The following is a 55,649-nucleotide window of genomic DNA, read 5'->3' on the forward strand; positions in this document are numbered from 1 at the left end:
GCGCCTACCGCGCGGCGCACCCCGATGCGCAGGTCTTCGTCGCCACCAAGATGGGCCGTCGCGCGGAGCAGATCCCCGCCAACTACGAGCTCGACAACTCCCAGGCCTGGGCCGCCGCCCGCACCGCCACCCCCGTCCGCCCCACCCGAGAGGAGGCGACCGCATGTACGAAGGCATCGTCCAGGAGCTGATCGACGAGCTCGGCCGGCTCCCCGGCATCGGCCCGAAGTCCGCCCAGCGCATCGCGTTCCACATCCTGCAGACCGAGACGTTCGACGTCACCCGGCTCGCCGAGATCCTGCTCGAGCTGCGCGGCCGTGTGCACTTCTGCGACATCTGCGGGAACGTGGCGGAGGAGGCGACCTGCGGGATCTGCCGCGATCCGCGCCGCAGCCGCGCCGTCATCTGCGTCGTGGAGGAGGCGAAGGACGTCCCGGCGATCGAGCGCACCCGCGAGTTCCGCGGGCTCTACCACGTGCTCGGCGGCGCGATCAGCCCGATCGACGGCATCGGCCCGGATCAGCTCCGCATCCGCCAGCTGCTGCAGCGGCTCGCGGACGGCGAGGTGCAGGAGGTCATCATCGCGACCGACCCGAACCTCGAGGGCGAGGCGACGGCGACCTATCTCTCGCGCATGCTCAGCACCCTCGGCATCCGCATCACCCGTCTTGCCTCCGGGCTGCCCGTCGGCGGAGACCTCGAGTACGCCGACGAGATCACCCTCGGCCGCGCCTTCGAGGGCCGCCGGCTCGTCGAGAACTGACGCGGCCGCCGGAGTCGCATGACCGCTCCGGCATGCGGTCGACCGGTAGACTCGCCCGTCGGGTCGCGACGGCGGTCCAGCCACCGACACGGGAGCAGCACGTGAGCCTGATCGTCCAGAAGTTCGGCGGGTCCTCCGTCGCCGACGCGGAGAGCATCAAGCGGGTCGCGAAGCGGATCGTCGCCACCAAGCAGGCGGGCAACGACGTGGTCGTCGCCGTCTCGGCCATGGGCGACACCACCGACGACCTGCTCGAGCTCGCCCACCAGGTCACGCCCATCCCCGCCCCCCGCGAGCTCGACATGCTGCTCTCCTCGGGCGAGCGCATCTCGATGGCGCTGCTGGCGATGGCGATCAAGAGCATGGGCTTCGAGGCCCGCTCCTTCACCGGCAGCCAGGCCGGCATGATCACGGACGCGCAGCACGGCGCCGCCCGCATCGTCGACATCACCCCGGTCCGCCTCCGCGAGGCGCTCGACGAGAACGCCGTCGTCATCGTCGCGGGCTTCCAGGGCTTCAACCGCGACACGAAGGACATCACCACCCTCGGCCGCGGCGGCTCGGACACCACCGCCGTCGCGCTCGCCGCGGGACTCGGCGCCGACACCTGCGAGATCTACACCGACGTCGACGGCGTCTTCACCGCCGACCCGCGGGTCGTCAAGAAGGCCCGCAAGCTCGACCGCATCACCAGCGAGGAGATGCTCGAGCTGGCCGCCGCGGGAGCGAAGGTGCTGCACATCCGCGCCGTCGAGTTCGCCCGCCGCCACGGAGTCACGCTCCACGTGCGCTCCTCCTTCAGCCCCAACGAGGGCACCATCGTCTACAACGCCGAGACCTCCGGCGCCGAGCAGAACGGACAAGCCGTGGAAGAGCCCATCATCGCCGGAGTCGCCGCCGACCTGAACGAGGCGAAGATCACCGTCGTCGGAGTCCCCGACATCCCGGGCAAGGCCGCGCAGATCTTCACGATCGTGGCCAAGACCGGCTCCAACATCGACATGATCGTGCAGAACGTGTCGGCTGCGGCGACCGCCCGCACGGACATCTCGTTCACCCTGCCCAAGGCCGACGGCCAGACGGTCCTCATGGCTCTCAACGCCGAGAAGGACGAGGTCGGCTTCGAGTCCCTGCAGTACGACGACCAGATCGCCAAGCTCGCGCTCGTGGGCGCCGGGATGCGCACCAACGCCGGCGTCTCCGCGAAGCTGTTCCGCTCCCTCTACGAGGCCGGGATCAACATCGAGATGATCTCCACGAGCGAGATCCGCATCTCGGTCGTCACCCGCGCCGACACCGTGAACGAGGCCCTGCGCGTCGTGCACACCGCCTTCGGGCTCGACGCCGAGGACGAGGCCATCGTCTACGCCGGCACCGGCCGCTGACGGCCGGACACCCTCGCGATCCGGCCGTTCCTCCCGAGCGGCCGGAGCGACCGGTACCCTCTCCCTCGATCCCCCCGCCACGAGCGGCCCGCGCGCCGCACGGACGAAAGAGCACAGCATGAGCAGCACCCCCCTCCACGTGGGCGTCGTCGGCGCGACCGGCCAGGTCGGGAAGGTGATGCGCCGCCTCCTCGAGGAGCGCGACTTCCCGATCGCGTCCATCCGCTTCTTCGCCACCGCCCGCTCGGCGGGCACGACGCTGCCGTTCCGCGGCGAGGACGTCGTGGTCGAGGACGTGGAGACCGCCGATCCGTCGGGGCTCGACATCGCCCTGTTCTCGGCCGGAGCCACGGGCTCGCGCGCGCAGGCGCCCCGCTTCGCCGCGGCCGGCGTCACCGTGATCGACAACTCGAGCGCCTGGCGGATGGACCCCGAGGTCCCGCTGGTCGTCAGCGAGGTGAATTCCCATGCCATCGACCAGGCGGTCAAGGGCATCATCGCCAACCCCAACTGCACCACGATGGCCGCGATGCCGATCCTCAAGGTCCTCGACCGCGAGGCGGGGCTCACGCGCCTGATCGTCAGCACCTACCAGGCCGTGTCCGGCAGCGGGCTGGCCGGAGCGAACGAGCTGGCCGGCCAGGTCCGCGCCGCCGTCGCCGACGAGCACCTGCTCGACCTGGTGCACGACGGCTCGGCGGTCGACTTCCCCGCGCCGGACAAGTACGTCGCCCCGATCGCCTTCGACGTCATCCCCTTCGCGGGGAGCCTGGTCGAGGACGGCTCGAACGAGACCGACGAGGAGAAGAAGCTCCGCAACGAGAGTCGCCGCATCCTCGAGCTCCCGGAGCTGCTGGTCTCGGGCACCTGCGTGCGCGTCCCCGTGTTCACCGGCCACTCGCTCTCCGTCAACGCCGAGTTCGCCTCCGCCCTCAGCCCCGAGCGTGCGCGCGAGCTGCTGGCCGACGCGCCCGGCGTCGTGCTGCGCGAGGTGCCGACTCCGCTGGAGGCCGCGGGCAAGGACCCGAGCTTCGTCGGCCGCATCCGCGCCGACGAGGGCGCCCCGGAGGGACGCGGCCTCGCGCTCTTCATCAGCAACGACAACCTCCGCAAGGGCGCGGCCCTGAACGCCGTGCAGATCGCCGAGCTCATCGCGGCGAAGCAGCCCGTCTCCTGACCGGCGTGGACGGGGCCGGCGCCGAGCGCTCCGGCCCCCTCCGGGTGGAAAAGCCGCGAATTTGATGGGGGAGCGGGGCCCCTCCCGGCCGCGGCGTCCGCGGGCGAGCGTAAACTCGACTCTCGTGAACTCCTCGGAACCGGTCGACGTCGCCCTCATCGGTGGGGGCATCATGAGCGCCACGCTCGGCGCACTCATCACCCAGCTGCAGCCCGACTGGACGATCGCCGCCTACGAGCGCCTCGGCGACGTGGCGCAGGAGTCGTCGAACCCGTGGAACAACGCGGGCACCGGTCACGCGGCCCTCTGCGAGCTGAACTACATGCCCGAGGCGGCCGACGGCTCCGTCGACCCGGCCAAGGCGATCCAGATCAACGAGCAGTTCCAGATCTCGCGCCAGTTCTGGTCGAGCCTGGTGGAGTCCGGCGACATCCGCGAGCCCTCCAGCTTCATCAACCCGGCGCCGCACATGACCTTCGTGCACGGCGAGGCCAACGTCGAGTACCTCCGGAAGCGCTACGAGGCGCTCAAGGACCAGCCGCTGTTCGCCGGCATCGAGTTCACCGAGAGCGTCAAGACCATCCACGAGTGGGCGCCCCTGCTGATGGAGCAGCGTCCCGCCGGCGGCGGCCCCTACGCGGCGACGCGCATGCCGGCCGGCACCGACGTCGACTTCGGCTCGCTGACCCACCAGCTGTTCGACCACGTCGTCGCCCACGGCGGCACGCTCGACACCGGCCGCGAGGTCACCGACATCACCCGGCAGAAGGACGGCACCTGGCGCCTCGACCTCAAGCAGGTCGTCGGAGGCACGCCCCAGTCGGTGACCGCCCGCTTCGTCTTCGTCGGCGCCGGCGGCGGTGCGCTGCACCTCCTGCAGAAGTCGGGCATCCCCGAGATCAAGGGCTTCGGAGGCTTCCCGATCTCGGGGCAGTTCCTCCGCACCGACAACCCCGAGCTGGTCGCCCGGCACAAGGCGAAGGTCTACGGCAAGGCCGCGGTCGGCGCGCCCCCGATGTCGGTGCCGCACCTCGATGCGCGCGTCGTCGACGGCGAGTCGTCCCTCCTCTTCGGCCCCTACGCGGGCTTCACGCCCAAGTTCCTGAAGCGGGGCTCGTGGCTCGACCTGCCCCTGTCGATCCGGCCGCACAACGTCGGCCCGATGCTCGCGGTCGCCCGCGACAACCTCGACCTGATGAAGTACCTGATCGGCGAGGTGCTCGCCGGCCGTGGCAAGAAGATGAAGGCCCTGCGCGAGTTCCTGCCCACCGCCCGCGACGAGGACTGGTACCTGATCACCGCCGGCCAGCGCGTCCAGGTGATGAAGAAGGACGAGAAGAAGGGCGGCGTGCTGCAGTTCGGCACCGAGGTCATCACCGGAGGGGACGGCACGATCGCCGGCCTGCTCGGCGCCTCGCCCGGAGCCTCGACCGCCGTGCCGATCATGCTCGACATCGTGCAGAAGTGCTTCCCCGACCGGATGAAGGCCTGGGAGCCGCGGATCCGCGCTCTGGTGCCGAGCTACGGCTCGACGCTCAACGACGCGCCCGAGAAGGCCGAGCAGACGGTCACCGCGACCGCCGAGACGCTGGAGCTGTCCGCCTCGGTCTGATCGGCTGCGACCCGCTCGAACGTATGTTCTAATGGCTCCATGAGGTGGAGCGGGCAGTCGATCGGCACGGCCGACGAGGCCGCGCTGCCCGGGCTCGTCAAGCTCACCGACCTGGTGCGGACTGTGCGCACGCCGGAGTTCGAGGGCATCACCTTCTACGAGGTGCTCGCGAAGTCGGCGCTCAACCGCGTGCACACCTCCTCGAAGATGCCGTTCGGCTGGAGCATCAACCCGATGCGCGGCTGCACCCACGCCTGCACCTACTGCTTCGCCCGGCCCACGCACGAGTACCTCGAGTTCGACGGCGGCCGCGACTTCGACTCGCAGATCGTCGTGAAGGTGAACGTCGCCGAGGTCCTCACCCGGGAGCTCGCGAAGCCGAGCTGGGAGCGGCACCCCGTGGCACTCGGCACCAACACCGATCCGTACCAGCGCGCCGAGGGCCGCTACCGGCTGATGCCGGGCATCATCGCCGCGCTCGCCGCCTCGGGCACCCCGATCTCGATCCTCACGAAGGGCTCGCTGCTGCGGCGAGACCTGCCGCTGCTCCGCGAGGCCGCCGAGCACGTCCCGGTCGACCTCGGAGTGTCGATCGCCGTCTACGACGAGGGCCTCCAGCGCTCCGTCGAGCCGGGTGCGCCGACCGCGGCGGCCAGGCTGGCGACGGTCACCGCGGCACGGGAGGCCGGCTTCGACTGCTCGGTGTTCCTGATGCCGATCCTGCCGTTCCTCACCGACACACGGGCGCACCTCGACGAGTCGCTCCGGGCCTGCCGCGAGGCGGGCGCCAGCACGATCATGTACTCGACCCTCTACCTCAAGCCCGGGGTGAAGGAGTGGTTCCTGCAGTGGCTCGGGCAGGAGCACCCCGAGCTGGTCGACAAGTACCGAGCGCTCTACCCGGGCCGCGACGCCTACGCGCCTCTCGAGTATCGGCGCTGGCTCTCCGCGCGCATCCGCCCGCTGATGCGCGCGCACGGGCTCGAGCGCGGCGAAGAGGACCCGGCCACCGGCTCCGTCAAGTCCTCCGCACTCGGTTCGCTCGGGACGCTGCGGACCCTCGGCGGCGAGCGGCGCTCCCTCCAGCACGACGGGCTGCTGGTCGGGGAGCTCGGGCCGGAGCGCGCCGCGATCCTGCCCGGCGTCGGGCAGCCGACGCTGTTCTGAGCCGGGGGCGGGCCCGGCCGCGGCTAGGATCGTCCGCATGGTCACCCGCTCCGGTGAGCCCTCGGGCTCCTCCGCCCGGAGCGCCCGCGACGCGGCACCCCGTGCGGTCCGGCTCGGCCTGCTCGACCCGCGCGAGGACCTGCTCGCGGCGACGAGCGCGTGGATCCGCACCCACGCCCCGGACTTCGAGGTCGTCGTGGCCGCCTCCACCTGGCACGACCTGGTGACGAGCGATGTCTTCCCCACCCAGGTGGTCGTGATGGACGTCGAGCTGCGTGAGCCGATCTCGATCGAGGCGCGGATCCGGACCTGCCGGGCGGCGGGAGCCGCGGTCGTGGCGCTCTCCGCGAGCGAGGACGACGAGGTCCGCGGGCGCGCCCTGAAGGCTGGAGCCGTGCGGCACCTGGCGAAGTCGCGCCCGCTCGCCGAGGTGATGGAGCAGACCCGCGCCGCTCTCGAGATGCGCTCGGCCGACGTCTCGTCCGCGCAGTGGCGGCCCCTGCCGTCCGGGGTCGCGGCGCAGCAGCGCCCACGGCTCAGCGCCGGCGAGCTGGAGGCGCTGCGCCTCTATGCGTCCGGATCGAGCACCCTCGAGGTCGCCGCCAAGATGAACGTGCAGTTCGAGACCGCGAAGACCTACCTGCAGCGAGTGCGCCGCAAGTACGTCGCCGTCGGCAGGCCCGCGAGCCGCCGGGCCGACCTGATCCGCCGCGCCGGCGAGGACGGGTTCCTCCCGTGACCGGCCCCTGCTCACCCCGGGGGCCCCGCCTCCGGACCCGCCCCGAGGAGACCTGATGGCCAAGCTGTACTTCCGCTACGGAGCGATGAACAGCGGGAAGAGCACGTCGCTCCTGCAGGCCGCGCACAACTACGAGGAGCGCGGGCACCGGGTGCTGCTGGCCAAGCCGGCCGTCGACACGAAGGGCGAGGAGCTGATCGTGTCGCGGCTCGGCGTGACCCGTCCGGTGGACATCCTGTTCGAGCCCGACGGGGACCCGGTGGCCGTCTTCACCGCCGCCCGGGCCCGCGTGCTGGCCGAGTCGAAGCGCGACGTGAGTGCTCTGCTCGTCGACGAGGCGCAGTTCCTGCCGGAGTCGCACGTCGATGATCTGCTCCGGATCGCCATCCTTGAGAACGTGCCCGTCCTGGCGTACGGCATCCGCACGGACTTCCGCACCGCCGCGTTCCCGGGCAGCAGGCGGCTCCTGGAGATCGCCCACAGCCTCGAGGAGCTGAAGACGATCTGCCGGTGCGGGCGCAAAGCGATCTTCAACGGGCGCGTCGTGGACGGCCGCTTCGTCTTCGACGGCGATCAGGTCGCGATCGACGGAACGGCGGTCACCTACGAGTCGCTGTGCGGCGCGTGCTACCTCCAGGAGAGCCGCGGTCGGCTCCGCGGCTGACCGGTCGAGCGTTCCTCACCGGTGCGACACCCCTCCGAAACGAGGAAGTGGGTAGCCTGACGACGTGACAACACCGGAAACGGAATTACGCCTTTCGAAGCAGCAGGAAAGGTCGGGGGAAACGATGACGGCGCAAGGGGCACCGCTGAGGCGTCGGCCGTCGTGGGAGCAGGACTACCGGCGACGGCTGCTCATCACGGACGTCGTCGCGATCGTCCTCTCCGTCTTCGGCACGCAGCTCTTCTGGTTCGACCTGAACCTGAACTCGGATCTGGGGTTCAAGAACCCCGCCGACATCGCGGTCAGCTACACCTGGGTGTCCGTCGCCCTGTCGGTCGGCTGGCTCCTCGCCCTCCAGGTCTTCGACACGCGCGACCGCCGGATCGTCGGCACCGGCTACGTCGAGTACCGCCGCGTCGTCGACGCCTCCATCTGGCTCTTCGGCATCGTCGCGATCATCGCCTACCTGCTCCAGATCCTGCTCGCGCGCGGCTACATCATCACGGCGTTCCCCGCCGGGATCGTGCTGATCTGCGTCGGCCGCCTGGTCTGGCGATCCTGGCTCACCCGGCAGCGCCGGGCGGGCCGCTTCTCGAGCCAGGTCGTGCTCCTCGGCTCCCGCGCGAGCGTCCTGCACACCGCGCGCGAGCTGCGTCGCGGCACCGAGGCCGGCTACAAGCTCGTCGGTGCCGTCTCGACCTCGGTCGGCGGTGCGGACGCGCTGCGGAGCGAGCAGGAGCTCTCGGGCCTCGCGGTCCACGGGTTCACCGGGATCGACGGCGTCCGCGCCGTGATGGACGCCACCGGCGCCGACACGGTGGTCGTCACGAGCTCCGACGAGCTGGCGCCGCAGCGGATCCGCGAGCTGAGCTGGACGCTCGAGCCCGGGCGCGAGCACCTCGTCGTGGCGCCGAGCCTCACCGACATCGGCGGTCCGCGCATCCACACCCGCCCCGTCGCGGGCCTTCCGCTGATCCACGTCGAGACCCCGCGCTTCGACGGCCGCCAGCGGTTCGCCAAGCGCCTCTTCGACATCCTGGCGTCGACCATGCTGATCATCCTCAGCGCGCCGGTGCTCGTCGTCGTCGCCGTGCTGGTCAAGGTCACCAGCCCCGGGCCCGTGCTCTTCCGGCAGGAGCGCATCGGCCTGAACGGCGCGACCTTCGAGATGCTGAAGTTCCGCTCGATGGTCGTCGACGCGGAGGCGCGACTGGCGGCTCTCGCGTCGCAGCAGCGTGCGGAGGGGAACTCGATCCTCTTCAAGATGGCGAAGGACCCGCGCGTCACCCGGGTGGGCGCGATCCTCCGGCGCTTCAGCCTCGACGAGCTGCCCCAGTTCCTGAACGTCTTCCGCGGCGACATGTCCCTGATCGGCCCCCGCCCGCCGCTGGCCCGCGAGGTCGAGCAGTACGAGGAGCACGTGCACCGCCGCTTCCTGATGAAGCCCGGCATCACCGGGCTCTGGCAGGTCAGCGGACGCTCGAACCTCTCGTGGGAGGACACCGTCCGCCTCGACCTGTACTACGTCGAGAACTGGTCGATGACCGGCGACATCGTGATCCTCTTCAAGACCGCGCGCGCCGTCCTCGCCCGGGACGGGGCGTACTGATCGCCGAAGGAAGGGGCGCCGAGCCCCGCACCCTGTCCGTCTCGGTTCTCGAGACCCCGTTCCGCGTGGTCTTCGGACGCGGCGTCGGCGACGAGGACGCGGCGCGGATCGCCGACAGCTGGGCGGCCTGCGCGTCCGAGCCCGACGCGGGAGCACGCGACGTCCTCGCCGAGGTGGGGCACGATCCCTCCGTCCCGGTCGACGGCTCGCCCCGGGTCTCGAGCGCCACGCTGGCGCAGCTCGAGGAGTCCCTGACCTCGACCCTGACCCTCGAGGCGATCGGCGCCAGGCGCGCCGACCTGCTGATGCTCCACGCCTGCGGGATCTCCGACGAGTCCGGCCGCGTGCTGGCCTTCGTCGCCGCCTCCGGGACCGGCAAGACCACCATCGCCCGGACGCTCGGGTCCCGCTTCGGCTACGTCACCGACGAGACGGTCGGCGTGACCCCGGAGGGGCGCGTCCTGCCCTATCCCAAGCCGCTGTCGGTGAAGCCGCTGACCGGATCGGCGCCGAAGGCGCAGCTGGCCCCCGGGTCGCTCGCCCTCCGACCGGTCCCGGAGGCGCCCCTGCGGCTGGCGGGCGTCCTCCTGCTCGAGCGCCGCGACGGCGTCGGGACGCCCTTCCTCGAGCACGTCGACCCGGTCGACGCGATCGAGGACCTGGTGCCGCAGACCTCCTACCTCTCGGCCCGCCCGCGGCCGATCGCCGATCTCGTCCGCACCCTCTCGGCGCTGGGCGGCGTCCGGCGACTGGTCTACTCCGAGGCCGCGAGCGTGGTGCACCTGGTCGAGGAGGTCTTCGCGTCCCTCGGCGCCGAGGCCCCGTCCGCCTGGTCCGAGGTGGTCTCCGTGCAGCTCGACGCTGTGGGCGAGGCCCTGCCCGGCACCGTCCTGCGCACCCCTGCGGACGACGCGGTGGAGCTCGCCGACGGCCAGCTGCTCGTGTTCTGCGGCGGCACCCTCGTGCGCCTGTCCGGCATCGGCCCGACGATCTGGCGCCACGCCGGCCGGGGCTCCGATCTGCCCGGTCTCGTCGCCGCGGTGCTCGAGGAGGCGGGCCCGCCGCCCGCCGGCGTCGATGCGGAGGCGGTCGTCGAGTCGGCGGTCGTCGAGCTCGAGGGCCTCGGAGTGATCACGAGAGGGACTCCGCCGGAGCCCACCCCCGACGGGTGGCACGGTTGACGCGCCTGGCGCCGAGGGCGCGGAAGCGCTGTGTCAGAATTCGGAAGAACCCGTCTCCGGCGCCCGCCGCGTGATCCGTACCAGCGAAGGAAATCTGACTCTGTGGAACTTCGAGACGTCCTCCGGCTCCTGCGCGACCACTGGATCCCGATCGTCGCGGCGATCCTCCTCGGCACTCTCGTCGCCTTCGGCTGGTCGCTGACGCAGAAGCCGCGGTACGTCGCCGACTCGCAGGGCCTCGTCTCCGTCGCCACCACCGGTGCCGACGACAGCCAGGCGATCTACACGCAGCAGATCGCGCAGTCCGTCGCCAAGTCGAGCCTCGCCACCTACGTCCCGATCGCCACCTCGCGCGACGTGGCGCAGATCGCGATCGACAGCCTCGGCCTCGATGTCTCGCCCGCCACGCTGATCTCGGCGATCGCGGTGCAGGCCGACACGGTCGCCCCGGTGATGAAGGTCAGCGCCACCGCCTCCACCCCCGAGGGCGCGCAGAAGCTCGCCGACGCCTGGGTCGCGGCCATCGCCGCCAAGGTGCAGCAGGTCAACCAGGAGACGGGCGTCGGCGACACGGTCTCCCTCACCGTCCTGCAGACCGCGGCGCTCCCGTCCTCGCCGGCGTTCCCGAACCTGCGCCTCGTCCTCGCGGTCGGCGCGCTCGCGGGCCTCGTCCTCGGCCTCGTCTACGCGTTCGTCCGCAACACGCTGGACCGGCGCATCCGCACCGCCGAGATGGTCGAGCGCCTGTTCGACCTCCCCGTGGTCGGCACCCTCCCCGTCGACAAGCGCCTCAGCGAGACCAACCGCATCGTCCCCGAGGCCGACACGACCGACTACATCAAGGCCGACGGCAAGCACGCACTCGCCGAGGCGCTGCGCGAGCTCCGCACGAACCTGCAGTTCATGAACATCGACAGCCCGCCGCGCATCATCGTCGTGACGAGCCCGCTGCCCTCGGACGGCAAGTCGACGGTGACCGCGAACCTCGCGGTGACGCTCGCCGCCTCCGGCCAGCGGACCGTCGTCGTCGATGGCGACCTCCGCAAGCCCACCGTTGCCAAGTCGTTCGGCCTCGTTCCCGGCGTCGGCCTGACCGACCTGCTGATCGGCAAGGCGGAGCTGCAGGACGTCCTGCAGCCGTGGGGCCCGTCCGGCAACCTCTGGGTGCTCGGAGCCGGGTCGATCCCGCCGAACCCGTCCGAGCTGCTCGGCTCCAACGGCATGGACATCCTCCTGCACGAGATCGCTCGCGAGGCCATCGTGATCGTCGATGCGCCGCCGCTCCTGCCCGTCACGGACGGCGCCATCCTCACCGCCCGCACCGACGGCGCGCTCGTGGTCATCTCCGCGGGCAGGACGACGACCGACGAGCTGGGCAAGGCGATCCAGAACCTCGAGCGGGTCAGCGGCCACACCCTCGGCGTGATCCTCAACCGCGTGCCCGCGCGCGGCCAGGTCGGCCGGGGCTACGGCTACTACTACACGAGCTACTACGGCTCCGAGCGATCGGGTGCCCGCCCGGACACGGCCGTCGAGCCCGAGCCCGCGTCGACCTCGGCCTGAGCGCCCCGCGATGATCTTCCCGGGAGACGACTCCGCCCGCCCCGCCCGCCGGAGCTGGCGACCGGACGAACCGGTCGCCGCCTCCGCCGCGCCCGTCTTCACCGTGCTCTCGGTCTGCACCGGCAACATCTGCCGGTCGCCGATGGCGGAGCAGCTGCTGCGCGCCGCACTCGCCGACGCGACCTCACCCGCGGGAGGTCCGCTCTTCGCGTTCACGAGCGCCGGAGTGAGGACGCGCGACGGACTGCCGATGGACCCGGTCTCGGCCCGCTTCTCGGCTCAGCACGGGGGAGACCCGGCCGCGCACACGAGCGCGGTGCTCGGCGACGCGATCGTCGGCGACGCCGACCTCCTGCTCACGATGACGCGCGACCACCTGGTCGACGCCTCCCGGCGCTTCCCGTCGCTCCTCCTCCGCGGCTTCACGCTGCTCGAGTTCGCCCGCGTGCTGCCGTTCGTGCTGCGGGAGGTGCCGCTGCCGACGGTCGAGGACCCCGCCGCGCGGCTCCGCGCCGTCGTGCGGCTCGCCGCCGCCCACCGCGGGCGCGCCCCGCGGGGCGAGGGCGGCGACGACATCGAGGACCCGATCGGCCGCAGCGAGGCCGTGCACGAGCGCGTGGCGGCGCAGATCGCGGCGGCTGTCGCCGACCTCTCCCGTGATCTGAGAGCATTGGCGCGGCGGTAGTCGCGCGTCTGCGGGCGCGCTGACGCCTCGCCGCATCGCATCGCTCCTCCTCACCGTCGCGACCGCGACACGAACCCGCCACGATTCGGAGAACCCCTGTGAAGCTTTCTGTCATCGGCTGCGGCTACCTCGGTGCCGTCCACGCTGCCGCCATGGCCGAGCTCGGCCACGACGTCATCGGCATCGACGTCGACCAGAAGAAGATCGACGCCCTGGCGGCCGGCACCGCGCCGTTCTTCGAGCCCGGCCTCCCGGAGCTGCTGTCCTCCGGCGTCGCCTCCGGGCGTCTGCGCTTCTCGACCGACATGGCCGACGCCGCCGGTGCGGCCGTGCACTTCGTCGCCGTCGGCACCCCGCAGAAGCCGGGCGAGAACGCCGCGGACATGACCTACGTCGACTCGGCGATCGACGGTCTCCTGCCCTACCTCGAGGCGGACTCCCTCGTCGTCGGCAAGTCGACCGTCCCCGTCGGCACCGCCGCCCGCCTGGCCGACCGCATCGCCTCCTCCGGTGCGACCCTCGCCTGGAACCCCGAGTTCCTCCGCGAGGGCTTCGCCGTGAAGGACACGATCAGCCCCGACCGCCTCGTCTACGGCGTGCCCGCAGGCGAGGCTGGAGCAGCGGCGAAGGCGACCCTCGACGAGGTCTACGCGACGGCGCTCGCGGCCGAGACCCCGCTCGTGGTCACCGACTACGCCACCGCCGAGCTGGTGAAGGTCTCGGCCAACGCCTTCCTCGCGACCAAGATCTCGTTCATCAACGCGATCGCCGAGATCGCGGAGGTCACCGGCGCGGACGTCACGCAGCTCGCCGACGCGATCGGCTACGACGTGCGGATCGGCCGCCGCTTCCTGAACGCGGGCATCGGCTTCGGAGGCGGCTGCCTCCCGAAGGACATCCGCGCCTTCTCGGCCCGCGCCGACGAGCTCGGCGTCGGCGAGTCCGTCGCCTTCCTCAAAGAGGTCGACGCGATCAACCTGCGTCGCCGTCAGCGCGTCGTCGACCTCGTCACCGAGGGCCTGGGCGGCTCCGTCGAGGGCCGCCGCATCGCGGTGCTCGGTCTGGCGTTCAAGCCGGAGTCGGACGACATCCGCGACTCGCCGTCGCTCGACGTCGCCGCTCGCCTGCACGACCTCGGTGCGACCGTGGTCGCGACCGACCCCGAGGCGATCGAGAACTCGCGCCGCCGCTACCCCGAGATCACCTACACGACCGACGTCGACGAGGCGCTGGCCGGTGCCGACGCCGTGGTCGTCGTGACGGAGTGGAAGCAGTTCCGCGCCCTCGACCCCGCGGCCACGGCGGCGAAGGTGGCCAACACCTTCCTCGTCGACGGTCGCAACTGCCTCGACCCCGCCGCCTGGCGTGCGGCCGGCTGGGAGTACCGCGGCCTCGGCCGCTGACGCGGCAGAGCCGTCGTCTCAGCGGACGCGGCTCGGCTGGTCCGCCACGACGCCGGAGGTGCCGCGGAGGGGGATGTGCGCGAAGGCGTCGTCCCACTCCGCCGCCCTCCGGCGTCGTCGTGCGCGGACGACCATCCGGAGCAGGACGCCGGCGACCGCGCCGAGGAGGGCGCCGGAGGTGTTCATCACGACGTCCTCGACGGTCGCGAAGCGCGCCGAGAGGAAGAGCAGCTGGCCCGCCTCGATGAGCGAGCTCACGACGGCGCCGACGGCCACAGCGACCCACGCCCTCCGGAGCCGCAGGTTGAGGGCCAGGAGCAGCCCCAGGGGCACGAACAGGGCGATGTTGGCGGTCGACTCGATGAACGCGTAGTCGACCATCGGGAGGCCGTGCCGGGCGAACCAGGAGGTCACCCGGCCGAGATCCCCCCGCACTCCCGCATCGACGGGCGTCGGCCAGAAGGCGATCGCTGCGAGCGCGACCACGTAGGGCACGCCGATGGCGAGGGTGAGGCGGGTGAGCGACCGGGTCACGGTGCTCCTCTCGTCGGTCGTCGGGCGGAGGCGGCGACGACGGCGGAAGAACAGTCTCGCTCCCGGCTGCTGGGATCGGGCCGGGAGGCGCGGGGGAGTGGGCTGGAGGCACGGCCGTGCGCAGGACGCTCGGGACGCCGACAGGGGTGCTCGAGCCGGAGAGCGCAGGGCGGTGATCGGGCCGGCTCCGTCGACGACCCGGCTCCGATCCGGGCGAGCATCCGCCCGCGGGCGAGCCCCGCCACAGCAGAATTCCGAGAACGCCCCGGGAACGACGAAGCCCGGCCGGATCATCGATCCTGGCCGGGCTTCTCACCGGTCGGGGTAGCGGGATTCGAACCCACGACCTCCTCGTCCCGAACGAGGCGCGCTACCAAGCTGCGCCACACCCCGGTGTGCTCATCACGGAGAACCGCTCACGAGCCTCGACAATAGTAGCCGATTTCCGGACCGCCGTCGGACACCCCTCGTCAGGCCGCCGGAGTGAGCGTGACGAGGGTCACCTCGGGCCGGCAGGCGAAGCGCACCGGTGCGTAGATCGAGGTGCCGACTCCGGCGGACACGTTGAGGTACGAGCTGCGCAGTCCGTTGTCCCACGTCGTCGAGCCGGCGACCTTGTCGCGCGGGATGTCGCAGTTGGTGACGAGGGCGCCGAAGCCCGGGACGCAGACCTGCCCGCCGTGCGTGTGCCCGGCGAGGATCACCTCGGCGCCGCGGGCGACGAAGTCGTCGAGGATGCGCTGGTAGGGCGCGTGCGCCACGCCGATGCTGACCCCGGCCGGTCCGTCCTCCGCGCCGCGCAGCTCGTCCACGGCTCCGGCGACGAGGTCGATGCGGTCGAGGCCGATGTGCGGGTCGTCGACGCCGAAGAACTCGATGCGCGTCCCCTTCACCGTGATGCTCTCGGCACGGTTGTTGAGGTCCACCCAGGCGAGCCCGTCCGAGAAGAAGCCGGTCAGCCCGTCGGTGTCGAGATCGGCCTCGTGCTGCTTGGGGTTCTTGGAGGGGCCGACGAAGTAGCGGAGCGGGTTCTTGATCCGAGGGCCGAAGTAGTCGTTGGACCCGTTGACGAAGGCGCCGGGGATCCCGGCGAAGGGCTCCAGAGCCCGGCGGATGCCGAGCACGCCGTCGCGGTGGCCGAGGTTGTCGCCGGTGTCGACCACGACGTCGGGCGCCAGGGCGAGGAGCGAGCGGATCCACTCCTGCTTCTTCGTCTGCCACGGGGCCATGTGCAGGTCAGACACGTGCAGGACGCGGATCGGCTCGGAACCCGCGGGCAGCACCGGGAACGACGTGCGCCGGACGGTGAACAACGTCCGCTCGACGCCGATGCCCCAGGCCGCGGCGACGGCTCCGGCCGCGGCGACGGTCGCAAGGGCGGTGGTGAGGGGGCGACGGGTGCGTCCGGTCATGGGTCCTTCTCTCGCACGTCGGCCGCGAGCGCGGCCGCGTTCATTCTGCCGGACGCTCCCTCGGGAGCAGCCGGGGGTGCAGGGGCTCAGCCCGCGCGGGGCGGGGCGCCCGGTCCGGCGCTGATCTGCAGGGTGATCTCCGCGCCCCGGGAGACGCGCGACCCGGCGGGAGGGTTCGTCTGCGCGACCGTCCCTGCCGGGCGGTCGGAGGGGACCGGAGAAGTGTCGACGCGGACCGTGAAGCCGACGGAGCGCAGTCGTGCGGCCGCCGCAGAGGGGCTCTGGCCGGTGACCTGGGGCACGGCCTCCTGCGGAGCGTCGACGAGCGAGCGGACGGGAGCCGGGAACGCCGTCCCGCCGTACTTCGCGTCGGCGACGCGCATGATGCGCGGCCAGATCTGGTGGCGCACCTGCCCGGCGTTCACCCGGTTGAGACTGAATCCGCGCATGGAGGTGAAGCCGGTCACGTTGCCGACCCAGGTGGCGGTGGCGACCTCGGTGCTCGCGCCGACCATCCACGTGTGCAGCGCGTCGTCCGTGGTGCCGGTCTTACCGATGTGCGGCACCCCGGTGCGGGGGTTGGAGGGGGCGCCGGTGCCGCCCGTCACCACCTGCTGCAGGGCGTAGCCGGCGGTCGCGGCCACCTCCTCGGACATCCCCTGGCTGCACTCGGAGGCGGGCGGCGCGACGTCCGCGCCCGTGCGGTCGACGATCCGGTCGATCGCGATGGGCGTGCAGACGGTGCCCTTGTTCGCGAAGCCGGCGAAGGCCGTGGCCATCGTGAGCGGAGCGATCTCGTTGGTGCCGAGGATGGTCGGCGCGAGCTTCTGCAGCTCGGTCCCGTCGGCACGGTGCACGCCCATCGCCAGCGCCGTGTTGCGGATGCCGCAGAGGTCCAGCTGCTGGGCCATGGCGGCGAACGAGGTGTTGATCGAGCCGGTCGTCGCCTGCAGGGCCGTGGTCACTCCTCCGTTGCCGCCCTCGTCGTTCCCGGGGTTCCAGGACTCGCCGTAGTAGACGCCGTCGGGCTCGCAGCTGTCACGGAAGGTCGTGTAGGCGCGGCGGGTGCCGTCGACGCTCTCGCCGAGCGAGTGCCCCTCCTGCAGCCACTCCGCGAGGGTGAACACCTTGTAGGTCGAGCCGACCTGGAATCCCGAGGAGCCGCCGTACCCGAAGTCGGTGTTGTAGTTGACGCTCGTGTAGTTGGGGCCCGTCAGGTCCGGATCGTTGGAGTAGTCCTTGTTCTGGGTCATCGCGAGGATCCGGCCGGTGCCGACCTCGACCGAGACGCTCGCGCTGCCGATGTTCACGTTCGCCATCGACTTGGGCACCCAGTCGTCGGTGGCCGAGACGGCGGCCTGCTGCAGGTCGGAATCGAGTGTCGTGTAGATCCGGTAGCCGCCGCGCTTGAAGGTGGCGTCGCGCTCGTCCTGGCTCGCACCGAACGCGTCGTCGTTCTTGATGACCCAGGTGACGTAGTCGCAGAAGAAGGCCGCGACTCCGGCCGTCTGGCAGCCGGTGCTCGGCTCGGTGATGTCTGGCGTCACGGGCTCGGCGACGGCCGCCTGCGCCTGCTCGGACGTCACCTTCGACTCGAGGTCCATGCGGGTGACGATGTAGTCGCGCCGGTCCCGGGTCTGCGGGTAGCCCTCCGCGGCGGGGTTCGCCGGGTCGCCGGGCCGGTCGAAGCGGAACTTCTCGGGGTTGTTCACGATCGCGACGAGTGCGGCGGACTGCGCGAGCGAGAGGTCCTTCGCGCTCACTCCGAAGTAGTAGCGGGCGGCCGCCTCGACGCCGTAGACGGTGCCGCCGAACAGGGCGATGTTGAGGTAGCCCAGCAGGATGTCGTTCTTCGGATACTCCTTCTCGAGCCCGATGGCGAGCCGCATCTCGGCGACCTTGCGCTCCGGAGTGGTCTCCGTGGCCTCGCGGTAGGCCGCGTCGCGCTCGATCGGATCGCTGAGCGCCTCCGCCTTCTGCACGAGCACGTTCTTGACGTACTGCTGCGTGATGGAGGAGCCGCCCTGGACGTCCCCGCCCATGGCCGTCGTCGCAGCCGCGCGGACGGTGCCGAGCAGATCGATGCCGCCGTGCTCGTAGAAGCGGGGGTCCTCGGAGGCGACCACGGCGTCCTTCACGAACGGCGAGATCTCGTCCCAGCCCACCTCGACGCGGTTCTGGGCGTAGAAGGAGGCGAGCAGCACGTCGCCGCCGGAGGAGTCCTTCGCGTACACGTCGCTCTTCTCGGCGAGCGTGCCGATCTCGAGGTACTCGGGGAGGTTGTCGAACATCTCCACCGTGTTGCCGGCGGCCATCCCGCTCAGCGCGATCGCCGGCGTCACCGAGGCGGCCACCAGGACTCCCGCGACGACGCTCATGGCGACGATGCCGATCAGACCGCCGACGGCGCCCCCGATGGTCTTCACGACTCTGGTCCCGCCCTGCCCCGACATAGAATCAGCGTAGTCGCCGCGCTCGGACGAGCCGCGGCGCTCATCCCGCCGACGCGCGGCGCTCAGCAGTCGTCCCGCACCGGCCGCACCCGAGGAGAGCCATGTCCGTCCCGCGCTGGGAGTACATCACCACCCCGCTGATGATCCACAACACCACGGCGATCCTGAACACCTGGGGATCCGAGGGCTGGGAGCTGGTCCAGATCGTGACCGGTCCCGAGGGCGGCCTCGTCGCGTACCTCAAGCGCCCCGTCGCCGAGGCCGGCGCGTGATCGCCGAGCGTCTCGCGGAGCTCGGCGTCGAGCTGCCCGCCGTGGCGGTCCCCGCCGGCGCCTACGTCCCCGCCGTCGTGCACGGCGGCCTCGTCTACACGGCCGGGCAGATCCCCTTCGTCGACGGCGCTCTGCCGCTGGTCGGCAAGGTCGGCGCCGAGGTGTCGCCCGAGCAGGCGAAGGAGCTGGCCCGCACCTGCGCCCTCAACGCGCTCGCGGCCGTCGCCGACGCGATCGGATCGCTCGACCGGGTGACGCGGATCGTGAAGCTCACCGGCTTCGTCGCGTCCGCCTCCGGCTTCACCGGGCAGCCCGGCGTGATCAACGGCGCCTCGGAGCTGCTCGGCGACGTGTTCGGCGAGCCCGGCCGTCACGCGCGCTCGGCCGTCGGGGTGGCGGAGCTGCCCCTCGGCGCTCCCGTCGAGGTCGAGCTGATCGTCGCCTTCGACTGACGCACCGCCCCCTCCGGCCCACGCGGCGGGAGGGGGCGGCGCCCGGTCAGTCCGCGGCGATCGCGGAGGAGATCACCGCCATCACCTGCGTGTCCGCGAGCGTCGTCGTGTCGCCCACGGCACGTCCCTCCGCCACGTCGCGCAGCAGCCGGCGCATGATCTTCCCCGAGCGGGTCTTGGGCAGCTCCTGCACCACGAAGATCCGCTTCGGGCGGGCGATTGCGCCGATGTGCTCGGCGACGTGCGCCTTCAGGGTGGCCTCGAGCTCGTCGTGTCCGTGGGCCAGCGCCTCGGCCTGGCTCGCCTTCGCGATCACGAATGCGACCACGGCCTGGCCGGTGGTCTCGTCCGCGGCTCCCACGACGGCCGCCTCGGCGACGACCGGGTGCGAGACGAGGGCCGACTCGATCTCGGCCGTCGAGAGGCGGTGGCCGGAGACGTTCATCACGTCGTCCACGCGCCCCAGGAGCCAGAGGTCGCCGTCCTGGTCGCGACGCGCTCCGTCGCCCGCGAAGTAGCGGTCGCCGAACTTCGACCAGTAGGTATCGACGTAGCGCTCCGGGTCGCCCCAGATGCCGCGCAGCATCGCCGGCCAGGGCTCGGTGATCACGAGCAGTCCGCCCTCGTCGGCGCCGACCGGCGTCCCGGCGTCGTCGACCACGTCGATCGAGATCCCCGGCAGAGCGACCTGCGCGGACCCGGGCTTGAGAGTCGTCACCCCGGGCAGGGGGGACACCATCATCGCGCCGGTCTCGGTCTGCCACCAGGTGTCGACGATGGGGGTGCGGCCGCCGCCGATGACGTCGCGGTACCAGACCCACGCCTCCGGGTTGATCGGCTCGCCGACCGATCCGAGCAGGCGCAGGCTCGAGAGGTCGAAGCGCTGCGGGATCTGCCGGCCGAGCTTCATGAAGGAGCGGATCGCCGTGGGCGCCGCGTAGAGGATCGTCACGCCGTGCTTCTCGACGATCTCCCACCAGCGGCCGGGATGCGGGCTGTCGGGAGTGCCCTCGTACATCACCTGGGTGGCGCCGTTGGCGAGCGGGCCGTAGACGACGTAGCTGTGTCCGGTGATCCAGCCCACGTCCGCGGTCGACCAGTAGACGTCCGACTCGGGGTGCAGGTCGAAGACCGCGCGGTGCGTGAAGGCGACCTGGGTGAGGTACCCGCCGCTGGTGTGCAGGATGCCCTTGGGCTTCCCGGTCGTGCCGCTCGTGTAGAGGATGAAGAGGGGCTGCTCGGCGGGGAACGGCTTGGCGACGTGGTCGGCGTCGACCGCCACGATCTCCTCGTGCCACCAGAGGTCGCGCCCCTCGTGCCAGGCGACCTCGTTGCCTCCGCGGCGCACGACCAGGACGTGCTGGACGCTGGACTCGCCGCCGAGGGCGAGCGCGGCGTCGACCGCCGGCTTCAGGGGCGAGACGGCGCCCTTGCGCCAGCCGCCGTCGGCGGTGATGACGAGTGTCGCCTCCGCGTCGTCGATCCGCGCGCGGAGGCTCTCGGCGCTGAAGCCGCCGAAGACGACGGAGTGGACCGCCCCCAGCCGGGCGACGGCCAGCATCGCGATGACCGCCTCCGGGATCATGGGCAGGTAGATCGCGATGCGGTCGCCGGCGCGGACGCCGAGGCTCGTGAGCAGGTTCGCGGCGCGCTTCACCTCGGCGGTGAGCTCGGCGTAGGTGATCGAGCGGGAGTCGCCGGGCTCGCCCTCCCAGTGCAGGGCGACACGGTCGCCGTGGCCGGCCAGGACGTGGCGGTCGAGGCAGTTGTAGGCCACGTTCAGCTCGCCGTCGTCGAACCACTTCGCGAACGGGGGCTCGCTCCAGTCGAGCGTGCGCGTGAACGGCCGGTGCCAGTGCAGGAGCTCGCGGCTCCGGTCGGCCCAGAAGGCGAGGCGGTCGGCCGCGGCCTCGTCGTAGAGCGCGGCGGTCGCGACCGCTCCGGCGGCGAGATCGGCCGGCGGCGGGAACCGGCGGGTCTCGTGGAGGAGGTTGTCGATGGCGTTCCGGTCGGCGGCCGGGGCGTCGGGGGGAGTGGACATCTGCGATTCGCTCCTTCGCGAGTGAGACGTTCGCCGGCCCGCGCGGTCGGCGTCGCACCACCGTAGCGCCCGCCTCCAGCGCGGATCACCGAGCGCCGCAAGCTGGGTGCGGGGCGGGTGTCGGATAAGAGTCCGCAGAGAACAGGATCCGGGCTTGGCGAATCGCGATCCGTCCCCTACAGTTGCATACGGCCGAATGAACTTCGGCCCAGCGGCGCAAGTGATTCCCCCCAATCCAGCGCCGCCGAGGCGGCACCTGTTCCCCCCAATGGGTGCCGCCCCCTTCTTCCCGCCGGATCCGGCGGAGGGACGCCCCCGCTCGAGCTCTGCTCGCGGGGGCGTTTCCGCGTTGCCGGGACGTCTCCTCGTCGACTGGGCTTCTCTGCGCCGTGGGGCCCCTCCTCGGAGCGGCTCCCTGCCGAGAGCCCCGGGCCGCCCCTGCGCGCGCGTCCGGCCCGGGTCGTTCCTCCACAGGCGCCGACGCGGGCGTCTCTCCTCCGATCGGGCAGGGAGCGCCCCGGCGCGCGGAACGGGCTCCTAGCGTGCCGGGATGACCCGCGACTTCGTCCCCCTCGTCCCCGCCGAGCACCGCCGCGACCCGCTGCCGGTGCGGCCCGCCGCCGCCGGTCTCGGGCTGCTCGCGCCGCACGCCGCGGACCCCGCGGTGACCGACCTCTTCGTGAACGGCGGCGCGGGCCTCTGGATAGACCGGGGCGGTGGTGCGGAGCGGGTGCCGGAGTGGACGCTCGACGCCGCCGGAGCACGGCGGCTGGCCGTCGCGCTGGTCGCGGCCGGTGGACGGCACGTCGACGAGGCGACCCCGTGCGTGGACGTCAGGCTCCGTCACGGGGTCCGCGTGCACGTCGTGCTGCCGCCGGTGGCGACCGGGGGAGCGCTCGTGTCGGTGCGGGTGCCGCGGTCGGACTCCTGGACGCTCGGGGAGCTGCAGGCGGCGGGGATGCTGGACGACGACGGGGTGCGGCTTCTGCGCCGGGCGGTCCGCGAGCGGTGGAACCTGCTGATCACGGGAGCCGGTGGATCAGGCAAGACCACCCTGCTCGGCGCCCTGCTCGGGTGCGCGGCGCCGACCGAGCGGATCGTCGCCATCGAGGACGTCGGCGAGCTCCGGCCTGCGCATCCGCACGTCGTCTCGCTCGAGGCGCGGCAGCCCAACCTCGAGGGCGCCGGTGCCGTGGGGCTGGACCGGCTCGTGCGGGAGGCGCTGCGGATGCGTCCGGACCGCCTGGTCCTCGGCGAGTGCCGCGGCGTCGAGCTGCGCGAGCTGCTGTCCGCGCTGAACACCGGGCACGACGGCGGTGCGGGGACCCTCCACGCGAACTCCCTCGAGGACGTGCCCGCGCGTCTCGAGGCGCTCGGGGTCCTCGCGGGACTCGGGCCCGAGGCGATCGCCCGCCAGACGGTCAGCGCGATCGACCTGGTGCTCCACCTCGAGCGCCGCGACGGGCGGCGGCGGCTGGCGGCATTCGGGACGTTCGCGCTCGACGCGGCCGGCCGCCTGAGGGTCGAGGACGGGTCGCTCCCGAGCGCCTCGAGGTCGAGCGCGTGACGGGCCGGGACGGGCTGGACGAGGTCGCGGCCGTCGTGCACCGACTGGCCGTCCTCCTCGCGGCGGGAGTGGCTCCCGCGTCGGCCCTCGGGCATCTCGCGGGGGCGGAGGGGGCGGACAGCGGGGACGCGCGGCGGCGGCGACTGCTCCGGGCGGTGTCGGAGGAGGCCGGCCGAGGGGGCGACGTGACGGAGGCGCTGCTGCGCGGGACGCCGGCTTCGCGGCGGAGCGGCTCGGAGCGGAAGCGGCCGCGACGGCGAGCGCCGGACACCGGTGAGGCGACCGCGTGGGCGGCGCTGGCCGCCGCGTGGCGGGTGGCCGCCGACTCCGGCGCGCCGGTCGCCGCCGCTCTCGGCGAGCTGGCGGAGTCCCTGCGCGAGCTGGCGCGCGCCCGCCGGGACATCGAGGTGGCTCTGGCCGGTCCCTCCGCCACCGGGAGGGTCGTGAGCGCGCTGCCGCTGGCGGCGCTGGGTCTGGGGGCGCTGCTGGGCTTCGACGTGGTCGGCGTGCTCCTCGGGACGGTGCCCGGTGCGGTCTGCCTGGTCGGGGGAGCCGGGTTGATGGCGGCCGCGCACGCGTGGACGCGGCGCCTCGTCCGAAGCGCGGCCCCGGCCGATCCGGCGCCCGGGCTCGCGCTCGACCTCCTCTCGGTGGCGCTGGCCGGTGGCGGCTCGATCGAGTCGTCGCGCGCCCGGGTCGTGGCGGCGCTCGCCGAGTGCGGGCTCGACTCGGGCGAGCGCGTGCTCTCCGACGCGGACCCGGTGCTCGCCCTCTCCGCGGCGGCTGGTGTGCCGGCCGGACGCCTGCTCCGGAGCGAGGCGGCTCTGGTCCGGGCGCGGGCGTCCTCCGGGGCGCGGGAGCGAGCCGCTCGGCTCGGCGTGACCCTGATGCTGCCGCTCGGAGTCTGCGTGCTGCCGGCGTTCCTGCTGCTCGGAGTGGCCCCGATGGTCGTCTCGGTCCTGCTCTCGACGTTCTCGGTGACGGCGTGATTCGGTCGACCGCTCCTCCACAGGGGCGGGATCGGGAGGCGTGTCCACGGATCGGCCGGAGGGCCGATCGGCGGGATCGGGAGTCCGCGATCCTCGGAGGAGGGGCACGGAGCGGGGCGGAACGGAGCAGGACACATGAGCAGTGACACGGCGATCAGCGGCGGGGAAGTCTCCCGGAGTCGAGGATTCGGTAGGAGGAGGGATGCGGGAAGTGGTGTGGCCGGAACGAGCCGGGGCTCGAGGAGCGGCGGAGATGCGGTGTCCGGCGGAGGAACGGGCATCGACGTCTCCGCGGGGCGCGTCGAGTGGTGCCGACCCGGGTGGGGAGGTCTCGGCGCTCTGGGCGACGAGGAGGGGTCGGCGACGGCGGAGTACGCGATCGCGACGATGGCCGCGGTCGGCTTCGCCGGGCTGCTCGTGGTCATCCTCAAGGGCGACGAGGTGCGGAGCATCCTGACCGACCTGGTGACCCGCGCGCTCACCGCGGCGGGATGAGAGGCCTTCCGCTGCTGCGCGGGCGGCTCGTCCAGGAGGAGGGCTCGGCCACTGCCGAGCTCGCGCTCGTGCTCCCGGCGGTGGTCGCGGTGCTGGCGCTGTGCCTGGGATCGGTGGCGGCCTCGGCGCAGTACGTCCGGCTCGTGGACGCGGCGGCCGACGCGGCCCGGTCCGCGGCCCGGGGCGACGACCCCCACGCGCCGCTCGCCCGGGTAGCGGGGGCGTCGCTCACGGCGGGGGAGCAGGACGGACTGGTCTGCGTCGACGTCGCGGCTCGGCTGCATCCGCTCCCGGCGGTGTCGCTCCCGGTCTCGGTCCGGTCCTGCGCGCTGGGCGGAGGCGGATGATCCGCCGGCTCCCCGGGGCTGTCCGCGACCAGGAGGAGGGATCGGCCGCGGTCGTGGCGATCGGAGTCGTCGCGGGCACGATCCTGGTGACGGCCGCCGTGCTCGCCGGCTGCGCAGGAGTCGTCGGGCACCAGCGAGCCGTCGCCGCCGCGGACGCCTCGTCCCTGGCAGCGGCCGACGTCGCCTCCGGCCTGCTGGCCGGGGATCCGTGCGGACGTGCCGCCGCCGTGGCCCGCGCGAACGGCGCCGAGCTCGTCCTCTGCGACGTCGACGGCGGCGTCGCGAGAACGGAGGCGGCCGTCGCCGCGGGTCCGCTCTCCCTCACGGCGCGGTCGAGGGCCGGACCGCCGCCCTGAGGGCGGAGGCAGCAGCGGGCGTCGTCCGGACCGAGGTTCGGACGACGCCGCGGGAGCGCGTCAGTCGGAGGAGAGTCGCTGGTACCGGTACGCGGCGGCGGTCGGCAGGGCGCCCGCGCCCTCGTCGTGCTCGAGGCCCCCGGCGAGGAGGTAGATGTAGCGGGAGCCCGCCCTCGCCCCGGGGATCTCGAGGCGTGCGGCGGGGGCCTGATCGTCGCCGTATCCCCGGCGGAGGGTCTTGCCCTCCAGCGGTCCGTCGAGGAGCTTGGCCGTGTAGGCGGAAGTCGTGGTGGTGTGCGTCGTTGCCATGCCTCATCATGCGCCGATCGGCGCCGCGCGTCACCCCCGCCGACGGCAGGCCGGGCAGGCGGCTCCGAGGCCGTGTCCAGCGTCCTCCCGAGGTCCCCGTGTCCTCGGGAGGGGGCAGGACGTCCGGGGTCAGTGTGTATGGTGTGCCTGTCGGGCGCCCCCGCCGATGGGGACGCGTCGCCGTTCCCCGCACCACGTCGCCGCGCACCGTCTCCCCGCAGCAGGGGACGTCGGACCACTGGTCGTCCGACCCGACAGCACCAATCGAGGAGAACTGTGTCCGGCACGAAGAAGCTGGTGATCGTCGAGTCGCCGGCGAAAGCCAAGACCATCGCCCAGTACCTGGGCGACGGCTACGAGGTGCTCGCCTCCGTCGGGCACATCCGCGACCTCATCGAGCCGAAGAACCTCCCCCCGGAGCTGAAGAAGGGCCCGCTGGGCAAGTTCTCCGTCGACGTCGACAACGGCTTCGAGCCCTACTACGTCGTGTCCGACCAGAAGAAGAAGACGGTCGCCGACCTCAAGCGCGCGCTGAAGAACGCCGACGAGCTCTACCTCGCCACTGATGAAGACCGCGAGGGCGAGGCCATCGCGTGGCACCTCCTCGAGGAGCTCAAGCCCAAGGTCCCCGTGCACCGCATGGTCTTCCACGAGATCACGAAGGACGCGATCCAGAAGGCGCGCGACAACACCCGGGACATCGACACCTCCCTGGTCGACGCCCAGGAGACCCGCCGCATCCTCGACCGCCTCTACGGCTACGAGATCTCGCCCGTGCTGTGGCGCAAGGTCGGCCCCGGGCTCTCGGCCGGTCGGGTGCAGTCGGCCGCGACCCGCCTGGTGGTCGACCGCGAGCGGGAGCGCCTGGCGTTCGTGTCGGCGAGCTACTGGGACCTCGCCACCGTGCTCGCACCCGAGTCGGACGCCGCGGCGGGCTTCGACGCCCGCCTGGCGCGGCTCGACGGCAAGCGGATCGGAAGCGGCCGCGACTTCGACGACCGCGGTCAGCTGAAGGGCGACGTCACCGTCCTCGACGAGTCCACCGCCGGTGCCCTCGCCGAGGCGCTGCGCGACCCCGCCACCACGGTCCGGGTCTCGAACCTCGAGTCCAAGCCGTACTCGCGCCGCCCCGCCGCCCCGTTCACCACGTCCACGCTCCAGCAGGAGGCGGCGCGCAAGCTCCGCTTCTCGGCGCGCCAGACGATGAGCGTCGCGCAGTCGCTCTACGAGAACGGCTTCATCACCTACATGAGGACCGATTCACCCGGGCTCTCGCAGCAGGCGCTGAACGCCGCACGCACTCAGGCCGCGTCCCTCTACGGAGCCGAGACCGTCCCGGACAAGCCCCGCCTGTACTCCGGCAAGAACAAGAACGCGCAGGAGGCGCACGAGGCCATCCGGCCCGCGGGCGAGACCTTCCGCACCCCGGACCAGCTCTCGGGCACCCTCCGCGGCAACGACCTCCGCCTCTACGAGCTCATCTGGAAGCGCACCGTCGCCTCGCAGATGGCCGACGCCAAGGGCTCGACCGCCACCGTGACGCTGCTCGCCGAGCCGGCCGGCGACGTCGCGAAGACCGCCGAGTTCACCGCCTCCGGAACCGTCATCACCTTCCGCGGATTCCTGCTCGCCTACGAGGAGGGGCGCGACGAGGAGCGTCACGGCGCCCGCGACGAGAAGGACGCCAAGCTGCCGGTGCTCGAGGTCGGCCAGAGCCTGGTCGTCGCCGAGGTCGAGGCCAAGGGCCACGAGACCTCGCCGCCCCCGCGCTACACGGAGGCGAGCCTGGTCAAGGCGCTCGAGGAGCTCGGCATCGGCCGGCCCTCGACCTACGCGTCGATCATCTCCACCATCGTCGACCGCGGCTACGTCACTCCGCGCGGCACCGCCCTCGTGCCCAACTGGATCGCCTTCTCGGTGGTCCGGCTGCTCGAGGACTTCTTCTCCGACCTGGTGGAGTACGACTTCACCGCCGAGATGGAGGGCGACCTCGACCGCATCGCCGGCGGCGAGGAGGACCGCGTCGCCTGGCTCAACCGCTTCTACTTCGGCGGAGGCACGCACCCCGGGCTCCGACACGTCGTGGACAACCTCGGCGAGATCGATGCGAAGAGCATCAACTCCGTCCGGATCACCGACGACATCACCCTGCGCATCGGCAAGTACGGCCCCTACCTCGAGGTGGCCCAGGAGGAGGGGCAGGAGACGCCGCGTCGCGTCAACCTGCCGCTCGAGCTGGCTCCCGACGAGCTCACGCCCGCCAAGGCGCAGGAGCTCGTCGACGCCCCGGTGCAGACCGACCGCGTGCTGGGAAGCAACCCCGACTCGGGCAAGACCGTCGTCGTCAAGGACGGGCGCTTCGGCCCCTACGTGACCGAGGTCGATCCGGAGCCGGAGACCGCGGCGGATCCCGCCACCGGGGAAGTCGTCGAGCGCGCGCCCGCGAAGCGCGGCGCGAAGAAGCCCGCTGTCGTGAAGCCGCGCACCTCCTCCCTCTTCAAGTCGATGGACGTCGCGTCGATCGACCTGGCGACGGCGCTGCGCCTGCTCGACCTGCCGCGCACGGTCGGCGACGACCCCGAGAGCGGCGAGCCGATCACGGCTCAGAACGGCCGGTACGGCCCGTACATCAAGAAGGGCACCGACAGCCGGTCGCTCACCAGCGAGGACCAGATCTTCGAGGTCGACCTGCCGACGGCGCTCGAGATCTTCGCCCAGCCGAAGTACGGGGCGCGACGCGCGTCGAGCGCGCTGAAGGAGTTCGAGGCGGACCCCGTCAGCGGCAAGCCGATCCGGATCCGCGACGGACGCTTCGGCGCCTACGTGACCGACGGCGAGACCAACGTCACGATCTCCAAGGGCCTCACGATCGAGGAGATCGACTTCGAGCAGGCGGTCCAGATGCTCGCCGACAAGCGCGCGAAGGGCCCGGCCAAGAAGGCTCCGGCCAAGCGCGCGCCGGCCAAGAAGCCCGCGGCGAAGACCACGGCGGCCAAGACGACGGCGGCCAAGACGACAGCGGCTAAGACGACGGCGGCTAAGACGACGGCGGCTAAGACGGCCGCGGCCGCCAAGAAGACGACCGCAGCGAAGAAGCCCGCCGCGCCCCGCGCCACCGCCGCGAGCCGCGCGGCCGCGGCGGCCGCCGCCGAGACGTCGGACGCGACCGAGTCGTGACCGGGCTGTTCGTCACCCTCGAGGGCGGGGACGGCGCGGGCAAGACCACGCAGGCCCGGCTGCTCGAGGAGTGGCTGGGCACGCGGGGCGAGACCGTCGTCCGCACCCGCGAGCCCGGAGGCACCGAGGTGGGCCTGCAGATCCGCGAGATCGTTCTGCACCACCGCGGCGAGATCGACCCGCGGGCCGAGGCCCTGCTCTACGCGGCGGACCGCGCCCAGCACATCGGGACGCTCGTGCGACCGGCGCTCGAGCGCGGCGAGGTCGTCGTGCAGGACCGCTACATCGACTCCTCCGTCGCCTACCAGGGAGCCGGACGGGTCCTCGACGCCGTCGAGGTCCGGCGGCTCTCGGAATGGGCCACCCGCGACCTGAGGCCCGACCTCACCGTCCTGCTCGACCTCGACCCCGCCGTCGCGCGGGGCCGGCTCGACGCGGCCCGCACCCGCTTCGACCGGCTGGAGGCCGAGAAGGCGGAGTTCCACGGGCGCGTGCGCGAGGCGTTCCTGGCGATCGCCGAGACGGACGCCGAGCGCTTCCTCGTCCTGGACGCCGCTCTCCCCGTCGAGGAGATCGCGGCCGCGGTGCGGGAACGGGTCGCCGTCCTCCTCGACGGCGCGTCGGCTGTCGGTGCTCGCGGTTAGCCTGGTGGCATGACCGTCTGGAGCCAGCTCGTCGGGCAGGAGCACGCCATCGGCGCCCTGCAGGACGCCTCGACGCCCCGGGACGACCGTGGCCGGGAGTCGTCGTCGATGACGCACTCCTGGCTCATCACCGGCCCTCCCGGGTCCGGCCGCTCGAACCTCGCCTACGCGTTCGCCTCCGCACTGCTCTGCCGCCGCGGCGGCTGCGGGGAGTGCCCCGACTGCCGCCAGGTCGCCGCCCGCTCCCATCCCGACCTCGCCGTGCTGACGACCGAGCGCGTGATCATCTCGATCGACGAGGTGCGGCGGCTGGTCAGCAGCTCGCAGTACTCGCCCTCGGTGTCGCGCTACCGCGTCATGGTCATCGAGGACGCCGACCGGATGAGCGAGCGCACGTCCAACGTGCTGCTGAAGGCGCTCGAAGAGCCGCCGGAGCGCACGGTCTGGATCCTGTGCGCCCCGAGCGAGGCCGATCTGCTCCCCACCATCCGCTCCCGCGTCCGCTCCGTGCGGCTCCGCGTGCCGAGCGTCGAGGACGTCGCCGGTCTCCTCGAGCGCCGCGACGGGGTCGACCCCGAGACCGCCGAGCGCGCCGCCCGCCAGGCTCAGAGCCACATCGGGATGGCGCACCGCCTGGCGACCGACGCGAACGCGCGCGAGCGGCGCGAGGAGACGCTCCGCATCGCCCTGCGCCTCCGCGGCGTCTCGGACGCGGTGCTCGGCGCTGCGCGGATGATCGAGGTCGCGACCGAGGACGCCAAGGCGATCACCCTCGAGCGCGACGAGGCCGAGCGGCAGCAGGCGCTGCGCTCGCTCGGCGTCGAGCCCGGGGGCACCGTGCCCGCGCAGCTCCGCTCGCAGCTGCGGGCGCTCGAGGAGGACCAGAAGCGACGCGCGACGCGGAGCCTCCGCGACGGCCTCGACCGGATCCTCGTCGACCTGCTCTCCCTCTACCGCGACGTGGTGCGCCTCCAGCTCGGGGCGCCCGGCGGCGTCATCAACGAGGAGGTCCGGACCGAGATGACCGCGCTCGCCGAAGCGACTCCGCCCGACCGCACGCTCGCGGTCCTCGACGCGATCGCGACCGCCCGGCAGCGGATCGACGCGAACGTCTCCCCGGTCCTCGCTCTCGAGGCGCTGCTCGTCGTCGCGGCGCGCCGCCCGGTGGCCGCGTGAGGCGGGGGCGCCGGTCGGCCGTCGTCGTCGCGCTCGCCGCGGCCGCGTCCCTCCTGACCGGCTGCTTCGCGCCCGGCCCGAGCGTCGACCGGACCTCCACCCCCTATCCGCAGACCGTCGACGACTCCCTGGAGCGCTACTACTCGCAGGTGCTGGTCTGGGACGACTGCGGCGACGGCGCTCTCTGCACCGACGCGACCGTCCCGCTCGACTGGGACGACCCCTCGGGGGAGACCGCGTCGATCGCTCTGGTGCGCCGACCCGCGACGAAGGGACCGGCGATCGGCTCCCTGCTCGTGAACCCGGGCGGACCGGGAGCGTCGGGCGTCGACTTCATCCGCGACAGCGCCGACTACGCGGTCGACTCCGCGCTCGCCGCCCGGTACGACGTCGTCGGCTTCGATCCGCGCGGAGTGGGCGCCTCCACCGCGGTCTCCTGCCTCGACGCCGCGGGCCTCGACTCCTACCTCTACGACATCACGCCCGGGGAGCGGGGCAGCGACGAGTGGATCCAGGCGCAGCGCACGTCCGCCGCTGCGTTCGCCGCCGCCTGCCAGGAGCGCAGCGGGCCGCTGCTGCCCGAGGTCGGCACCCCGAGCGCCGCCCGTGATCTCGACGTGCTGCGCGCGGCGCTCGGCGACGAGACGCTGCACTACCTCGGCTACTCCTACGGCACGTTCCTCGGAGCGACCTACGCCGGGCTGTTCCCGGACCGGGTCGGCCGCCTCGTCCTCGACGGCGCGATCGATCCGGCGGCCACCTCGTTCGACGTGGTGCGCGAGCAGGCGAAGGGGTTCGAGAGCGCACTGCGCGCCTACCTCGCCGACTGCCTCCGCTCGGACGACTGCCCGTTCACCGGCACCGTCGACGCGGGGATGGCCCAGCTGAAGCGCATGCTCGATGACGTGGACGCCTCGCCGATCCGGGCCGCCGACGGCCGTGAGCTCGGCGCGAGCACGCTGTTCACCGCGATCGTCTACCCGCTCTACGACGCCACGGCGTGGGGAGCGCTGAGCGAGATGCTGGCCGACGTCCGCCGGGGCGACCCCGCGGTCGCGTTCCAGTACGCGGACGCCTACAACGGGCGCGACGCGGACGGCCGGTACGCGGACAACACCACCGAGGCGTTCCTCGCGATCAACTGCGTCGACTACTCCTACGACGCCGACACCGCCTCGATGCGCGCCGACGAGGCCGCTCTCGAGCAGGCCGCGCCGACGATCGGCCGCTACATGGCCTACGGCGACATCCTCTGCAGCGAGTGGCCGGCGGCCTTTGAGGGCTCCCGCGAGCCGATCACCGCGGAGGGCTCGGCGCCCATCCTGGTCGTGGGCACCACGAACGATCCCGCGACGCCCTACGTGTGGGCGCAGGCGCTCGCGGGCGAGCTCTCCGCCGGTCACCTGGTCACCTACGACGGCGAGGGCCACACGGCCTACAACAAGTCGACGTCCTGCGTGAACGACGCGGTCGACGCGTACCTGCTCGAGGGGACCGTCCCGGAGGTGGATCCGCAGTGCTGAGCGAGCAGGAGCGGCCCCGCGAGCAGCAGCCCGGGCTCCGCGAGCGCAAGCGCCTGGCCACGCGGCGGGCGATCGAGATCGCCGTCCTCCGCCTGGCGAGCGAGCGCGGGCCGGAGCGGGTGACCATCGAGGACGTCTCGCGCGCCGCCGACGTCTCCACGCGCACCTTCTTCAACTACTTCGCCTCGAAGGAGGACGCGCTGGTCGGCGGGCTCCCGGTCATCGCCGACGAGACGGCGGCGGCGTTCGTCACGGGCCGGGGCGCCGTGCTCGAGGACCTGCAGCGGGTCTTCGTCGCCGCGATGGAGGAGCCGCTCGAGGAGGACCGGGAGCTGCACGTCCTCCGCCGCGCGCTCTTCCGCGAGCACCCGCATCTGGTCGGTCTGAAGATCGCGGGCATGCGCGAGTTCGAGCTCGCGGTCGAGGGGCTCGTCGCCGAGCGTCTCGGCCAGGAGGACGACGACGCGGAGCGGGTGCGCAGCCGGGCGCGGATGCTGACGCTCCTCGGGCTCGCCGCCGTCCGCCACGCCTGGGCGGCCTGGGTCGATCACGACGGCCGGGAGGCCCTGCCCGGACGCATCGCCCGCTCCTTCGAGGAGCTCCGCGGCGCGCTCGCCTGAGCCGAGCGCAGCGGTAGCCGCCGCCGTCGCGGGGCCTCTGCTCGACCGCGCCGTCCTGATTCACGCCCGGGGGCGCGAGCAGGCTATGCTGTGTAATCGTGTCCGGGGCTCAGGCCCCGCGTGCACGCCGCCTTAGCTCAGTCGGCAGAGCGTCTCACTCGTAATGAGAAGGTCGTGGGTTCGATTCCCACAGGCGGCTCCCTCTCCCGTCATCCTCGACGTCCGAGCCGGATCCGTGAGTTCCCGGCCGGATCCGCGGCGTCCAGGTCGCGTCGAACTCGCGTCGCTACCCTGTTGCGGATGACCGACACGCCTCCTCCCCGCCGTCGCCGCACTCTCGTGGTCGCCGCGGTGCTCGTGGCCGCCGTGCTCGGTGGCGGCGCCTTCGGCGTGGGGACGGCTCTCGGCAGCGCCGCGGAGCCAGGGGCGCTGCCCGTCGCCTCGACCCCGACCGCCACCGCGACTCCCACACCGACGCCGACGGCCACGGCGCGGCCCACCGCCGAAGCGGCGGCCGAAGCGCTCCGCACCTGCTCGGTGGCGGGGCTCGCCGCCGACCCGCGCCTGGGCTCGATGCAGGCGCGCGTGGTCGACGCCGCGACGGGCGAGGTCCTGTTCGACCGCGGGGGCGGGACCGCGTCCCGCACCGCCTCCGCCCTCAAGATCCTCACGGCCGCGTCGGCGCTCGCGGTCCTCGGCCCGGACACACGCATCGCCACCACCGTTGTCCGCGGGAGCGAGCCCGGAAGTGTCGTCCTCGTCGGCGGGGGAGACCTCACCCTGACCGGGCTCCCGACCGGCCGGGAGTCGACCTACGCCGGAGCGGCCCACCTCGACGACCTCGCGGCGCAGGTCGAGAGCGCCTGGGAGGCGGACCCCTCCACCGCCGGGACGCCGATCACGTCGCTGGTGCTCGACTCCTCCCTCTACTCGGGCGAGACCTGGCAGCCGAGCTGGAACCGCAAGGAGCAGGTCGACGGCTACATGCCCGAGATCACGGCGCTCCAGGTGGACGGCGATCGCGAGGACCCCACGGCCTCGACCTCCGAGCGCGGCACGGATCCGGTCGGCCGGGCCGGAGGGGCGTTCGCCGATGAGCTGGACGGCTCGCCCGTGGTCTCCACCGGGACGGCTCCCGCGGGCGCGGCGGTTCTCGGCACGGTGGAGTCGGCCCCGGTCGGCACGCTCGTGCAGCAGATGCTGCTCGTCTCCGACAATGCGATCGCCGAGATGCTCGCGCGACTCGTCGCGATCCGCACCGGCGCGGGCAGCGACTTCGCTGCCGAGCAGGCCGGTGTGCTGCAGGGGCTCGCCGGTTACGGCGTCGACACGTCCGGGATCGCGATCGTCGACGGCTCCGGTCTGAGCGACGACAACGCGGTCGCGCCGGCGTACTTCACCGAGCTGCTCCGGAAGGTGCAGGCCCGCGAGGGGCAGCTGGGGATCCTCCTGGACGGCCTGCCGGTGTCGGGCCGGACGGGCTCGCTCTCCTACTCCGACCGCTTCGCCGGCGACAACGCCGCGGCCGACGGCGCGGTGCGAGCGAAGACGGGCTGGATCGACACCGGCTACACCCTGGCCGGCGTGGTCACCGCGGCGGACGGCACCGAGCTGACCTTCGCGGTCTACGCTCTCGGCGACGTCTCCGACTCGGCGAAGACCGCGATCGACACCCTCGTGACGGGCGTCTACCGCTGCGGATCCTCGCTCTCCGACTCCTGACCCGGACGGGTCGGCCGCCCGCTCCTCCTCTCCACCTCCTCCCGGAAGGCCCACGATGACCACCGCACTCCTGATCGTCGACGTGCAGAACGACTTCACCGAGGGCGGCGCGCTCGCCGTCACAGGCGGCGCGGCCGTCGCCCAGGGCATCACCGCGCATCTGGCGGCGCACGCCGGCCGGTACTCCGCGGTGCTGGCCTCCCGCGACTGGCACGAGGGCGACTCCGACAACGGCGGCCATTTCGCGGTGGAGCCGGACTTCGTCGACAGCTGGCCCGTCCACTGCGTCGCCGGCACGGACGGCGCGCGGTTCCACCCGGCCCTGGACACCGCTCTGATCGACGTGCAGATCCTCAAGGGGCAGGGCCGCCCCTCCTACTCGGCCTTCGAGGGCACGACGGAGGCGGGCGAGGAGCTCGGCGCCGTGCTCGCGGAGCAGGGCGTCACTGCGCTCGACGTCGTGGGACTCGCGACCGACCACTGCGTGCGCGCCTCGGCGCTCGACGCGCGACGGGCGGGGCTCGAGGTCCGCGTGCTCCAGGACCTGGTCGCAGGCGTCTCCGAGGAGGCGAGTGCCGCGGCGCTGCGCGAGCTGACGGAGGCGGGAGTCCGCGTCGAGCGGTCCGTCTGAGCGCTCGTCCCTCCACAGGGCTCAGGGAGGCGCAGGTCCTCGCGGCTCCCGGCGACCACGCCCCCGGAGCGATCGCCCGTCCTACACTGGGAGGACGAGAAGCTCCTCCCGGCGCGGTCTGCGCGCTCCGATCCGAAGAAGTGGTTCCCTCCTGTGACTGATTCCGTCGCGTCCCGCGCCGCCGAGACCGCTCTGCTCGCCCGCATCCCCACGCAGCTGCTGATCGGCGGTGAGTGGGTGGACGCCTCCGGCGGCGGCTCGATCGACGTCGAGGACCCGGCCACCGGAGCGGTCCTGGTCTCGATCGCCGACGCGACTCCGGAGGACGGGGTCCGGGCGCTCGACGCCGCCGTCGCCGCCGGTCCGTCGTGGGCCGCGACGGCGCCGCGGAAGCGGGGCGAGATCCTCCGGCGGGCGTTCGACCTCCTGCAGGAGCGCACCGAGGAGTTCGCGCTCCTGATGGCGCTCGAGATGGGCAAGCCGGTCGCGGAGGCGAGGGGCGAGGTCGTGTACGGCGGCGAGTTCCTCCGCTGGTTCAGCGAGGAGGCGGTGCGCATCAGCGGACGCTACGGCGTCTCGCCCGAGGGCAGTGGCCGGATGATCGTCTCGCAGCACCCGGTGGGCCCCTGCTACCTGATCACCCCCTGGAACTTCCCGCTCGCGATGGCGACGCGGAAGATCGCTCCGGCGCTGGCGGCGGGCTGCACCGTCGTCGTGAAGCCGGCCGAGCTCACTCCGCTCACCACGCTCGCCTTCGCGGCGCTGCTCGCCGAGGCGGGGCTCCCCGACGGCGTGCTCAACGTGGTCACCACGTCCTCGGCGGGAGCCGTGTCGGCTCCGATCCTGTCGGATCCCCGCCTGCGGAAGGTGTCCTTCACCGGCTCCACTCCCGTCGGGCGCACGCTGCTGCAGCAGGCCTCCGAGAACGTGCTGCGGACCTCGATGGAGCTGGGCGGCAACGCGCCCTTCGTCGTGTTCGAGGACGCCGACCTCGACCGGGCGGTCGAGGGCGCGATGCTCGCGAAGTTCCGCAACATCGGCCAGGCCTGCACGGCCGCCAACCGCTGCTTCGTGCACGAGTCGATCGCCGAGGAGTTCGCCGCGCGGATCGTGGAGCGCGTGCGCGCTCTGCGCGTCGGCCGCGGCACCGAGGACGGAGTGACCATCGGCCCGCTGATCGACGAGCGCGCGGTCGAGAAGGCGTCCGCGCTGGTGGAGGACGCAACCTCCCGCGGCGCGCGCCTGCTCACCGGCGGCGATCGGATCGAGGGGGCCGGCCACTTCTACCGGCCGACCGTGCTCGCGGGGGTCGACCGGGAGAGCGAGATCCTGCGCACCGAGATCTTCGGCCCGGTCCTCGCGATCGTGCCGTTCACCGACGAGGACGACGCCGTCGCGCTCGCCAACGACACCGAGTACGGACTGGTGTCCTACGTCTTCACGCGCGATCTCGCCCGCGGTCAGCGGATGATCGAGCGGCTCGCCACCGGGATGATGGGCCTCAACGTCGGCGTGGTGTCGAACGCGGCGGCGCCCTTCGGCGGGGTGAAGCAGTCGGGCCTCGGCCGCGAGGGCGGACTCGAGGGGATCCACGAGTACCTCAGCACCAAGTACACGCTCACCCCCGACCCCTTCGCCTGATCCGGTGGAGCGGATCGAGGTCACCGCGCTCGACGACCCGCGGCTGCGCGACTACGCGCACGCGACCGATGTCGCGCTGAAGAACGCCCGCGGCCCGCACGGCCTGTACATCGCGGAGTCGGCGCTCGTGCTCGAGCGCGCGATCGCCGCCGGGCACCGGCCGCGCTCGGTGCTCGCCCTCGGCGGTTCGGCCGGCGAGGCCGAGCGCCTGGTCGGCCGCTTCGACGTGCCCGTCTTCACGGGCCCGGGTGAGCTCCTGGCCGAGCTCACCGGGTACACCCTGCACCGCGGCCTGATCGCGGCGATGGACCGGCCCGTGCTGCCCGACCCGGCCGGCCTGCTCGCGGGAGCGCGCCGCGTCGTCGTGCTCGAGGACGTGGTCGACCCGACGAACGTCGGCGCGATCTTCCGCTCCGTCGGGGCCATCGGAGCCGATGCCGTGCTGGTGACGCCGCGCTGCTCCGATCCGTACTACCGCCGCGCCATCCGCGTGAGCATGGGAACGGTCCTCCAGGTGCCCTGGACGCGCGTCGGCGACTGGCCGTCGACGCAGCGGCTCCTGCACGGAGCGGGCTTCACGATCGCGGCGATGGCTCTGACCCCGGAGGCGGTGCCCCTGCGGGACTTCGCCGCCCGCGCTCCGGAGCGCGTCGCCCTCGTGCTCGGCACCGAGGGGCAGGGTCTCACCGCCGAAGCGCTCGCCGCCGCCGATGTCGCCGTCCAGATCCCGATGCGGCACGGGATCGACTCGCTCAACGTCGCTGCGGCGTCGGCGGTCGCGATGTGGGCGCTCGCCGAGCCCTCCTGAGAGGCGCGTCTGTGCCCCGTTGGGGGTGCCACTGAGACGTGAGAGCGCGCCCAGCGCTCGCCGGAAGCACCGACTGCGCTACCGTGGCCGCACTCCTGCCCGCAGCCAGCCGTCACGAACGAGGTCGTCCATGCTCCTGCGCACGACGCTCCGCCCGCCCGTCGCGCTGCTCGTCGGAGTCGCGCTCGCACTGAGCCTCACCGCCTGCTCCGGTCCCGCCGCGGAGGTGCCGGACGGGTCCGTGCGCGACTCGGGCTCCGTCGCGACCGCCGCCCCGGCGCCCACCGGCACAGCCGATCCCGAGAGCGGCGCGCGCATGACCCGCCTGATCAGCGACTGCCTCGCCCGCTACGGCCTGAGCGACCGGCCGCCGCTCGCGAGCCCGCTCGCGGAGGAGGAGGTCCGCCTGGCGGCGCAGCGCGCCCGGGACGCCTACGACGCCACCCTGACCGACTGCTCGGCGCAGGCGCTCGCGTCCGGGGAGCCGAGCAGCGATCCGAAGGGAGAGCCCGGCGGCGAGCCGACCGACGAGCCCGACGCCGACTCGACCCCCGCTCCGGCGGGCTGACCGTGCGACTCGAGGGGACGTCCGCGCTGATCGCGGGGGGAGCGTCCGGACTGGGAGCCGCGACGGCGACGGCGCTCGACGCCGCAGGAGCGCGCGTGGTCGTGCTCGATCTGCCGAACGCGGTGGAGGCCGCGCGTCTGCCCGCCTCCGTGCAGCTGATCGCCGGGGACGTCCTCGATCCGGACGCCGTCTCGAGCGCCGTGGAGGCGGCGGGGGAGCTGCGCGTCGCCGTGAGCTGTGCGGGCGTGGCCACACCCGGGCGGCTGCTCGGACGCGACGGGCCGCTGCCGCTCGAGCAGTTCGAGCGGGTGCTGCGGATCAACACGACCGGGACGCTCAACGTGCTGCGCCTCGCCGCGGCGTCGATCGCCGAGCGGGAGCCGATCGATGGGGAGCGGGGAGTCCTGGTCACGACCGCCTCCGTCGCCGCCTTCGAGGGGCAGATCGGACAGGCGGCCTACGCCGCGTCGAAGGGAGCCGTGGCGGCGATGACCCTGCCGCTCGCGCGCGAGCTCGCGGCCCGGCTCGTGCGCGTGGTGTCGATCGCACCGGGCACGTTCGACACGCCCCTGCTCGCCGGGCTGCCGGACAGGGCCCGCGAGGCGCTCGGCTCGGCGACGCCGCATCCTGCCCGCCTCGGACGCCCCGAGGAGTTCGCGGCCCTGGTGCGGCACATCGTCGAGAACCCCATGATCAACGGCGAGACCATCCGGCTCGACGGGGCTCTGCGGCTGCCGCCGCGCTGAGGGACGAGCGGGCGCAGGCTGCCGGTCGAGACGTGCGGGCGTCTCGACACGCCGCTGCGCGGCTGGTCGACCGGCATGAGGCAGCGGCGGTCGCGAGACGCCGCTGCGGCGTCCGTCAGACGAGCAGCTGGTGCTTGGCGAGGTCCCGGTAGAGCGGCGTCGACTCGACGAGCTCGGAGTGGGTGCCGACTCCCACGACCTCGCCCTTCTGCAGCACGACGATGCGGTCGGAGTCGACCACGGTCGACAGGCGGTGCGCGATCACCAGCAGGGTCCGGTTCTCGGCGACCGCGTCGATCGCCAGGCGCAAGCGCTGCTCGTTGAGTCCGTCGAGGCTCGACGTGGACTCGTCCAGCAGCAGGATCGGCGGGGCCGCCAGGAGCGCGCGGCCGATCGCGAGGCGCTGACGCTCACCGCCCGAGAGCATCACTCCGCTCTCGCCCACCGGCGCGTGCAGGCCGAGCGGGTTGCGCTCGAGCACGTCGGTCAGGTTCACCGCCTCGAGCACCCGGAGGCAGTCGGCGTCGTCGGCGTCGGGGCGGCCGAGGACGAGGTTCTCGCGGATGGTGCCGGCCAGGACCGGGGCGTCCTGCTCGACGTAGCCGATCTGCGCGCGGAGCGCGTCGCGGTCGATGGCCGTGATGTCGACACCGCCGAGTCGGACGACGCCGGCCTCCGGGTCGTAGAACCGCTCGATGAGGGCGAGGATCGTGCTCTTGCCCGCTCCCGACGGCCCGACCAGGGCGGTGCGCTTGCCGCGCGGCACGGTGAAGGAGACGCCGCGCAGGACAGTGCGGTCGCGCTCGTCCGCCACGGCCGCCGCGTCGGGCACGGCGCCCTCCTCGTAGGAGAACACCACGTCCTCGAAGGAGATGGCCTCCTCCGCCACGCCGGCGCCGAGGCCGCCCGCGGAGGCGTCGCCGTCGCCCTCGATCGGCAGGTCGATGATCTCCTGGATGCGGCCGAGGGCGCCCAGCGCCGAGTTCACCGAGGTGATGGCGCCGATGAAGTTGCCGAGCGGCATCACCATCATGAAGAGGAAGAGGATGAACGAGACCAGCTGGGCGATGTCGATCGCGCCGGACGCGACGCGGTAGCCGCCGACGCCGAGGACGGCGAGGAAGGCGACCTGCATGGCGATCCCCGCCACCGGCACCACGAGGGCCGAGACGTGCGCGACGCGGATCCCGAGGCGGTACGCCTCCGTCGCGTGCTGGTCGACGACCGCGATCTCGCGATCGGTGGCTCCGGCGGCACGGATCGTCCGGACGGCGCTGATGGCGCGCTCGACGGCCGCGGCCAGATCGCCGACCTTCTCCTGGGCCTTGCGGCTGGCGGTGCGGATGCCGCGGCCGAGGGTCAGCGCGAGCCCGAGGGCCACCGCCACCACCGCCACGATGATCAGCAGCAGCACCCAGTCGATGACGGCCATCGCGATGATCGCGCCGACGAAGACGAGGGAGCCCGCGATCGAGTCGACGAGCCCCTGGGTCAGCACCGCGCGCAGGAGCGTGGAGTCGGAGCCGACGCGCGAGACGAGGTCGCCGGTGCGGCGCGCGTCGAACTCCCGGATGGGGAGGCGCAGCAGCCGTGCGACGAGGCGGCGGCGGCTCGAGAGCACGATCCCCTCGCCGGTGCGCTGGAGCAGGTAGTGCGCGAAGCCCGAGATGAGCCCGGAGGCCACGACCAGGCCGACGAGGGCCCACACGAGCGGGCCGAGATCGAGACCGGACTGGACCCGGGTGATGACCTGGCCGACGAGCAGGGGCTGGCCGAGGCTCGCCGCCGCTCCGAACAGACTGAGGACCACGACGACCGAGAGGATGCCGCGGTGCTCGAGCAGGTAGGGCACGAGCTGCGAGAAGGAGGCGCGGGGTCCGTCGTCGCGGGAGGGTCGTCGTCCGCCGCGCCGGGAGGTGGTGGTGCTCATCGCCGTCCATTCTGCCCCGTCGTCGCTGCGAGCAGGCCGCCAGAGGGCGGGCCCGGTGCTCAGGGAGGGAGCGGAGACGCGGACGGCCCGCCGGGGGATCCCGTCGGGCCGTCCTCTGCAGGGAGTCCTACGAGACGTTGTCGTGGTACGACGCGTTCTTCGTCTCCTTGGAGAGCAGGAGCGCGATCAGCGTCAGCACGGCCGCGGCGCTGAGGTAGAGGCCGACCAGCACGGTGCTGCCGCCCGCCGCCCTCCAGAGCGCGACCGCGATGATCGGCGCGAGGGCCGCTCCGAGGATCGATGCGAGGTTGTACGCCATCGCCGAGCCGGTGTAGCGGACGTTGGTCGGGAACAGCTCGGGGAGGACGGCGCCCATCGGGCCGAAGGTCAGGCCCATCAGCGTGAAGCCGAGGATCAGGACGGCCATGACGCCCGCGAAGCCGGCGCTGAACAGGGGCACGAAGAGCAGGCCGAACACGAGGATCGCCGCGGTCACCACGAGCAGCGTCCGCCGGCGGCCGAAGCGCTCCGCGAGCGGGCCGGAGACGAGCGTGAAGATCCCGAAGAACACCACGCCGACGATCAGCATGACGAGGAAGTCGTTGCGCGTGTAGCCGAGGCCCGGAACCGCGCCGTCGACGGGCGAGGTGCCGTAGGTCAGCGTGAACGTGGTCATGAGGTAGAAGAGCACGTAGGTCGCCAGCATGATGAAGGTGCCCAGGATGAGCGGGCGCCAGCTGGTGACGAAGACGCGGGCGAGGGGCAGCTTGGCGACCTCGCCCTTCTCGACGACCTTCTGGAACGCGGGCGTCTCGACGAGCTTGAACCGCACGTAGAGCCCGATGATCACGAGCACGGCGCTCGCCAGGAACGGCACGCGCCAGCCCCAGGCCGCGAACGTCTCGTCGCTCATCGTGCTCGCGAGCACCAGGAACAGGACGTTGGCGACGATGAAGCCGATCGGTGCGCCCAGCTGCGGGAAGGTGCCGTAGATGGCGCGCTTGCCGGCCGGTGCGTTCTCGGTCGCGAGCAGCGCGGCTCCGGACCACTCGCCGCCGAGGCCGAGGCCCTGGCAGAAGCGCATCACCACGAGCAGGAACGGAGCGAGGAACTCCCAGCCGGGCGTGAGCGCGGTGGGCAGGCAGCCGATCAGGAAGGTCGCGACGCCCATGGTGAGCAGTGAGGCGACGAGGGTGCCCTTGCGGCCGACGCGGTCGCCGAAGTGGCCGAAGATGATCGACCCGATCGGGCGCGCGATGAACGCGACGCCGAAGACGGCGAAGGAGGCGAGGAGGGCCGTGGCCGGGTCCTCGTTGACGAAGAAGAGCGACGGGAAGACCAGGACGGCGGCGGTCGCGTAGGCGTAGAAGTCGTAGAACTCGATCGAGGTGCCGATGAGGCTGGCGAGGATGACGCGGCCGCGGGAGTTCTGCGGGGCGGCTGCTGGCGCGTCGGAGACGGCGGGAGAAGACATGAGGGAGGGGCTCCGTGTGGACGGCGACTCCCCCTGAGCCGGCGGGGCGGGGCGTCGATCAGGCGTCGCGGACCGCTGGGGCGAGGGGGAGGAGAGAGGGGTCGCTCGTGACGACCCGACCACTTTACTCCGTGTTCTCCCAGGTTCGTGTGCAGGCGGCCCCAGGACGGGGGCCGCCCGCAGTGGTTCAGCTGCGCAGCGAGCGGAGGAGCAGAGCGGTCGAGACCGCCGCCTCGGCCGCCTCGCGCCCCTTGTCCTCCTTCGAGCCGGGAAGGCCCGCGCGATCGATGCCCTGCTGCTCGGTGTCGAGGGTGAGCACGCCGAAGCCGACCGGCTTGCCCGTCAGGATCGAGACGGTGGTGAGCCCGGAGGTGGCGGCGTCCGAGACGTACTCGAAGTGCGGGGTGCCGCCGCGGATGATCACGCCGAGGGCGACGACCGCGTCGGCCCCCGCCTCCAGGGCCGCCTTCGAGGCGACGGGCAGCTCGAACGAGCCGGGCACGCGCACGAGCGACCAGGACGCTCCGGCCTCGTCGAGGGCTCGGCCCGCTCCGGCGATCAGACCGTCGCTGATCTGCTCGTGCCAGGTCCCCGCGATGACGACGACGCGCAGTCCCGCGCCGTCGAGAGGGGAGGTGGTGGGGGCGCCGCTACCGGCCATTGCTACTCCTTCGTGGTGGCGCCGGCGATCCCGGCGTCGAGGGCGAGGCCGGAGATCCCGGCGTCGAGGGGGTCGTGGTCGAGGACGCTGTCGAGGGTGTGGCCCATGCGGTCGCGCTTGGTCTCGAGGTAGCCCTCGTTGAAGGCGCCGACCCCGACGACGAGCGGCACGCGCTCGGCGACGACGATGCCGCGGTCGGTGAGCTGGCGGACCTTCTCGGGGTTGTTGGTGAGCAGGCGCACCTCGGTGAGGCCGAGGTCCTCGAGGATCCCGACCGCCGCTCCGTAGTCCCGCGCGTCGGCGGGGAGCCCGAGGGCGAGGTTCGCGTCGAGGGTGTCGAGTCCGTCCTCCTGCAGGCGGTAAGCGCGCAGCTTGTTGATCAGGCCGATGCCCCGGCCCTCGTGCCCGCGGAGGTAGACGACGACGCCGCCGTCCCGCTGGATCGTGTCGAGGGCGGCGTCGAGCTGGGGTCCGCACTCGCACTTCAGCGAGCCGAACGCCTCGCCGGTCAGGCACTCGGAGTGCACGCGCACCAGTGCGGGCCGCCCCGCGGCGACCTCTCCCGCGAGGATCGCGACGTGATCCGCTCCGGTCTGCCGGTCGCGGTAGGCGCGGATGCGGAACGGGCCGTGGGTGGTCGGCACCGTGGTCTCGACCTCGAAGCTCACCCGCGCGCTCTCCGGGACCGCGACCGTGACGGGCACCTCCGCGTCGCAGTGGAACTCCTGCAGGTACGCGATGAGGGCCGCGACCGTGGTCACCGGCACGCCCTCGCGCTCGCCGAGAGCGATCAGCCCGGGCAGCCGCATCATCTCGCCGTCCTCGGCGACGATCTCGGAGATCGCGCCCACGGGGTACAGGCCGGCGAGCTTCATCAGGTCGACCGCCGCCTCCGTGTGCCCGTCGCGCTCGCGCACGCCGCCGTCGACGGCGCGCAGCGGCAGGATGTGGCCGGGGCGGTTCAGGCGGGACGGGGTCGCCTCGGGGTCGGCCAGCACGCGGAGGGTGTGCGCGCGGTCGGAGGCGCTGATGCCGGTGGAGAGCCGGTCGGCCGCGTCGACGGACAGCGTGTAGGCGGTGCCGCGCGGGTCCTCGTTCTCGACCACCATCAGCGGCAGGGCGAGGCGGTCGGCGATCTCGTTGGTCATCGGCGCGCAGATGAACCCGGAGGAGTGGCGGACCATCCAGGCGATCGTCTCCTGGCTGGCGAGCTGGGCCGAGACGATGACGTCGCCCTCGTTCTCGCGGCCCTCGTCGTCCGCGACGATGATCGGGCGCCCGGCGCGCAGCGCCTCGACGGCCTCGGGGATGGTGGCGAGGCTCATGAGCGGGCCTCCGCGATCGAGCGCAGCGCGAGCATCCGCTCGACGTGGCGGGCCAGGACGTCGGTCTCGATGTTGACCTGATCGCCGATCGCGCGCGCGCCCAGCGTGGTGACGGCGAGCGTCTCGGGGATCAGCGAGACCTCGAACCACTGCTCCGGCTCGGCGGCGGGGCTGATCGCCGAGACGGTCAGCGAGACGCCGTCCACCGCGATCGAGCCCTTGTCGACGACGAGCGGAGCGATGCCGGTCGGCAGCGAGAACCGCAGCACCCGCCACGCCTCGCCCGGTGCGATGGCGAGCAGCGTCGCCGTGCCGTCGATGTGGCCCTGGACGATGTGGCCGCCGAGCCGGTCGCCGACCAGCGCGGCGCGCTCGAGGTTCACGGGGTCGCCGACGCCCACGGTGTCGAGGGTCGACATCCGCAGGGTCTGCGCCATGACGTCGGCGGTGAAGCCCTGGTCGGTGTGCTCGACCACGGTGAGGCAGACGCCCGAGACCGCGATCGAGTCGCCGTGCCGCACGCCGTCGACGGCGAGGGGCCCGCGGATGCTGAGGCGGATCGCGTCGGCGCCCGCCTCGACGGCGGTCACGACGCCCTTCTCCTCGATGATTCCGGTGAACATCAGTGGGTCTCCATCTGCAGGGCGTGGGGGAGGCGGGCCGGGGTGCCGGCACCGCCCGCGGGGAGGACGTCGGGGCGCGCGGTCACGAGGAGGTCGTCGCCGAGGATCTCGACCGAGCGGAGGGAGAGGCGCCGGGCCCCGCCGATGCTCTCCACGCCGAGGTCGCCGAGCGCGAGGCGGGGGCCGCCGAGGAGCGCGGGCGCGAGGAACACGAGGTACTCGTCGACCAGTCCGGCGGCGACGAGCGCGGAGGCGAGGGTCGGTCCGGCCTCGACGTAGACGCTGCGGATCTCGGCGGAGTAGAGGTGCGCGAGGACCGCGGCGAGGTCGCGGGTGCGCTCGACCACGACGGCGCGGGGGTGCTCGTGCAGGCGGGCGCCCGGCGGCACGGGGCGCGTGCCGACGACGACGGGCACCGGCTGGTGGGCGAGGAGCTCGCCTCCGTCGCCGCGGGCGGTGAGCGCGGGATCGTCGGCGAGGACGGTCCCGGTGCCGACGAGGATCGCGTCGTGCGCGGCACGCTGCTCGTGCACGCGCTGCCGGGCCGCCGCTCCGGTGATCCAGCGGCTGCTGCCGTCCGCCGCCGCGGTGCGGCCGTCGAGGGTCGAGGCCCACTTGAGCGTGACGAAGGGGCGGTGCAGGCGGGTCGCGGTGAGCCACGGGTGGAGGAACTGCTCTCCCCCCTCGGCGAGCACGCCCTCGATCACCTCGACGCCGGCCTCGCGGAGGGTGCGACCGCCGCCGGCCGAGCGCTCGCCCGGGTCCGGCACGGCGTAGACGACGCGGGAGACGCCCGCCTCGATCAGGGCGCGGCTGCAGGGACCCGTGCGCCCGGTGTGGTCGCACGGCTCGAGCGAGACGACGGCCGTCGCGCCCTCGGCGGCGCCCGCCGCGACGTGCGACAGGGCGTCGACCTCGGCGTGCGCGGTGCCGGCTCCGTGGTGCCAGCCCTCGCCGAGGACGGTGCCGTCGGGCGCGAGGATCACGCAGCCTACGCGCGGGTTGGGTCCGCGGGCGGGCCCGCGCTCGGCGAGCGCCAGCGCCCGGCGCATCGCGTGCTCGTAGTCGATCGTCATTCCCGGTTCTTCCGTTCGTCGCCGAACTCCGGGGTCTCGATCGACGGTGCGCGGGCACCGTCGCTCAGCATCGCGCGGTGATGCGCGACGCTCGTGCTGCCTCTCCTCCGGACTTTCACCGTCGGTCCTGGAGTTCCACCAGGTCAACCGCCGCCCCTCTCGAGGGGCTGCGGCTCGCGGACTGTGACCGCCGGTTCGGAATTCCCACCGACCCCGGAGCACGTGCTGTCCGGTCAGCCTACCCACCCGCCGCCCGGAGGGAGCCTCCGCGCGTCACACTCCCGGCGCACGGTCGGCTCCGTGCGTCCCGGAGCCCGTCGGCGCTGCGGTCGCCCGTCGTCTCCGCACGGTGGACGGCCGCGCTGCGTCCCCTCCGTCGATCACTCTTCGTTTGCCGTAGATGTCGGTTGCATCCCAAATTGGATAGTCCGATCGTTCGACTCCGGTTGGCGTATACCGGCCGGGCTGGTCAGACACGCAATGTCCTCCACCGGCGACGGAGATTTTTGCCGCTCAATGGCGCGACGAGAATCTCCGTCGATCGAGGCTCCGAGGTCAGCTCTCCCGCTCCTCCGCGCGCATGCGCCTCCTAGCGCGTCGAGCTACCTCCACGGTAAAAGCAGTGAGGACCAGTCCCGTTCCAGGCCCGACGAAGGGCGTGAGAACGGCGCGTGCATCGGTGAACCAGAACAGAAGCAATAGAACCGCTGTGCCGCCGAACAGCAGAAGCGCCAATCCTCCAAGGATGGGATTGCGCAATTCTCGGCGCATCGCCCGACTGAGATCGTGATCAGAGGCCATTGAATCTCCTTCGCTGTTCTTCGCGCGCTCTAACAGCGCTGGATGACCGGGTGCAGAGAGCCACCTATAGTGAGGTAGCGTGCGCCGAGGCACTGGCCAGAGTTGTTCGCTTGAACTGCGGCGACGTGGAATACGGCGCCGTAAGCGCCGCACACCGCTCCGATGGGGGCGAATGCGGCCGTCATTGATCCGCACAGTAATCCTGCCGCTGCTGCGGTAGATTGCGACGCGGTTTTCGTCTCGGTTCTGTTGAGCATGATTGTACAGAATGCGATGTCACAGGCGAGGCTGGGGTCGGCGACCACGGGATAGGATGCGCCCGTGTGATGCACTCTCTGCACCAGCGTGCCGCCGTCGATCGAGAAACTGGTCCTGACAGGAGCGCCGGTGGAATCTGAGGCCCAGGCCGGATTTATGAAGTTGACGGTCCGTCCGTGTGAATCCTTCACCGCAACCGAGTGATCGATGAACTCAAGGATGGCGGGTTCTCCATCCACGGTCACGTCGAATCTGTAATCAGATGGGGCTGCCTGGTCCTTGATGAGAGCAAAGCCCGCATTGAGAACATGGCCTGCCCCTGTGAACGCGTAATCGTAGGAGTCGCTCATGTTGTAGACGAGCGCGCCTGAAGGCCCGACGCTCGCCGATCGGACAGCGGTTCCTGGAGTGATGCCGACGCTGTGGTTCCTGTATTCGACCGCGAGGCCGGACTTCGTCGAGAGGGAGCCGCTCGGCTCCAGGTGCTCTGATTCGGAGCTTAGTCGAGCGGCGCCTTCACTGGAGGCGGCGATAGGCGTGAGCAAGCCGAAAGATTGCATTGTCGATTCTGCTGTTCGGGTCGCTGTGACGACTCCCGGATCGGCCGTCGCAGGTGTCGCGACCAATGAAGTGAAAGCAAGTACGGTGCCCATGAGCAGCGCTCGAACCGATCTTCTGGTGCCTGGCAAGAACATCTCCTTCTCTCAACGTCATCTTTGACACCAGTCACAATTGCAGGGTTATCGGAGGTCATCAATGATCGGGCGGGTTCCAGAAGTCCGATGGCGCGTTCGGAGGACCATTCGCCGAATGGTGTCCTTGGCGGGTCGCGCACGTCGAGTCCCGCGCGGCGGAGGACGCCCGGCTCAGTGCCGGTGGTCGTCCACCCAGCGCGGGAAGGGGTCCGCGTACTCCGCCCAGGCGGCGGGGCCGGCCAGCAGCTCCTCGGGGGTGAGCAGGCAGCTCTGCAGGACGGCGGTCAGCCTCCCGGTGTCCAGGCCCGTCCCGAAGAAGGCGAGCTCCTGGCCGAGAGGCGCGTCCTCGTCCCAGCTGAGCAGGCTGGTCGGGTCCAGCGTCAGCACGTCGCCGGCGACCGACCACGAGCCGACCCGGTCGGCGCGCGTCGCCAGGCGCACCAGGCCGCGGGAGCGGAGGATGCGGCCCACCTTCTCCGCCACCAGCTCCCCGTGGACCGCCGTGCTCAGGCGGCCGGGGTGGAAGGGCAGCGGATCGCGGAACACGAACTCCTCGACGGTCGTGCCCGAGGCGCGGCGCCGCGAGGTCCCGTTGAGGGCGCACTGCCAGCCCATCGAGGAGGCGATCGCGTGCGCGCGCCGGGGGTGGAGCCTCCGTGGCGCCGCCGGGAGCTCACCGGCGGGGAGGAGATCGGCGGTGGGGGCGAGTGCTCGCAGGAGGTCGCGGACGAGTGCGGTCCGCTCGGGGTCGCTCTCGGAGAGGGGCTCGGCGAGGGCGATGAGGCTCGAGAACTCCAGGCGGGCGGCGAGGCGCTCCGCCGAGTCGAAGGAGGGGCCCGCGCCGCCGCAGAGCACGCGCAGGATCTCCTCCGTCGACGTCACGGCGACCACGTCGAGGATCGCGATGCGGGTGTCGGCGGGATGCCGCTGCGCGCAGAGGTGCTCGAGCACGAGTCCGATCTCGAGCGGGTCGGCCTGGCCATCGAGGGCGACGACCGTGTGACCGCGGTGGCCGTCGTCGGCGTCGGCCGCGAGGCGCCGGTGGAGCTCCTCGGCGAGAGCGGGACCGTCGGCGCTGGGCGGATCGACCTCGAAGGCGATCCGGGACTCGGGCCTGCCGGCGAGGAGCGCGGCGGTCCGCCCGGCGTCCCGGGGGTCGGTCGCGCTGACGAGGGTGACGGCGAGGACGGGGGGTGCGGGGTGGTGGGGCTCCATGGACCGCTACTCTATCGATAACAGTTCTCATTAACGACAGGAGCATCCGTGAAGGTCCGCAACTCCCTCAGGTCGATGAAGGCGCAGCCCGGCTCGCAGGTGGTCCGCCGCCGGGGCCGCGTCTTCGTGATCAACAAGCTGAACCCGCGCTTCAAGGCCCGTCAGGGCTGAGCGCCGACGGGAGGGTGCGAGCCCTCCCGTCGCGCACGGCCTCAGTGCTCGTCGTAGTGGCCGGCGTGAGCGGCGTGCTTGTGGCCGTCGTGGACGAAGTCCACGTGGTCGTCGTGCTGCACGGTCTCGTGGCCGCAGGCGTCGCCGTGCTCGTGGTCGGCGGTCGAGTGCTCGGCCTCCGACTCGTGCTCGTCGTAGTGGTCGCCGTGCAGGGCGTGGTGGTGCGTGCCGTGGACGTAGTCGACGTGGTCCTCGTGCTGCACGGCCGGGTGGCCGCAGCCCTCGCCGTGCTCGTGCTCGGTGACGGGGTGCTCGGCGTGGAGATCGGTGGTGCTCATGGTGCTGCCTTTCCGGATGCGGGGGCCGCGGACGCGACGGGCTCCAGTCGACCAGATCCATAAACGCATTGCAATGGATGCGCCTAATCGAGAGCGATCATCGTTCCCGACAGGGACGGAGGTCACCCCTCCAGGGCGTGCCGGACAGCGTCGTCGACGATGTGCGTGACGTGGGTGTCGGCGACGGAGTAGTGCGCCTCACGGCCCACGCGCTCGACCGCGACCAGCCCGGCGGTGCGGAGCATCCGCAGGTGCTGCGAGACCAGCGGCTGCGAGAGCCCGGTCACCTCGGCCAGCCGCCCGACCGTCGACGTCTCCTCGGCGAGGGCCCGGAGCAGGCGCAGCCGGGAGGAGGAGGACAGCACCTTGAAGAGCTCGGCGGCGGGTTCGAGGTCCTCGGTCATCTGCTCATGTAAGCAGAGGTGCATGCGCCGTGTCCGCGCGGCGCCCCGCGCGCCTCCGGCTACCCTCGGTGCGATGGACGAGGACAGGTACGGGCAGGACGTGCTCGCCGGCGACTGGCGCGCCCGCGGCAGGGTCGAGGTGGCGGTGGTCGAGGCCGAGCGCGATCTGGTGGTCGAGGAGGTCGCCTCCGGCTTCGTGGGCGCCGTGCTCGGCGTGGAGCTGCGGATGGTGCGGCTGGAGGACCGGTTCGGCAAGGTCCGCGTGTTCCCGCTGGGGCCCGGGTTCCTCCTCGAGGGGAAGCCCGTGTCGCTCAAGGCGCCCGGGCTGAAGCGCGACGCCGGCCTCGGTCGCGCGCGCTCCGCCTCCGGCTCCTTCCACGTCGCCGACGCGAAGGCGCGGGTCGCCCTGCCCAGCCGCATCTACGTCGAGGGCCGGCACGACGCCGAGCTGGTCGAGAAGGTCTGGGGCCACGACCTGCGGGTCGAGGGCGTCGTCGTCGAGTACATCGAGGGCGTCGACAACCTCGACGAGCTGGTGCGCGAGTTCCGGCCCGGTCCGGGGCGCCGCATCGGCGTGCTCGTCGACCACCTGGTGCGCGGCTCGAAGGAGTCGCGGATCGCCGGCCAGGTCGCCGCCGGTCCGCACGGCGCCCACGTCCTCGTCGTCGGCCACCCCTACATCGACGTCTGGCAGGCCGTGAAGCCCGGCCGGATCGGCCTGGAGCGCTGGCCCGAGATCCCGCGCGGCACCGAGTGGAAGCACGGGATCTGCGAGGCGCTCGGCTGGCCGCACGAGGAGCAGGCCGACATCGCGCGCGCCTGGCAGCGCATCCTCGGCCGGGTGCGCACCTTCCAGGACCTGGAGCCGGCGCTGCTGGGCCGGGTCGAGCAGCTCATCGACTTCGTGACGGAGCCCGCATGACCCGGCACGCGGGCCTCGGCCTCGCCCTCGACGCCGTGCTCGTCCTGGTCTTCGTGCTGATCGGCCGCGGGAGCCACGACGAGGGGTCGGCGCTGATCGGCCTGCTCACCACGCTCTGGCCGTTCCTGGCGGCGCTCCTGCTCGGCTGGGTCGTCACGCGCTCGTGGCGCTCCCCGGACCGGATCGTGCCCGCCGGGCTCGTCGTCTGGGCGGTGACCGTCGCGGGCGGGATGCTCCTGCGGATCGCCTCCGGGCAGGGCGTGCAGTGGAGCTTCGTGATCGTGACGGCCGTCGTGCTGGCCGTATTCCTCCTCGGCCGCCGCGCTCTGACGCGGCTGATCGCCCGCCGGCGCTAGGCGGACCGCCGGCTCAGCCCACCCGCACCCCGAAGTGCTCCGCGAACAGCGGCAGCAGCAGGCTGAGCTGCAGCTCGGAGAGGGTGGCGCCGCGGAGGCCGTCCAGCCCGGTGAGCACGTGCAGCTCGGCGCCGCGCAGATCGAGGTGCTCGATCCGGGCCCGGGAGAGATCGAGGGAGCGGACGTCGCAGTCGACCAGGCTCAGCCGCGTGCCGGTCGCACCCGCCAGGTCGAGCTCGTCGATCGTGCAGCGCTCGAGCAGCACGTCGCGCACCGCGGCGCCGCGGAGGTTCAGGTAGCCGAGCTTGCAGTCGGCCACGCGCACCTGCTCCCAGGTGCTCTCGTAGAGCTCGGCCGAGCCCAGCCGCGAGGCGAGCAGCTCGACGGATCGGAGCCGGCTCCGCGGCGCCGAGAGCCCGGGGACGTCCAGCCGCTCGAGCCGCGACTCCGCGATCGACGCGGCCCGCAGCTGGGCACCGTCCAGGACCACTCCCTCCAGCGCGCACTCGCTGAAGGAGGCCGCGGTGAGATCGGCGCCGGTGAGGTCGGTGCCGGCGAAGCGCAGCCCTTCGGCGTGCTCCCGGGCGCCCGTGTCCCCGGCGTACCCCTCGGCGAGGCCGTCGAGGAGGAGGGGGTCGAGCCGGGGAGGAGCGGTCGCGTCGCGCACGCGGCGAGCCTAGTGCTGGCACCATGGCGGCATGCCCCGCCTGCTCGCCGTGTGCCGCGTCGCCCGCCTCCTGCCCGACTCCGGCACGGTCGGCGTGACCGCGATCGACAAGCGGCCGGTCGAGGGTCCCGTCGGAGTGCGCGACCTGGGCCTCTACGGCGACGTGCAGGCCGATCGCGCGCACCACGGCGGCCTCGACAAGGCGCTCTACGCCTACTCCGACGAGGACGCGGTCTGGTGGGCGGAGCGCCTGGGGCGGCCGGTGGCCGCGGGGATGTTCGGCGAGAACCTGCGGATCGCGGGCCTCGACGTGAGCGGAGCCGTGATCGGCGAGCGCTGGCGGATCGGCGAGGCGGTCGAGGTCGAGGTGACGATGCCGCGGACGCCGTGCGCGACGTTCCAGCGGGCCCTCGGAGAGCCGCAGTGGGTGAAGCGCTTCGCCGACGAGGGGCGCACCGGCGCGTACCTGCGGGTGCTGCACCGCGGATCGGTGGAGGCGGGCGACGCCGTCGAGGTGCTGAGCCGGCCCGGGCACGGCGTCCCGGTCGACCGCTGGTACCGCGAGCACAGCCCGGCGGACGCGCAGGCGCTCCTCGAGGCGGAGGAGGCGGGTGCGCTCCGGCCGGCTCCGGCGCTGCGGGCGTCGATCGAGCGGGCGCTCGCCTGACCCGGTCTACTCCCCGCGCGCCTCGCGCTTGAGGCGGCGCTTGACCGCTCGCTCCGTGAGCACCGTCAGGTAGTCCTGCACGGGCCGGTCCTGCAGGTCCGCGAGCTCCTCGCGCACGAGCGGCGCGACCTGCTCCTCGGAGTGGTCGGGGAACTTCTTGCGCACGTTCGCGGTCACGTCGCGCACCACCTGGTCGAGATCGAAGTCGGTCGTCATGCGGAGATCCTGGCCCCTCCAGGTGAACAGGAGGGGCACGGAGCCCACGGCCCCGCGCCCCTCCTCCGTGCCGATGGTCAGCTCGCGGCGACGGCGATCTCGTTCGGTGTGACGTCGAGCTCGCCCGTGGCGACGACCTCTCCCGTGGTGAGGTCGACGGCGTGGATGCTGTCGGCGGCAGGGTCGGTCACGTAGGCGATGTCCCCGGCGACCGTGATAGCGGGGTGCGGGTCCTGCCACTCGACCGGGCTCTCCCAGGCGTCGACGACGGGGTAGGAGGCGGTCAGCTCGCCGGTCTCGGGGTCGAGCACGTGGATAGCGCCGTCCGAGGCGATCATGTACGCCAGGTCGTCGGGGCCGCGGGCGACGCCGCGGAAGGTGTACTCGACGCCCTCGGGCAGGTCGACGACGTCGAGGGTCTTCGCCTCGGTGTCGATCAGCGCCACGCGGTGCAGGAGGTAGCCCTCGGCGTCGCGGTCGTCCTTGTAGTCGCCGACGATGATCGGGCTGGTCTCGCTGACCCAGGCGTTGCCCATGCGGCCGTACGGCTGGTCCGGCGCCTCGAGCTTCGTGATCTCGCCGCCGTCGTAGACCAGGGCGCCGTTCTCGCAGCCGAAGACGACGACCTCGTTCTCGGCCGTGCCCTCTCCGTGGACACCGGGGCACTGGTCGTTCGTGGCCGTCACGGCGCCGGAGGCGTCGCGCACCTCGATGCCGGTGCGCCCGTCGGCGTCACCGACCGTGGTGAGGAAGGTGCCGTCCTCGAGGACGATCGAGACGCCGTGGTGCGCCTCGACTCCCGGGATGGTCTCGGTCTCGGGCATCCCGTCCGAGGACGCCAGGTCGGCGGTCTCGAGGACGGTCGTGTCGCTCGTGCCGTCGGCGTAGAGGACGGTCTTCCCGGCGTGCCGGACGACGTGGCCCGGAGTGTCCGCGGGGAAGACGATGTCCGTCAGCTCCGGCTCGCCGCCGGTGCCGGCGGCGGTGTCGAGGAGCTGGAACCCCTCGCTCATGGTGACCAGGACGTGGCGGTCGTCGCCGGCGGGGTTGAGGCGGGTGAACTCTTCGGAGTCCAGGTCCGCGACGGTCTCGAGGGTCTCGCCGTCGAGGACGAGGATGCCGCCCTCGTAGGCGACGGCGACGCGGGCGCCGGCGGCCGCCGCGGCCTCGGTGGCCGGCGCGGTGGACGCGGAGGACTCGGCGGCCGGGGTCGAGCTCGACGAGCAGGCCGCGAGGACCGTGATCGAGCAGGCGGCGATCAGGCCGAGGCCCGCCCGCCGGACGTGGGGATTCTGCATGGGTGCTTCTTCTTCCTGGTGGTGGATCGGAGGGCTCACGGGGAGAGCCCGGTGGCGATGCGCTGCGTGTTGACGCGCATCATGGCGAGGTAGTCGGGAGCGCCGCCCTCGGGCCCCGTCAGGGACTCCGTGAACAGCTCGACCACCTCCACGCGGATGTCGGCCTCGCTCGCCAGCGCCTGGACCAGGCGGTCGGGAGACGAGGACTCCGCGAAGATCGTGGGGACGCCGGTCTGCTCGACCGCGTCGACGAGGTCGGCGAGGTCGGAGGCGGACGGCGCCGCGAGGGTCGTGCCTCCCGGGATGACGGCGCCGACGACGTCGAAGTCGAAGCGGTCGGCGAGGTACCCGAAGACGTGATGGTTGGTGACGAGGGCGCGGCGCTCGGCCGGGATCGCGGCGAACGCCGCGGCCATCTCGGAGTCGAGCCGCTCGAGCTCGGCGCGGTAGCCGTCCGTCCGGTCCCGGACCGCGGTCGGATCGACGCCGTCGAGCGCGGCGAGCGCGGGCCCGAGGGAGTCGACGACGTCGATCATCCGGCCGGGGTCCGTCCAGAAGTGCGAGTCCGGGCTCCCCTCCGCGTCGCCCTCGCTGTAGTCGAGGACGTCGACGGCGTCGCCGGCGACGAACGCGGGGACGTCCTCAGCGGAGGCCTCGTCGAGGTGCTGCTGCAGGCCCTCCTCGAGTCCGAGCCCGTTCGAGACGACGAGGTCGGCGGAGCGCAGGCGCGCCGCCTCCTGTGCCGAGATCTCGAAGGAGTGCGGGTCGGCGTCGGGCTTCATCAGCGTGACGACCTGCGCCTCGTCGCCGACGAGCTCGCCCACGACGTCGCCGAGGATGTTGGTGGAGACGATGACGAGGGGCCTCTCGTCCTCCTCCGCCAACGTGCAGCCCGACAGGAGCAGGACCGCCGCGGCGGACGCGAGGGCCCAGCGGCGCCTCATCGGCCCGTCTCCGCCGTGAAGGCCGGCTCGGTGGCGGTCTCGAAGGTGCGGGCGAGGCGCGCGCCGTCCGCGTAGTCGATCTCGTGCAGCTTCCGCTCGGCGGGCGCGCTGAGGTAGGCCCGCTGCTGGTCGGCGATCAGGACGGGCCGCGAGCCGTCCGCGGTCGTGTCCGCGACGAGGGGCGCGGTCTCGGCGAGGACCGCACCGTCGGAGCCGTCGAGCACCAGCACGCGGCCGTCGGCGGCGAGGGCGAGGACGGTCTCGTCCGCGTCGTCCACCGCGGTGACCTGCGCCAGCGGGGCGGGAGAGGGGAGGAGGCTCCAGGAGCGCTCCCGGGTGTCGAGGAGCCAGATGCCCGCTTCCCCGGCGAGGCCGGCGACCGTGGGGCGGCCCTCGCGGTTGTCGAAGGAGGCGGCGGGTGGCGCGGTGGTGCCGGCGGGGTAGGGGATCCGCTCGACGATGAGCTCCTCGTCCTCGATCGACGCCAGGAGTGCGCCGTCGGAGCAGCCGATGACGGCGCCGACGCGGGTGGTGATCGTCCCGGCGGGGTCGGGGCAGGCCTCGCGGAGGCCCGTCGGCTCGCCGTCCGAGTCGTAGCCGGCGACGGCCGCTCCGGATCCGGACCCCTCGGTCACCAGTGCGGACGAGCCGACGGGCACGACCATCCCGGGTCCGGGCTCGACGTCCTTCCGGAACCGCTCGACGATCGCCCCCTTCGACAGCGCCTCGGTGTCGAGGAGGACCGCCTCGCCGGAGTCGGGGAAGAAGAGTCCGGTTCCGCCGGTGGTCGAGAGGTTCGTCGTGGCGACGACGGCCGTCCCGGAGCCCTCGACCGTGCCGATCAGGCGGGGGTCCGCGCGGTAGTAGTGGAAGTGGTCCACGTGGTCCCAGGTCCACACGCCGCTGTCGACGATCTCGACGCCCGCATCGGTCTGGGCGAAGAGGTAGCGGCCGTCGGTCGTCATCGCGCTCGGTGCGCCGATGGTGCCGAGGCCGGTGACCGTCTCGTCGAGGAGGTCGAGGTGCGACACGGCGCCCGACGGGTCGATCGACGTCAGCCCCAGGCGCGGCTCGGCGAGCTCGGCGGCGTTCGCGACGGCGCCGTGGCCGGAGCCCGTGTCGTCCGCGGCCGGCGCGGAGGCATCGGTCGAGCAGGCGGCCAGGCCCAGCGCGAGAG

Annotated in this window: 55 protein-coding genes, 2 tRNA genes, 1 pseudogene and 1 riboswitch (1 of these 59 running past the window's edge); of the genes and pseudogenes, 36 read left to right on the forward strand and 22 right to left on the reverse strand. The window is 72.5% G+C overall.

Translation table 11 applies throughout. The annotated features are described in order from the left end of the window. The 13 genes and pseudogenes from C5B92_RS17525 to C5B92_RS07205 all read left to right on the forward strand — a co-directional run. Positions 1-191, forward strand: a pseudogene (locus C5B92_RS17525) (hypothetical protein); the annotation flags it as partial. Further along, positions 164-763, forward strand: coding sequence for a recombination mediator RecR (recR, locus tag C5B92_RS07150; protein ID WP_104222157.1), 600 nt, complete (start codon positions 164-166; stop codon positions 761-763). The pseudogene C5B92_RS17525 and the gene recR, both read left to right, overlap by 28 nt. 101 nt (positions 764-864) lie before the next feature. Further along, complete coding sequence (locus C5B92_RS07155) at positions 865-2,148, forward strand: aspartate kinase (RefSeq protein ID WP_104256502.1); 1,284 nt, start codon at positions 865-867, stop codon at positions 2,146-2,148. A gap of 118 nt (positions 2,149-2,266) precedes the next feature. Next, a complete protein-coding gene (locus C5B92_RS07160; protein ID WP_104350236.1) occupies positions 2,267-3,325 on the forward strand; it encodes an aspartate-semialdehyde dehydrogenase in 1,059 nt (352 codons plus the stop codon). A gap of 64 nt (positions 3,326-3,389) precedes the next feature. Then, positions 3,390-4,937: a malate:quinone oxidoreductase gene (locus C5B92_RS07165; protein ID WP_104350237.1), complete on the forward strand. Its 1,548-nt coding sequence runs from the start codon at positions 3,390-3,392 to the stop codon at positions 4,935-4,937. A 39-nt stretch (positions 4,938-4,976) separates the two neighbouring features. Continuing rightward, a complete protein-coding gene (locus C5B92_RS07170) occupies positions 4,977-6,104 on the forward strand; it encodes an Rv2578c family radical SAM protein (RefSeq protein ID WP_104233745.1) in 1,128 nt (375 codons plus the stop codon). A gap of 37 nt (positions 6,105-6,141) precedes the next feature. After that, positions 6,142-6,843, forward strand: a complete 702-nt coding sequence (locus C5B92_RS07175; RefSeq protein ID WP_104350238.1) for a response regulator transcription factor — start codon at positions 6,142-6,144, stop codon at positions 6,841-6,843. Positions 6,844-6,898: 55 nt separating this feature from the next. Beyond that, a complete protein-coding gene (locus C5B92_RS07180; RefSeq protein WP_104227256.1) occupies positions 6,899-7,507 on the forward strand; it encodes a thymidine kinase in 609 nt (202 codons plus the stop codon). Between the two features lie 124 nt (positions 7,508-7,631). Beyond that, complete coding sequence (locus C5B92_RS07185; RefSeq protein WP_104222171.1) at positions 7,632-9,116, forward strand: sugar transferase; 1,485 nt, start codon at positions 7,632-7,634, stop codon at positions 9,114-9,116. Positions 9,117-9,181: 65 nt separating this feature from the next. Then, on the forward strand, positions 9,182-10,297 hold the full coding sequence (locus C5B92_RS07190) for a hypothetical protein (protein WP_104350239.1): 1,116 nt from the start codon (positions 9,182-9,184) through the stop codon (positions 10,295-10,297). A gap of 102 nt (positions 10,298-10,399) precedes the next feature. After that, entirely contained in the window at positions 10,400-11,860 is a 1,461-nt protein-coding gene (locus tag C5B92_RS07195; RefSeq protein WP_181028765.1) for a polysaccharide biosynthesis tyrosine autokinase, read from the forward strand. Between the two features lie 10 nt (positions 11,861-11,870). Continuing rightward, complete coding sequence (locus tag C5B92_RS07200; RefSeq protein WP_104256506.1) at positions 11,871-12,545, forward strand: low molecular weight phosphatase family protein; 675 nt, start codon at positions 11,871-11,873, stop codon at positions 12,543-12,545. 98 nt (positions 12,546-12,643) lie between these two features. Next, on the forward strand, positions 12,644-13,948 hold the full coding sequence (locus tag C5B92_RS07205) for a UDP-glucose/GDP-mannose dehydrogenase family protein (protein WP_104222179.1): 1,305 nt from the start codon (positions 12,644-12,646) through the stop codon (positions 13,946-13,948). 18 nt (positions 13,949-13,966) lie between these two features. Here the strand turns inward: C5B92_RS07205 and C5B92_RS17645 are convergent, their stop codons facing one another. From C5B92_RS17645 to C5B92_RS07225, 4 genes are all read right to left on the reverse strand, one after another. Continuing rightward, entirely contained in the window at positions 13,967-14,482 is a 516-nt protein-coding gene (locus C5B92_RS17645; RefSeq protein ID WP_258061301.1) for a VanZ family protein, read from the reverse strand. Between the two features lie 319 nt (positions 14,483-14,801). Continuing rightward, positions 14,802-14,875: transfer RNA gene (locus tag C5B92_RS07215), tRNA-Pro, on the reverse strand. A gap of 77 nt (positions 14,876-14,952) precedes the next feature. Beyond that, positions 14,953-15,894, reverse strand: a complete 942-nt coding sequence (locus C5B92_RS07220; RefSeq protein ID WP_104256508.1) for a metallophosphoesterase — start codon at positions 15,892-15,894, stop codon at positions 14,953-14,955. A gap of 86 nt (positions 15,895-15,980) precedes the next feature. Next, positions 15,981-18,347 carry a transglycosylase domain-containing protein gene (locus C5B92_RS07225; RefSeq protein ID WP_104256509.1) on the reverse strand — a complete coding sequence of 789 codons (2,367 nt, stop codon included), beginning with the start codon at positions 18,345-18,347 and terminating at the stop codon, positions 15,981-15,983. A gap of 101 nt (positions 18,348-18,448) precedes the next feature. Here C5B92_RS07225 and C5B92_RS17265 point away from each other — a divergent pair, with 101 nt between their 5' ends. Together C5B92_RS17265 and C5B92_RS07230 are read left to right on the forward strand one after the other, a co-directional pair. Then, positions 18,449-18,619, forward strand: coding sequence for a hypothetical protein (locus C5B92_RS17265; protein ID WP_164861113.1), 171 nt, complete (start codon positions 18,449-18,451; stop codon positions 18,617-18,619). Then, complete coding sequence (locus C5B92_RS07230; RefSeq protein ID WP_208543361.1) at positions 18,616-19,071, forward strand: RidA family protein; 456 nt, start codon at positions 18,616-18,618, stop codon at positions 19,069-19,071. Before C5B92_RS17265 ends, C5B92_RS07230 begins: the two co-directional genes overlap by 4 nt. 46 nt (positions 19,072-19,117) lie before the next feature. On the opposite strand, the gene acs is transcribed toward C5B92_RS07230, so the two are convergent. After that, positions 19,118-21,112, reverse strand: a complete 1,995-nt coding sequence (gene acs, locus C5B92_RS07235) for an acetate--CoA ligase (RefSeq protein WP_104256510.1) — start codon at positions 21,110-21,112, stop codon at positions 19,118-19,120. 550 nt (positions 21,113-21,662) lie between these two features. Here acs and C5B92_RS07240 point away from each other — a divergent pair. From C5B92_RS07240 to C5B92_RS07260, 5 genes are all read left to right on the forward strand, one after another. Continuing rightward, positions 21,663-22,679 carry a TadA family conjugal transfer-associated ATPase gene (locus C5B92_RS07240; protein ID WP_104326890.1) on the forward strand — a complete coding sequence of 339 codons (1,017 nt, stop codon included), beginning with the start codon at positions 21,663-21,665 and terminating at the stop codon, positions 22,677-22,679. Then, positions 22,676-23,668 carry a type II secretion system F family protein gene (locus tag C5B92_RS07245; RefSeq protein ID WP_104255843.1) on the forward strand — a complete coding sequence of 331 codons (993 nt, stop codon included), beginning with the start codon at positions 22,676-22,678 and terminating at the stop codon, positions 23,666-23,668. The genes C5B92_RS07240 and C5B92_RS07245 overlap by 4 nt, the downstream gene beginning before the upstream one ends. A gap of 258 nt (positions 23,669-23,926) precedes the next feature. After that, positions 23,927-24,163, forward strand: a complete 237-nt coding sequence (locus C5B92_RS07250) for a DUF4244 domain-containing protein (RefSeq protein ID WP_258059887.1) — start codon at positions 23,927-23,929, stop codon at positions 24,161-24,163. After that, the gene (locus tag C5B92_RS07255) at positions 24,160-24,510 is read left to right on the forward strand and encodes a TadE family type IV pilus minor pilin (protein WP_104255841.1); all 351 of its coding nucleotides are present in this window, start codon (positions 24,160-24,162) and stop codon (positions 24,508-24,510) included. The genes C5B92_RS07250 and C5B92_RS07255 overlap by 4 nt, the downstream gene beginning before the upstream one ends. Then, positions 24,507-24,866 carry an Rv3654c family TadE-like protein gene (locus tag C5B92_RS07260; RefSeq protein WP_104255840.1) on the forward strand — a complete coding sequence of 120 codons (360 nt, stop codon included), beginning with the start codon at positions 24,507-24,509 and terminating at the stop codon, positions 24,864-24,866. Before C5B92_RS07255 ends, C5B92_RS07260 begins: the two co-directional genes overlap by 4 nt. Positions 24,867-24,926: 60 nt before the next feature. Here the strand turns inward: C5B92_RS07260 and C5B92_RS07265 are convergent, their stop codons facing one another. Further along, complete coding sequence (locus C5B92_RS07265; RefSeq protein ID WP_104222197.1) at positions 24,927-25,175, reverse strand: hypothetical protein; 249 nt, start codon at positions 25,173-25,175, stop codon at positions 24,927-24,929. Between the two features lie 276 nt (positions 25,176-25,451). Between C5B92_RS07265 and topA the strand changes: the two genes are divergently transcribed. The 12 genes from topA (at position 25,452) to C5B92_RS07325 (ending at position 38,431) form a co-directional block, all read left to right on the forward strand. After that, positions 25,452-28,352: a type I DNA topoisomerase gene (gene topA / locus C5B92_RS07270; protein ID WP_104255839.1), complete on the forward strand. Its 2,901-nt coding sequence runs from the start codon at positions 25,452-25,454 to the stop codon at positions 28,350-28,352. Further along, a complete protein-coding gene (tmk, locus tag C5B92_RS07275; protein WP_104255838.1) occupies positions 28,349-28,996 on the forward strand; it encodes a dTMP kinase in 648 nt (215 codons plus the stop codon). Before topA ends, tmk begins: the two co-directional genes overlap by 4 nt. 9 nt (positions 28,997-29,005) lie before the next feature. Then, the gene (locus C5B92_RS07280) at positions 29,006-30,172 is read left to right on the forward strand and encodes a DNA polymerase III subunit delta' (protein ID WP_104255837.1); all 1,167 of its coding nucleotides are present in this window, start codon (positions 29,006-29,008) and stop codon (positions 30,170-30,172) included. Next, positions 30,169-31,695: an alpha/beta hydrolase gene (locus C5B92_RS07285; RefSeq protein ID WP_104255836.1), complete on the forward strand. Its 1,527-nt coding sequence runs from the start codon at positions 30,169-30,171 to the stop codon at positions 31,693-31,695. The genes C5B92_RS07280 and C5B92_RS07285 overlap by 4 nt, the downstream gene beginning before the upstream one ends. Next, on the forward strand, positions 31,689-32,315 hold the full coding sequence (locus C5B92_RS17270) for a TetR/AcrR family transcriptional regulator (RefSeq protein ID WP_181028766.1): 627 nt from the start codon (positions 31,689-31,691) through the stop codon (positions 32,313-32,315). Before C5B92_RS07285 ends, C5B92_RS17270 begins: the two co-directional genes overlap by 7 nt. A 126-nt stretch (positions 32,316-32,441) precedes the next feature. Beyond that, positions 32,442-32,514 (forward strand) — tRNA-Thr (locus tag C5B92_RS07295). A gap of 101 nt (positions 32,515-32,615) precedes the next feature. Further along, positions 32,616-34,037 carry a D-alanyl-D-alanine carboxypeptidase/D-alanyl-D-alanine-endopeptidase gene (dacB, locus tag C5B92_RS07300; protein ID WP_104255835.1) on the forward strand — a complete coding sequence of 474 codons (1,422 nt, stop codon included), beginning with the start codon at positions 32,616-32,618 and terminating at the stop codon, positions 34,035-34,037. Positions 34,038-34,092: 55 nt separating this feature from the next. After that, complete coding sequence (locus C5B92_RS07305) at positions 34,093-34,668, forward strand: isochorismatase family protein (RefSeq protein WP_104255834.1); 576 nt, start codon at positions 34,093-34,095, stop codon at positions 34,666-34,668. 153 nt (positions 34,669-34,821) lie between these two features. After that, the gene (locus C5B92_RS07310) at positions 34,822-36,309 is read left to right on the forward strand and encodes an NAD-dependent succinate-semialdehyde dehydrogenase (protein ID WP_104255833.1); all 1,488 of its coding nucleotides are present in this window, start codon (positions 34,822-34,824) and stop codon (positions 36,307-36,309) included. A gap of 4 nt (positions 36,310-36,313) precedes the next feature. Next, positions 36,314-37,117: an RNA methyltransferase gene (locus C5B92_RS07315; protein WP_104250606.1), complete on the forward strand. Its 804-nt coding sequence runs from the start codon at positions 36,314-36,316 to the stop codon at positions 37,115-37,117. A 130-nt stretch (positions 37,118-37,247) separates the two neighbouring features. Further along, positions 37,248-37,685: a hypothetical protein gene (locus C5B92_RS07320; RefSeq protein ID WP_104255832.1), complete on the forward strand. Its 438-nt coding sequence runs from the start codon at positions 37,248-37,250 to the stop codon at positions 37,683-37,685. A 2-nt stretch (positions 37,686-37,687) separates the two neighbouring features. Beyond that, positions 37,688-38,431 (forward strand): SDR family NAD(P)-dependent oxidoreductase, encoded by a 744-nt coding sequence (locus C5B92_RS07325; protein ID WP_104255831.1) that lies wholly within the window; start codon positions 37,688-37,690, stop codon positions 38,429-38,431. A 115-nt stretch (positions 38,432-38,546) separates the two neighbouring features. Here the strand turns inward: C5B92_RS07325 and C5B92_RS07330 are convergent, their stop codons facing one another. The 9 genes from C5B92_RS07330 to C5B92_RS07360 all read right to left on the reverse strand — a co-directional run bounded on the left by C5B92_RS07330 (position 38,547) and on the right by C5B92_RS07360 (position 48,489). Then, positions 38,547-40,361, reverse strand: a complete 1,815-nt coding sequence (locus C5B92_RS07330; RefSeq protein WP_104233721.1) for an ABC transporter ATP-binding protein — start codon at positions 40,359-40,361, stop codon at positions 38,547-38,549. A gap of 127 nt (positions 40,362-40,488) precedes the next feature. Beyond that, positions 40,489-41,835, reverse strand: a complete 1,347-nt coding sequence (locus C5B92_RS07335) for an MFS transporter (RefSeq protein ID WP_104222221.1) — start codon at positions 41,833-41,835, stop codon at positions 40,489-40,491. Between the two features lie 187 nt (positions 41,836-42,022). Continuing rightward, entirely contained in the window at positions 42,023-42,496 is a 474-nt protein-coding gene (gene ribH, locus C5B92_RS07340; protein WP_104222223.1) for a 6,7-dimethyl-8-ribityllumazine synthase, read from the reverse strand. A 2-nt stretch (positions 42,497-42,498) separates the two neighbouring features. Beyond that, positions 42,499-43,821, reverse strand: coding sequence for a GTP cyclohydrolase II (gene ribA / locus C5B92_RS07345; RefSeq protein ID WP_104222225.1), 1,323 nt, complete (start codon positions 43,819-43,821; stop codon positions 42,499-42,501). Further along, on the reverse strand, positions 43,818-44,444 hold the full coding sequence (locus tag C5B92_RS07350; RefSeq protein WP_104255830.1) for a riboflavin synthase: 627 nt from the start codon (positions 44,442-44,444) through the stop codon (positions 43,818-43,820). Before C5B92_RS07350 ends, ribA begins: the two co-directional genes overlap by 4 nt. Then, the gene (ribD, locus tag C5B92_RS07355) at positions 44,444-45,520 is read right to left on the reverse strand and encodes a bifunctional diaminohydroxyphosphoribosylaminopyrimidine deaminase/5-amino-6-(5-phosphoribosylamino)uracil reductase RibD (RefSeq protein WP_258061302.1); all 1,077 of its coding nucleotides are present in this window, start codon (positions 45,518-45,520) and stop codon (positions 44,444-44,446) included. Before ribD ends, C5B92_RS07350 begins: the two co-directional genes overlap by 1 nt. Before the next feature lie 91 nt (positions 45,521-45,611). After that, a riboswitch (FMN riboswitch) is annotated at positions 45,612-45,744 on the reverse strand. A 331-nt stretch (positions 45,745-46,075) separates the two neighbouring features. Continuing rightward, entirely contained in the window at positions 46,076-46,321 is a 246-nt protein-coding gene (locus tag C5B92_RS16900; RefSeq protein ID WP_146078468.1) for a hypothetical protein, read from the reverse strand. A gap of 29 nt (positions 46,322-46,350) precedes the next feature. After that, entirely contained in the window at positions 46,351-47,139 is a 789-nt protein-coding gene (locus C5B92_RS16905; protein ID WP_146079280.1) for a hypothetical protein, read from the reverse strand. A 306-nt stretch (positions 47,140-47,445) separates the two neighbouring features. Next, positions 47,446-48,489 (reverse strand): GTP-binding protein, encoded by a 1,044-nt coding sequence (locus C5B92_RS07360; RefSeq protein WP_104255829.1) that lies wholly within the window; start codon positions 48,487-48,489, stop codon positions 47,446-47,448. A 48-nt stretch (positions 48,490-48,537) separates the two neighbouring features. Between C5B92_RS07360 and ykgO the strand changes: the two genes are divergently transcribed. Beyond that, positions 48,538-48,660, forward strand: coding sequence for a type B 50S ribosomal protein L36 (gene ykgO, locus C5B92_RS07365; RefSeq protein ID WP_104226896.1), 123 nt, complete (start codon positions 48,538-48,540; stop codon positions 48,658-48,660). A gap of 41 nt (positions 48,661-48,701) precedes the next feature. On the opposite strand, the gene C5B92_RS17650 is transcribed toward ykgO, so the two are convergent. Both C5B92_RS17650 and C5B92_RS07375 read right to left on the reverse strand, forming a co-directional pair. After that, positions 48,702-48,998 carry a hypothetical protein gene (locus tag C5B92_RS17650; protein WP_104222233.1) on the reverse strand — a complete coding sequence of 99 codons (297 nt, stop codon included), beginning with the start codon at positions 48,996-48,998 and terminating at the stop codon, positions 48,702-48,704. A gap of 122 nt (positions 48,999-49,120) precedes the next feature. Continuing rightward, positions 49,121-49,402 carry a helix-turn-helix transcriptional regulator gene (locus C5B92_RS07375; protein WP_104222235.1) on the reverse strand — a complete coding sequence of 94 codons (282 nt, stop codon included), beginning with the start codon at positions 49,400-49,402 and terminating at the stop codon, positions 49,121-49,123. Positions 49,403-49,475: 73 nt separating this feature from the next. On the opposite strand from C5B92_RS07375, the gene C5B92_RS07380 reads away from it, so the two are divergent. Both C5B92_RS07380 and C5B92_RS07385 read left to right on the forward strand, forming a co-directional pair. Next, positions 49,476-50,324 carry a DUF3097 domain-containing protein gene (locus C5B92_RS07380; protein ID WP_104255828.1) on the forward strand — a complete coding sequence of 283 codons (849 nt, stop codon included), beginning with the start codon at positions 49,476-49,478 and terminating at the stop codon, positions 50,322-50,324. Continuing rightward, positions 50,321-50,680, forward strand: coding sequence for a DUF3054 domain-containing protein (locus tag C5B92_RS07385; RefSeq protein ID WP_104233715.1), 360 nt, complete (start codon positions 50,321-50,323; stop codon positions 50,678-50,680). Before C5B92_RS07380 ends, C5B92_RS07385 begins: the two co-directional genes overlap by 4 nt. Positions 50,681-50,693: 13 nt before the next feature. Here C5B92_RS07385 and C5B92_RS07390 read toward each other — a convergent pair whose 3' ends face one another. After that, a complete protein-coding gene (locus tag C5B92_RS07390) occupies positions 50,694-51,347 on the reverse strand; it encodes a pentapeptide repeat-containing protein (RefSeq protein ID WP_104255827.1) in 654 nt (217 codons plus the stop codon). Between the two features lie 31 nt (positions 51,348-51,378). On the opposite strand from C5B92_RS07390, the gene C5B92_RS07395 reads away from it, so the two are divergent. Further along, on the forward strand, positions 51,379-52,014 hold the full coding sequence (locus C5B92_RS07395; RefSeq protein WP_104255826.1) for an MOSC domain-containing protein: 636 nt from the start codon (positions 51,379-51,381) through the stop codon (positions 52,012-52,014). A 6-nt stretch (positions 52,015-52,020) separates the two neighbouring features. Here C5B92_RS07395 and C5B92_RS07400 read toward each other — a convergent pair whose 3' ends face one another. The 4 genes from C5B92_RS07400 to C5B92_RS07415 all read right to left on the reverse strand — a co-directional run. After that, entirely contained in the window at positions 52,021-52,230 is a 210-nt protein-coding gene (locus C5B92_RS07400) for a three-helix bundle dimerization domain-containing protein (protein ID WP_104262881.1), read from the reverse strand. Between the two features lie 77 nt (positions 52,231-52,307). Next, on the reverse strand, positions 52,308-53,528 hold the full coding sequence (aztD, locus tag C5B92_RS07405; protein WP_104255825.1) for a zinc metallochaperone AztD: 1,221 nt from the start codon (positions 53,526-53,528) through the stop codon (positions 52,308-52,310). 35 nt (positions 53,529-53,563) lie between these two features. Further along, on the reverse strand, positions 53,564-54,472 hold the full coding sequence (aztC, locus tag C5B92_RS07410) for a zinc ABC transporter substrate-binding protein AztC (protein WP_104255824.1): 909 nt from the start codon (positions 54,470-54,472) through the stop codon (positions 53,564-53,566). Continuing rightward, positions 54,469-55,649 carry the 3' portion of an ABC transporter gene (locus tag C5B92_RS07415; RefSeq protein ID WP_104255823.1) on the reverse strand. 40 nt of this gene lie beyond the right edge of the window, so the window shows 1,181 of its 1,221 coding nt (coding positions 41-1,221); the start codon falls outside the window, past its right edge — the gene reads right to left on this strand; the stop codon is at positions 54,469-54,471. Before C5B92_RS07415 ends, aztC begins: the two co-directional genes overlap by 4 nt.

It is taken from the genome of Rathayibacter sp. AY1A4, assembly GCF_002930955.1.
Taxonomy (GTDB): Bacteria; Actinomycetota; Actinomycetes; order Actinomycetales; family Microbacteriaceae; genus Rathayibacter.

Bases quoted from the DNA above. Each gene is read 5' to 3' on its own strand.
- recR (WP_104222157.1), top strand. From the start codon at position 164: ATGTACGAAGGCATCGTCCAGGAGCTGATCGACGAGCTCGGCCGGCTC.
- C5B92_RS07160 (WP_104350236.1), top strand. From the start codon at position 2,267: ATGAGCAGCACCCCCCTCCACGTGGGCGTCGTCGGCGCGACCGGCCAG.
- C5B92_RS07165 (WP_104350237.1), top strand. From the start codon at position 3,390: ATGGGGGAGCGGGGCCCCTCCCGGCCGCGGCGTCCGCGGGCGAGCGTA.
- C5B92_RS07170 (WP_104233745.1), top strand. From the start codon at position 4,977: ATGAGGTGGAGCGGGCAGTCGATCGGCACGGCCGACGAGGCCGCGCTG.
- C5B92_RS07175 (WP_104350238.1), top strand. From the start codon at position 6,142: ATGGTCACCCGCTCCGGTGAGCCCTCGGGCTCCTCCGCCCGGAGCGCC.
- C5B92_RS07180 (WP_104227256.1), top strand. From the start codon at position 6,899: ATGGCCAAGCTGTACTTCCGCTACGGAGCGATGAACAGCGGGAAGAGC.
- C5B92_RS07185 (WP_104222171.1), top strand. From the start codon at position 7,632: ATGACGGCGCAAGGGGCACCGCTGAGGCGTCGGCCGTCGTGGGAGCAG.
- C5B92_RS07200 (WP_104256506.1), top strand. From the start codon at position 11,871: ATGATCTTCCCGGGAGACGACTCCGCCCGCCCCGCCCGCCGGAGCTGG.
- C5B92_RS07220 (WP_104256508.1), bottom strand. From the start codon at position 15,894: ATGACCGGACGCACCCGTCGCCCCCTCACCACCGCCCTTGCGACCGTC.
- C5B92_RS07225 (WP_104256509.1), bottom strand. From the start codon at position 18,347: ATGTCGGGGCAGGGCGGGACCAGAGTCGTGAAGACCATCGGGGGCGCC.
- C5B92_RS17265 (WP_164861113.1), top strand. From the start codon at position 18,449: ATGTCCGTCCCGCGCTGGGAGTACATCACCACCCCGCTGATGATCCAC.
- acs (WP_104256510.1), bottom strand. From the start codon at position 21,112: ATGTCCACTCCCCCCGACGCCCCGGCCGCCGACCGGAACGCCATCGAC.
- C5B92_RS07240 (WP_104326890.1), top strand. From the start codon at position 21,663: ATGACCCGCGACTTCGTCCCCCTCGTCCCCGCCGAGCACCGCCGCGAC.
- C5B92_RS07255 (WP_104255841.1), top strand. From the start codon at position 24,160: ATGAGAGGCCTTCCGCTGCTGCGCGGGCGGCTCGTCCAGGAGGAGGGC.
- C5B92_RS07260 (WP_104255840.1), top strand. From the start codon at position 24,507: ATGATCCGCCGGCTCCCCGGGGCTGTCCGCGACCAGGAGGAGGGATCG.
- C5B92_RS07265 (WP_104222197.1), bottom strand. From the start codon at position 25,175: ATGGCAACGACGCACACCACCACGACTTCCGCCTACACGGCCAAGCTC.
- C5B92_RS07280 (WP_104255837.1), top strand. From the start codon at position 29,006: ATGACCGTCTGGAGCCAGCTCGTCGGGCAGGAGCACGCCATCGGCGCC.
- dacB (WP_104255835.1), top strand. From the start codon at position 32,616: ATGACCGACACGCCTCCTCCCCGCCGTCGCCGCACTCTCGTGGTCGCC.
- C5B92_RS07305 (WP_104255834.1), top strand. From the start codon at position 34,093: ATGACCACCGCACTCCTGATCGTCGACGTGCAGAACGACTTCACCGAG.
- C5B92_RS07320 (WP_104255832.1), top strand. From the start codon at position 37,248: ATGCTCCTGCGCACGACGCTCCGCCCGCCCGTCGCGCTGCTCGTCGGA.
- C5B92_RS07330 (WP_104233721.1), bottom strand. From the start codon at position 40,361: ATGAGCACCACCACCTCCCGGCGCGGCGGACGACGACCCTCCCGCGAC.
- C5B92_RS07335 (WP_104222221.1), bottom strand. From the start codon at position 41,835: ATGTCTTCTCCCGCCGTCTCCGACGCGCCAGCAGCCGCCCCGCAGAAC.
- ribH (WP_104222223.1), bottom strand. From the start codon at position 42,496: ATGGCCGGTAGCGGCGCCCCCACCACCTCCCCTCTCGACGGCGCGGGA.
- ribA (WP_104222225.1), bottom strand. From the start codon at position 43,821: ATGAGCCTCGCCACCATCCCCGAGGCCGTCGAGGCGCTGCGCGCCGGG.
- C5B92_RS07350 (WP_104255830.1), bottom strand. From the start codon at position 44,444: ATGTTCACCGGAATCATCGAGGAGAAGGGCGTCGTGACCGCCGTCGAG.
- ribD (WP_258061302.1), bottom strand. From the start codon at position 45,520: ATGACGATCGACTACGAGCACGCGATGCGCCGGGCGCTGGCGCTCGCC.
- C5B92_RS16900 (WP_146078468.1), bottom strand. From the start codon at position 46,321: ATGGCCTCTGATCACGATCTCAGTCGGGCGATGCGCCGAGAATTGCGC.
- C5B92_RS16905 (WP_146079280.1), bottom strand. From the start codon at position 47,139: ATGCAATCTTTCGGCTTGCTCACGCCTATCGCCGCCTCCAGTGAAGGC.
- C5B92_RS07360 (WP_104255829.1), bottom strand. From the start codon at position 48,489: ATGGAGCCCCACCACCCCGCACCCCCCGTCCTCGCCGTCACCCTCGTC.
- C5B92_RS17650 (WP_104222233.1), bottom strand. From the start codon at position 48,998: ATGAGCACCACCGATCTCCACGCCGAGCACCCCGTCACCGAGCACGAG.
- C5B92_RS07375 (WP_104222235.1), bottom strand. From the start codon at position 49,402: ATGACCGAGGACCTCGAACCCGCCGCCGAGCTCTTCAAGGTGCTGTCC.
- C5B92_RS07380 (WP_104255828.1), top strand. From the start codon at position 49,476: ATGGACGAGGACAGGTACGGGCAGGACGTGCTCGCCGGCGACTGGCGC.
- C5B92_RS07385 (WP_104233715.1), top strand. From the start codon at position 50,321: ATGACCCGGCACGCGGGCCTCGGCCTCGCCCTCGACGCCGTGCTCGTC.
- C5B92_RS07395 (WP_104255826.1), top strand. From the start codon at position 51,379: ATGCCCCGCCTGCTCGCCGTGTGCCGCGTCGCCCGCCTCCTGCCCGAC.
- C5B92_RS07400 (WP_104262881.1), bottom strand. From the start codon at position 52,230: ATGACGACCGACTTCGATCTCGACCAGGTGGTGCGCGACGTGACCGCG.
- aztD (WP_104255825.1), bottom strand. From the start codon at position 53,528: ATGCAGAATCCCCACGTCCGGCGGGCGGGCCTCGGCCTGATCGCCGCC.
- aztC (WP_104255824.1), bottom strand. From the start codon at position 54,472: ATGAGGCGCCGCTGGGCCCTCGCGTCCGCCGCGGCGGTCCTGCTCCTG.